The organism is Aquimarina amphilecti, from assembly GCF_900109375.1.
GTDB lineage: Bacteria > Bacteroidota > Bacteroidia > Flavobacteriales > Flavobacteriaceae > Aquimarina > Aquimarina amphilecti.
The window spans coordinates 461,371-519,041 of record NZ_FOAB01000004.1 but is presented as its reverse complement, the minus strand read 5'-3'; the positions used below and the strand labels follow the sequence as shown (position 1 = coordinate 519,041).

General features: G+C 31.0%; 53 protein-coding genes (2 of these 53 only partly in view). 1 reads left to right on the top strand and 52 read right to left on the bottom strand.

The window, feature by feature from the left end:
- From BMY33_RS12945 to BMY33_RS12890, 12 genes are all read right to left on the bottom strand, one after another.
- On the bottom strand, positions 1-174 hold the start of the coding sequence (locus BMY33_RS12945) for a hypothetical protein (RefSeq protein WP_091409153.1). The gene continues 396 nt to the left of window position 1, outside the view; the window shows 174 of its 570 coding nt (coding positions 1-174); the start codon lies at positions 172-174; its stop codon lies beyond the left edge, outside the window.
- A gap of 327 nt (positions 175-501) precedes the next feature.
- Positions 502-870 carry a nuclear transport factor 2 family protein gene (locus BMY33_RS12940; RefSeq protein ID WP_091409150.1) on the bottom strand — a complete coding sequence of 123 codons (369 nt, stop codon included), beginning with the start codon at positions 868-870 and terminating at the stop codon, positions 502-504.
- A gap of 11 nt (positions 871-881) precedes the next feature.
- Positions 882-1,625 (bottom strand): SDR family NAD(P)-dependent oxidoreductase, encoded by a 744-nt coding sequence (locus BMY33_RS12935; protein WP_091409147.1) that lies wholly within the window; start codon positions 1,623-1,625, stop codon positions 882-884.
- Positions 1,622-1,825 carry a tautomerase family protein gene (locus BMY33_RS12930; RefSeq protein ID WP_091409144.1) on the bottom strand — a complete coding sequence of 68 codons (204 nt, stop codon included), beginning with the start codon at positions 1,823-1,825 and terminating at the stop codon, positions 1,622-1,624. Before BMY33_RS12930 ends, BMY33_RS12935 begins: the two co-directional genes overlap by 4 nt.
- A gap of 143 nt (positions 1,826-1,968) precedes the next feature.
- Positions 1,969-2,532 carry a Crp/Fnr family transcriptional regulator gene (locus BMY33_RS12925; RefSeq protein WP_091409142.1) on the bottom strand — a complete coding sequence of 188 codons (564 nt, stop codon included), beginning with the start codon at positions 2,530-2,532 and terminating at the stop codon, positions 1,969-1,971.
- Positions 2,533-2,689: 157 nt separating this feature from the next.
- A complete protein-coding gene (locus BMY33_RS12920; protein WP_170837073.1) occupies positions 2,690-3,430 on the bottom strand; it encodes a DUF1330 domain-containing protein in 741 nt (246 codons plus the stop codon).
- A 32-nt stretch (positions 3,431-3,462) separates the two neighbouring features.
- Positions 3,463-4,335 carry an SDR family oxidoreductase gene (locus BMY33_RS12915; RefSeq protein WP_091409136.1) on the bottom strand — a complete coding sequence of 291 codons (873 nt, stop codon included), beginning with the start codon at positions 4,333-4,335 and terminating at the stop codon, positions 3,463-3,465.
- A gap of 62 nt (positions 4,336-4,397) precedes the next feature.
- Complete coding sequence (locus BMY33_RS12910) at positions 4,398-5,255, bottom strand: helix-turn-helix domain-containing protein (protein ID WP_091409133.1); 858 nt, start codon at positions 5,253-5,255, stop codon at positions 4,398-4,400.
- Positions 5,256-5,377: 122 nt separating this feature from the next.
- The gene (locus BMY33_RS12905) at positions 5,378-6,220 is read right to left on the bottom strand and encodes a GNAT family N-acetyltransferase (RefSeq protein ID WP_091409131.1); all 843 of its coding nucleotides are present in this window, start codon (positions 6,218-6,220) and stop codon (positions 5,378-5,380) included.
- Between the two features lie 171 nt (positions 6,221-6,391).
- Complete coding sequence (locus BMY33_RS12900; protein WP_244543014.1) at positions 6,392-7,711, bottom strand: sulfatase-like hydrolase/transferase; 1,320 nt, start codon at positions 7,709-7,711, stop codon at positions 6,392-6,394.
- A complete protein-coding gene (locus BMY33_RS12895; RefSeq protein ID WP_091409128.1) occupies positions 7,683-8,915 on the bottom strand; it encodes a cytochrome-c peroxidase in 1,233 nt (410 codons plus the stop codon). Before BMY33_RS12895 ends, BMY33_RS12900 begins: the two co-directional genes overlap by 29 nt.
- A 334-nt stretch (positions 8,916-9,249) precedes the next feature.
- Positions 9,250-10,926 (bottom strand): PhoX family protein, encoded by a 1,677-nt coding sequence (locus tag BMY33_RS12890; RefSeq protein WP_091409126.1) that lies wholly within the window; start codon positions 10,924-10,926, stop codon positions 9,250-9,252.
- 396 nt (positions 10,927-11,322) lie between these two features.
- Here BMY33_RS12890 and mog point away from each other — a divergent pair, with 396 nt between their 5' ends.
- On the top strand, positions 11,323-11,850 hold the full coding sequence (mog, locus tag BMY33_RS12885; protein ID WP_091409123.1) for a molybdopterin adenylyltransferase: 528 nt from the start codon (positions 11,323-11,325) through the stop codon (positions 11,848-11,850).
- Positions 11,851-11,933: 83 nt separating this feature from the next.
- Here mog and BMY33_RS12880 read toward each other — a convergent pair whose 3' ends face one another.
- The 40 genes from BMY33_RS12880 to BMY33_RS12680 all read right to left on the bottom strand — a co-directional run.
- The gene (locus BMY33_RS12880) at positions 11,934-12,566 is read right to left on the bottom strand and encodes a LysE family translocator (protein WP_091409121.1); all 633 of its coding nucleotides are present in this window, start codon (positions 12,564-12,566) and stop codon (positions 11,934-11,936) included.
- Positions 12,567-12,630: 64 nt separating this feature from the next.
- On the bottom strand, positions 12,631-13,179 hold the full coding sequence (locus tag BMY33_RS12875; protein ID WP_091409119.1) for a GrpB family protein: 549 nt from the start codon (positions 13,177-13,179) through the stop codon (positions 12,631-12,633).
- Between the two features lie 103 nt (positions 13,180-13,282).
- Positions 13,283-13,918, bottom strand: a complete 636-nt coding sequence (locus tag BMY33_RS12870; protein ID WP_091409117.1) for a hypothetical protein — start codon at positions 13,916-13,918, stop codon at positions 13,283-13,285.
- 175 nt (positions 13,919-14,093) lie between these two features.
- Positions 14,094-15,266, bottom strand: coding sequence for an FAD-dependent monooxygenase (locus tag BMY33_RS12865; protein WP_091409115.1), 1,173 nt, complete (start codon positions 15,264-15,266; stop codon positions 14,094-14,096).
- 224 nt (positions 15,267-15,490) lie between these two features.
- Positions 15,491-15,754: an immunity 17 family protein gene (locus BMY33_RS12860; protein WP_170837072.1), complete on the bottom strand. Its 264-nt coding sequence runs from the start codon at positions 15,752-15,754 to the stop codon at positions 15,491-15,493.
- Between the two features lie 147 nt (positions 15,755-15,901).
- The gene (locus BMY33_RS12855) at positions 15,902-16,486 is read right to left on the bottom strand and encodes a GrpB family protein (protein WP_170837071.1); all 585 of its coding nucleotides are present in this window, start codon (positions 16,484-16,486) and stop codon (positions 15,902-15,904) included.
- Positions 16,487-16,682: 196 nt separating this feature from the next.
- The gene (locus BMY33_RS12850) at positions 16,683-18,101 is read right to left on the bottom strand and encodes a S41 family peptidase (protein WP_091409108.1); all 1,419 of its coding nucleotides are present in this window, start codon (positions 18,099-18,101) and stop codon (positions 16,683-16,685) included.
- Between the two features lie 106 nt (positions 18,102-18,207).
- Positions 18,208-19,353 carry a helix-turn-helix domain-containing protein gene (locus BMY33_RS12845; protein WP_091409106.1) on the bottom strand — a complete coding sequence of 382 codons (1,146 nt, stop codon included), beginning with the start codon at positions 19,351-19,353 and terminating at the stop codon, positions 18,208-18,210.
- Positions 19,354-19,703: 350 nt separating this feature from the next.
- Positions 19,704-20,390 (bottom strand): hypothetical protein, encoded by a 687-nt coding sequence (locus BMY33_RS12840; protein WP_091409103.1) that lies wholly within the window; start codon positions 20,388-20,390, stop codon positions 19,704-19,706.
- A 189-nt stretch (positions 20,391-20,579) separates the two neighbouring features.
- Complete coding sequence (locus BMY33_RS23480; protein ID WP_091409101.1) at positions 20,580-21,017, bottom strand: hypothetical protein; 438 nt, start codon at positions 21,015-21,017, stop codon at positions 20,580-20,582.
- Between the two features lie 33 nt (positions 21,018-21,050).
- Positions 21,051-21,701, bottom strand: coding sequence for a Yip1 family protein (locus tag BMY33_RS12830; RefSeq protein ID WP_091409098.1), 651 nt, complete (start codon positions 21,699-21,701; stop codon positions 21,051-21,053).
- Between the two features lie 279 nt (positions 21,702-21,980).
- On the bottom strand, positions 21,981-22,679 hold the full coding sequence (locus BMY33_RS12825; RefSeq protein ID WP_091409097.1) for a thioredoxin family protein: 699 nt from the start codon (positions 22,677-22,679) through the stop codon (positions 21,981-21,983).
- A gap of 1 nt (position 22,680) precedes the next feature.
- Positions 22,681-23,196 (bottom strand): TlpA family protein disulfide reductase, encoded by a 516-nt coding sequence (locus BMY33_RS12820; RefSeq protein WP_091409094.1) that lies wholly within the window; start codon positions 23,194-23,196, stop codon positions 22,681-22,683.
- 73 nt (positions 23,197-23,269) lie between these two features.
- Positions 23,270-24,166, bottom strand: coding sequence for a DUF2911 domain-containing protein (locus BMY33_RS12815; protein ID WP_091409091.1), 897 nt, complete (start codon positions 24,164-24,166; stop codon positions 23,270-23,272).
- A 67-nt stretch (positions 24,167-24,233) separates the two neighbouring features.
- Positions 24,234-25,490, bottom strand: a complete 1,257-nt coding sequence (locus tag BMY33_RS12810; RefSeq protein WP_091409088.1) for a hypothetical protein — start codon at positions 25,488-25,490, stop codon at positions 24,234-24,236.
- Between the two features lie 136 nt (positions 25,491-25,626).
- Entirely contained in the window at positions 25,627-28,821 is a 3,195-nt protein-coding gene (locus BMY33_RS12805; RefSeq protein WP_091409086.1) for an AsmA family protein, read from the bottom strand.
- Between the two features lie 182 nt (positions 28,822-29,003).
- Positions 29,004-29,816 (bottom strand): DUF2306 domain-containing protein, encoded by an 813-nt coding sequence (locus BMY33_RS12800; protein ID WP_091409084.1) that lies wholly within the window; start codon positions 29,814-29,816, stop codon positions 29,004-29,006.
- A gap of 85 nt (positions 29,817-29,901) precedes the next feature.
- A complete protein-coding gene (locus tag BMY33_RS12795; RefSeq protein ID WP_091409081.1) occupies positions 29,902-30,486 on the bottom strand; it encodes a Crp/Fnr family transcriptional regulator in 585 nt (194 codons plus the stop codon).
- A gap of 123 nt (positions 30,487-30,609) precedes the next feature.
- Positions 30,610-31,803, bottom strand: a complete 1,194-nt coding sequence (locus BMY33_RS12790; protein WP_091409078.1) for a serine hydrolase domain-containing protein — start codon at positions 31,801-31,803, stop codon at positions 30,610-30,612.
- Between the two features lie 560 nt (positions 31,804-32,363).
- Positions 32,364-32,951 carry a hypothetical protein gene (locus BMY33_RS12785; protein WP_091409076.1) on the bottom strand — a complete coding sequence of 196 codons (588 nt, stop codon included), beginning with the start codon at positions 32,949-32,951 and terminating at the stop codon, positions 32,364-32,366.
- Positions 32,952-33,139: 188 nt separating this feature from the next.
- The gene (locus BMY33_RS12780) at positions 33,140-34,390 is read right to left on the bottom strand and encodes a DoxX family protein (protein ID WP_091409074.1); all 1,251 of its coding nucleotides are present in this window, start codon (positions 34,388-34,390) and stop codon (positions 33,140-33,142) included.
- A 711-nt stretch (positions 34,391-35,101) separates the two neighbouring features.
- Positions 35,102-35,599 carry a thioredoxin family protein gene (locus BMY33_RS12770; protein WP_139195649.1) on the bottom strand — a complete coding sequence of 166 codons (498 nt, stop codon included), beginning with the start codon at positions 35,597-35,599 and terminating at the stop codon, positions 35,102-35,104.
- Positions 35,600-35,795: 196 nt separating this feature from the next.
- Entirely contained in the window at positions 35,796-36,473 is a 678-nt protein-coding gene (locus BMY33_RS12765; RefSeq protein WP_211482391.1) for a DUF4386 domain-containing protein, read from the bottom strand.
- A 270-nt stretch (positions 36,474-36,743) separates the two neighbouring features.
- Complete coding sequence (locus BMY33_RS12760; protein WP_091409070.1) at positions 36,744-37,583, bottom strand: carboxypeptidase-like regulatory domain-containing protein; 840 nt, start codon at positions 37,581-37,583, stop codon at positions 36,744-36,746.
- A 27-nt stretch (positions 37,584-37,610) separates the two neighbouring features.
- On the bottom strand, positions 37,611-38,759 hold the full coding sequence (locus tag BMY33_RS12755; protein WP_091409067.1) for a S1 family peptidase: 1,149 nt from the start codon (positions 38,757-38,759) through the stop codon (positions 37,611-37,613).
- A 59-nt stretch (positions 38,760-38,818) separates the two neighbouring features.
- On the bottom strand, positions 38,819-40,186 hold the full coding sequence (locus BMY33_RS12750) for a serine hydrolase domain-containing protein (RefSeq protein WP_091409064.1): 1,368 nt from the start codon (positions 40,184-40,186) through the stop codon (positions 38,819-38,821).
- A gap of 230 nt (positions 40,187-40,416) precedes the next feature.
- On the bottom strand, positions 40,417-40,980 hold the full coding sequence (locus BMY33_RS12745) for a porin family protein (protein ID WP_091409060.1): 564 nt from the start codon (positions 40,978-40,980) through the stop codon (positions 40,417-40,419).
- A 103-nt stretch (positions 40,981-41,083) separates the two neighbouring features.
- Positions 41,084-42,178 (bottom strand): helix-turn-helix domain-containing protein, encoded by a 1,095-nt coding sequence (locus BMY33_RS12740; RefSeq protein WP_091409057.1) that lies wholly within the window; start codon positions 42,176-42,178, stop codon positions 41,084-41,086.
- A 323-nt stretch (positions 42,179-42,501) separates the two neighbouring features.
- The gene (locus tag BMY33_RS12735) at positions 42,502-43,176 is read right to left on the bottom strand and encodes a ZIP family metal transporter (protein WP_091409052.1); all 675 of its coding nucleotides are present in this window, start codon (positions 43,174-43,176) and stop codon (positions 42,502-42,504) included.
- 44 nt (positions 43,177-43,220) lie between these two features.
- Positions 43,221-43,646, bottom strand: a complete 426-nt coding sequence (locus tag BMY33_RS12730) for a nuclear transport factor 2 family protein (protein WP_091409049.1) — start codon at positions 43,644-43,646, stop codon at positions 43,221-43,223.
- A gap of 33 nt (positions 43,647-43,679) precedes the next feature.
- Entirely contained in the window at positions 43,680-44,759 is a 1,080-nt protein-coding gene (locus tag BMY33_RS12725; RefSeq protein WP_091409045.1) for a zinc-dependent alcohol dehydrogenase, read from the bottom strand.
- A gap of 199 nt (positions 44,760-44,958) precedes the next feature.
- Complete coding sequence (locus tag BMY33_RS12720) at positions 44,959-45,534, bottom strand: Crp/Fnr family transcriptional regulator (protein ID WP_091409040.1); 576 nt, start codon at positions 45,532-45,534, stop codon at positions 44,959-44,961.
- Positions 45,535-45,814: 280 nt separating this feature from the next.
- Complete coding sequence (locus BMY33_RS12715) at positions 45,815-47,467, bottom strand: T9SS type A sorting domain-containing protein (RefSeq protein WP_170837070.1); 1,653 nt, start codon at positions 47,465-47,467, stop codon at positions 45,815-45,817.
- Positions 47,468-47,877: 410 nt separating this feature from the next.
- Entirely contained in the window at positions 47,878-50,151 is a 2,274-nt protein-coding gene (locus tag BMY33_RS12710; RefSeq protein WP_091409031.1) for an AAA family ATPase, read from the bottom strand.
- A 238-nt stretch (positions 50,152-50,389) separates the two neighbouring features.
- A complete protein-coding gene (locus BMY33_RS12705) occupies positions 50,390-52,150 on the bottom strand; it encodes a hypothetical protein (RefSeq protein ID WP_091409028.1) in 1,761 nt (586 codons plus the stop codon).
- The gene (locus BMY33_RS12700; protein ID WP_342028433.1) at positions 52,143-54,368 is read right to left on the bottom strand and encodes a tryptophan-rich sensory protein; all 2,226 of its coding nucleotides are present in this window, start codon (positions 54,366-54,368) and stop codon (positions 52,143-52,145) included. The genes BMY33_RS12705 and BMY33_RS12700 overlap by 8 nt, the downstream gene beginning before the upstream one ends.
- A complete protein-coding gene (locus BMY33_RS12695) occupies positions 54,368-55,666 on the bottom strand; it encodes a BatA domain-containing protein (protein ID WP_091409021.1) in 1,299 nt (432 codons plus the stop codon). Before BMY33_RS12695 ends, BMY33_RS12700 begins: the two co-directional genes overlap by 1 nt.
- A 1-nt stretch (position 55,667) precedes the next feature.
- Positions 55,668-56,564: a DUF58 domain-containing protein gene (locus BMY33_RS12690; RefSeq protein ID WP_091409018.1), complete on the bottom strand. Its 897-nt coding sequence runs from the start codon at positions 56,562-56,564 to the stop codon at positions 55,668-55,670.
- Positions 56,565-56,576: 12 nt separating this feature from the next.
- Complete coding sequence (locus BMY33_RS12685) at positions 56,577-57,578, bottom strand: AAA family ATPase (protein ID WP_091409017.1); 1,002 nt, start codon at positions 57,576-57,578, stop codon at positions 56,577-56,579.
- A gap of 14 nt (positions 57,579-57,592) precedes the next feature.
- Positions 57,593-57,671: the 3' end of a DUF4159 domain-containing protein gene (locus tag BMY33_RS12680; RefSeq protein ID WP_091409014.1), read on the bottom strand. The gene runs 542 nt beyond the window's last position; 79 of the gene's 621 nt are visible here — the last part of the coding sequence; its start codon lies beyond the right edge, outside the window — the gene reads right to left on this strand; its stop codon occupies positions 57,593-57,595.

Genomic DNA, 57,671 nt, shown 5'->3' with positions numbered 1-57,671 from the left:
TTTTTTATATTCTAGACTAGTACCTACAGGTACCGTTATTCCTTTAACGATAATCTGCTCTGTAGTTATAAAATAAGGATTATTAGGTCGTGACCCATTAGGGTTTAGTGTAAGATTACAAGCTGTAAGGCAACTTACAATCATTATGATAAAAGGTAGTTTTAAGAGCTTCATAAGTTGTTATCCATTTTTACCTGAATAGAAAAATCAATATTTCCTAGAATCTTATTGATTTATTAAGTCATAGTATAATACGTTATGCTTATAAAAATAAGCATAACGTATTGAACCTTTATTATTTTACATATTATCTTTAATCAGTACATTTCTATTCCCTAAAACTTGACCTGATTTTACATCGACAATATTTATTGATTTTATAAGTACAGTATCATATATTACTGGACGAATCAGCTTTGGCATTGACCAAAAAACTCCAACCATTATTACTTGAATTCGTTATAATCTTGACGAGTCACTATAGAAAATGCTGCAAAATCTTTAGGCTACATGGGTGAAAATTTTGTTGACAATTTTCCAATTGTCGTTCATTTTTGTTAATGATAAATAATCAAAGTAATTATACCCCAACATAGGTACTCGCAGTTTGATCATCGCTACATTCCCTATAATATCAACACCTATAATTTCCATTCTAAATGTTTCATTTAAATCATTTGGGCTTTGTCTTTCTTTAACACCTTCTAAATACTGTCTTATACTTTTTTTATAAGCCGCTCCCTTTATATCACCATAGATAAATACATTATCAGCAAAGCAAGATTCTAGTTTATCAACATCTCCATAAAAGATGCCTTCAAAATAATTACTTATTACTTTCTCTATTTCTTTGATTTTGTTTTTGTACATAATTTCATTTTTTAAATAGTATGTCCAACTGTATGACCTCCAGCCACGTTAATAGTCTCCCCAGTGATAAAACCAGAAGATGCTAAATAATAGGCAGCTTCTGCAATTTCATCGGCTTCTCCAATACGATTTAATAAATGCAACCCAGCCAAACTATCGGCATCTTTAATTCCCATTTTTCCTTGTAACGGACTTCTAATAATTCCAGGAGCGATGGTGTTTACTCTAATGTTGTCTTTACCAAATTCTGCTGCTAATTGTCGCGTTAATGAATGGATAGCTCCTTTACTTGTTAACGGAGCTGTTGCAGGAAATCCATCAATTGCGTGATCTACCAGTACAGTTCCAATGTTTATTACAGAACCATTTTGTTGTTTTATCATTTCTGGAATTGCTGCTTGTGTTGTAAAGTAGGTTCCTTTTAAATTAACATTCCAATAAAGCTCTAAATCCTCCTCCTGAACATCTAAAAATGGTTTTGGAGCAAATAAACCCGCATTATTTATTAAGACATCTACTGAGTTGAAATGTTCTTTTGCTATACGTATCAATTCTTGACCTGTATTTTGTTTGCTAATATCTCCAGCTAAATAAATTGCATTTTTTGGCGAACCAAGTTCTTCATACGTTTGTTGTAAGTTCTCTTTATTAGAAGAATTCATCACTACATTACTATTTTGTCCAATAAAATAAGCTGCAATTGCTTTTCCAATTCCTGTAGAAGCTCCTGTAATAATTACCGTTTTGTTTTTCATGATTTAAATTTGTTTGAATTTGAATATTGTTTTGCATCCACTCCCCAATTATCAATAGGGATTTCTTCTATAACCACATGTGTGGTCTTAGGATTTTTGTTCAATACGTCTGAAAGTAATTGAGTAGTACCCACAATTAGCAGGCGTTTCTGTTCTTTGGTTACCTCTTCGTCGGTAACCTTAATATTGATATAAGGCATCTTTTTATAGTTTTAAATTAACACTACAAAGTTCAGATGAATCAGAAGAAATTATAAGGATGTATGTCACTACTTTAAAGTGATCTAGATCACTCTATTTAGTATGAAGAATTTTAGTTTTATCTAGTAATTGAGTTTTAGAATCAGGAATCTAGTCTACTAAGTGTTTCTCTGGAGACTCCTAGATACGAAGCTATTAGTTTTTTAGGAACTCTTTGAAATAGTTGAGGATATTGTTCTAATAGTAAATCATATCGTTCTTTAGCAGAATTTTTTAAAAGCGAAAGGATTCTTTTTTGCAAAGCAATGCGTCCAAGTTTACTTTTTTTAGCCCAAAATCGTTCCATTTTATGCATTTGAGCAGTAAGCCTATCTCTATTTTCAAAAGAAATGTATAGAAACTCGCAATCCTCTATACAATCTATATATATATTCGAAGGAGTTTGTTTAACAAAAGACTCATAATCAGTAATCCACCAATGTTCCATTGCGAATCGAAGAATATGTTCCTTACCATTATCATCAAGAAAATAACTTTTCACACACCCTTTCGTTATCCAATATTCTTTTTTTACCACTTCTCCTTCTTGAACAAGATATTGATGTTTCCGTTTTTTATCAGTTTCAAAATGAGTTAAAACAAAATCAAACTCTTCATCAGTTAATTCGATTATCTCTTCAATATGTTGCCTTAAAGGGTGTTTCATTTCATATGTGACTTACAATCTTATCAATAGTAGTGTGTTTAATAAAACTGCTTTTTAAGGAAGTAATGTACAAAATAAAAAAGAATAGCGATTCGAATTAAAACTCAAATCACTATTACTTTTTAACGCAATTATAAACTGTTTATTTGTCTTTTAATTATAAACTTGCTTCTCCAATAAAAAAGTACAAATTTTTTAATGAAGCATCTCTTTTAGGGAATAATGCTTGCATTCGTTCATCGGTTCCCATTTGTTGTAAGCCTTCCATTGAATCAAAATAAAAACGATGTATTTCATCAGGTTGCGCTACACTTCCTTTTGATTGAAATGGAGTTATAAATCGTTCGAAATGAGTTCCGAATTCTGGCATTATTTCACACACTTCATCATGATAATCCTCGAATTGTTTTTTATATTTCTCTCCTTCATTAAAGTAGATTAAGGCTACACCATAGGTTTTGGTTTTATCACCAACATCTTGTTGAAACTGAAAATCTGTATTTTTACTAGTAAAAATCGAAATGTCTTTTAATGCAGGAATCGCATATTCAGTTCTAATTTTCACAAACTCGGGATCTTCATTAAACTTGTTAAACACTTCAATACTCGGATAACTTGCAAAATGAATTTCATCTGGCATTTCTAGTTTTCCTTCTGCTAACATTTTTGGTTTAATAATGCGTTCTATTTTTCCTCCATATTTTTTCAAAATAGCGCCCCCCTTCTTTTTATATTTCTCAAAACGTGCTTCCTCTCCTTCTTTTAAATATACTAAAGCAACGTTTATTATTTCTTGATCTTTTGTCATCATTTCACCTGTTTCTTTAAGGTTTTTTTTTGAATTTTGTGCTTCCATTACATTTGATAACAGTAATAACACTATTATAGAGAAGCTCATTAATCTTTTTAAATATTCCATTTTTTCACTATCTAAATTAAGTGTTCCATTCGTAAAGCATCTTTTACCAAACTTTCTTGAATAGGACTCGTTTTGTTATTCAGCTCGTTAGTATTGTAGTCTATACCTACCGCTTGTCTTATTGGCCTACTTCCCTTTTTCTTTTCGATTACATCCAAAATAGCATTTGGAATTTCCTGAGGATTGGGTGAATCATCACTTTTATAGAATTGTTCAAAGTTTTGAAGCATTGCTTTCGGAACATTTGCCATTTCTCCATAACTTTCTAATATTGCTTTATCTTCTTCCTCTGGCCCACTATATAATAGACCTGACGGATAAGGTCCTGGTTCTATAACAGAAACATCAACACCTGTAGGTTTTAATTCATATTTTAGGGCTTGAGAATAAGCTTCTAAAGCAAATTTACTAGCACAGTAAATACCAAAATATGGAAAAATCAATCGTCCTGCTAACGACGAAATATTAATAATTAATCCGTCTGAGGATTTTTTTAAAAGTGGAAGAAATGCTTTAGATGTTCGAATTACACCAAAAAAATTAGTATCGAATTGTTCCTGTACTTGCTTTAGACTGTACGCTTCTGTAATACCAACATACATTACGCCTGCATTATTTACTAAAACATCCAATCCATTTTCTTCTTCAGAGAGAATTTTATTAACTAAATCGTTGGTAGATCTATCGCTAGTTACATCTAATTCAGCTACCGTAATTGCAATATTTTCTTTTAAAGCAATGCTCTCGAGTTCTTCTTTTTTTACTTTATTTTTTCCATTGATATTACGCATCGTTGCCCAAACTTTGAACCCTTTTCTAGCTAATGTCAATACAGATAAATAACCAAATCCGTTACTAGATCCTGTAATAAGTACTGTTTTCATATTTACATATTTTTTGTTACTGATGCAAAGATGGGAACAGAGAAAACGGAAGTGTTTTAAGATTAGTTCAAAGGTTTGTCTAAATGGGTCATCTTATACATTGTTGGAGAAATTCCATATTTATTTTTGAAAGTTTTTGAGAAGTGAGAAACATTCGTAAATCCACATTTATAAGCGATATCTGTAGTTCTTAAATCTGTAGACACAAGTAGCTGTATAGACTTTTCTAATTTCTTCTCTCGTAAATACGTGGCTGGAGATGAGCTGTATATTTTTTTGAACTCTCTTTTAAAACTAGATAAGCTTTGATTGTTTAAAATAGCTAATTCTTCTAAAGAGATATTTTCGTAGTAATGAGCTTTTACAATTTCTCTAAAGGAATATGAGCTTGGACTAAACAAATTAGAAAGTATTGATCGAATCGCTGGAGCATTTCTAGTCTGATTTAGTAATAGAATGATTTCTTTAAGTTTTAGAATCAATATTTCTTCCGTAACAAAGTCGGGGTTTTGAAAATAAAACAAGATTCCCTCAATATATTTTTGAATTAAAATATCGCTATTAACTTTCGACATTCCTATATCCAAAGAAAGTTTTTGTGTAAGAAAATCTGGAAGCTTATTTTCATACACTTTCATTAAAATTTCGGGATAAAAATGGACCGCAAGTGCTTGATATGTATCCGATTCTTTTGAAGGATGCATATTACAAGTGTAGTTCCCACATTTCATCAAAAGAGATTCTTGGGCTTCTATTCTGAGTCGTTCTGTTTCGGAAATAGAATCGTATTCACCTTTAAGTATATACAAAAAACAAGCCTCATTAGGCATTAAATTAGGCTTCTTGTAAGGTGGTTTTAAAATAATAGTTTCAAACAGTAGCTTGCCAAATAAGTCTATAGTTTTATAGTCTTGTACCATTTTCTTTTCTCGTAAAGATAGTTCTTACAAGTTATTTTGAGTTTTCTAATTGATTCATTTTATTGTCAATTTAGGTCATACTTTAAGCTAGTATATAACCAATATTTTTATTAGTTCTAGTTTTAATCAAGATGTAATTTCATTTCTAACTGCTCAAGATTATTTTCAAGTCCTATATTTTCGAAAAATGTATGTACAGGTTTTGATTTTTTATCTACGTTAATAACAGAAAACTCATTCCCATATGTTTTAATTAATTCTTTAATTAAAGTAGAAGCTATATTTTTATTTCTGAAGTCTTTACTTATCGCTATTTGGTGTAATCGTTTGTTACTTGGATTATAAATGATATAACCAATCAGTTTAGAATCTATATATGCACCTAACGAAACATTGATGTTTTTTAATTCATCTAAAACATTTTTAGAATTTTGCCAAGTAGGGTGAATATCCCAAAACGATTGCATTAAGTCCCAATTGTAATCTTCTAACACCTTAATAACTATATCGTTATTTATATTTAAGACACTAGCTTTCCCTTTATAACATATTAATTTCCTTTCGATTTGATAACCCGATTTTTCATAAGAATTAATAGCTTGAATATTTTTAATTATGACTTCTAATTGTAATGTATCAATTCTCTTTTCTTTTAAAACAGGTAAAATAAAGTGATACATTTTTTTTGTTAAACCAACACCTCTTTTTTCTGGAATAACACCCGTTCCTCCATTATATAATACATTCTTATTATTGATTATATCAAATCCATGCAAAATAAACGCTATCAGGTTTTCATTTTCAAAAACTCCGACTGACATACTCAAGTCAGTTTTATCAGCTAACATTTTCGAAATTAATTGTTCTTCAGTTAATCTAAAAGGAATAAAATAGTCCGAAAAAGATTCGTTGAATACATTTAGAATATCTTTTTTATTAATTCCTTCTAAGGTTTTAATTTCCATTTCCTGAATATATTAATTACAACTACATTATATTATTTTCCTGAATGTACCAAATTATTCTTTCGTTTGTGTTTTTAAGTTCCCTGTTAACAATTGAAAGATCAAACTTCTCATCACATATAGTTAATTGATACAATCTGATATTATTTTTTTGTAGTCAGTTTCCTTTTTTTAATTTCTGATATTTAATAGTTCAGTTTCTAAATCTGATTTAGCATTAATCTCGTTTGTTATCAAATTTCCATTTAATAAATTATTTTGTTCATAAGGGTCGTTATTTAAATTGTAAAACTGTTCGCTACCATTGGCATTTTCGATAAGTTTATAATCCCCGTTACTTATAGTCCAGAGGTTATTGATTCCATCATCTTTTTCTGAATATTGATAATCTCTTATTGATACGGTTTCTGTTAATAAAGATATAAAGCTTTTACTGTCATGAATTTGATTTACGGATACTCCTGCAATTTCAGAAATGGTGGCAAACAAATCAGAACTTACAATTAGATTATCATCAATTCCAGTTCTTGAGACTCCCTTACCAGAAATAAACATTGGTGTATTTATTCCTCCTTGATTCAAAGAACCTTTTGCAGTAAAAAAAGTGTATGGAGATTGTGCTACTTCATTCGGGCTTCCATTGTCACCAATAAAAATAATTATAGTATTTTCTCTTTCATCTAGAGGCATATCATCTAATAATTTCCCTATTTGATAATCCATTGCTTCAATTGCAGCCATATAATATGGTGTTGGATCCATTCCGCTTAAAAATGAAGGTAAGTTTCCTTGAGAATGCATTTCATTTGGCGGTACATGAAATGGTGTATGAGGAGCATTATAAGCCAACCACATAAACCACGGTTTATCTTGTTGATGTATCCAATCATTGGCCAAATCAGTAATCTTTTTAGTTACATATTCTGTTTCTACATTACTTACTCCATTTTCCGTCAATTGCCAATTATAGTAACTCTGAGGCGCACCTCTTATAATCCCGGAGTAATAATCCAAACCAAAAATTTCAGGGTTTACTGCTGTATTATCTCCTGACAAATGCCATTTCCCTACTATTGCAGTTGCATAATTACCATTTGTTTGATCCTTTATATATTTCTGTAAGCTCGTTTCTGACAAATCAAGTTCGTCTCCTGCCCATTTAACACCCGTTCTATAACCATATTTACCAGTTAGAATAGATGCTCTGGTTGGCGAACAAGTTGGATACGTCCAAAAATTGTTAAAAGACAATCCCGAATTTCGTATTGCATCAATATTAGGAGTACTCGGTTTTATATTACCTTCGGAAAAGCCATTAATAGCATCCTTACCTAAATCATCAGCGATAATAAAAAGAATATTTGGAGAAATTTCAATTGGGTTCGAAACATCAATAACCACCTCATCTCTATTACAACTAAACAATGAAAAGAAAATCATCATGTACAGTAGTTGTTTCATATTATTCAAATGGATTACTATATTTTTCATCTGTTAGCATTTGGTTATCGGTTAATGTATTTAAAAAAGCAACTAAAGCCTCTTTCTCTTCTTCGGTAAAATTAAATTGACCAACTTCTCCCTCCGAATTTACTAAAGGTGATATGAGGCTTTGATGGTTTTGAATTCCCGAACTATAATGTTCAATTACTTCTTCTAAGGTTGCAAATCTTCCATCATGCATATATGGTGGGCGAATAGCAATATTTCTTAATGAAGGAACTTTAAATTTCCCTACATCATTGGGGTTACCTGTAGTTTCGTTAACTCCCAAATCAGTGGTCGAAGTTGCATCTAATCCATTGGTTGTAGCAAAAGTTGTAATTCCATTAGGAATTGGGGTAATTGTTGGAATGGGAGCCACAAAAGCTTCGGACACATGACAAGCAACACAATTCGCATTCAACCCATTTGTAAGTGGACGAGGCATATAAAAAAGTCGTTTCCCTGCGTTTTCCTGATCGGTAAAACTTGGAAAATCAACAATTGGAGAATCAACATCACTCCTTGCTTGATCGTATTTAGACGTTGTACTAACAAGACTTCTTATAAATTGTGCTAATGCTCTGGATATTCTATCACTTGTTATCGTTTGGTCTCCAAAAGCATCCTCAAAAAGCTGCGGGTAATAAGTTTGTCCAATTACAATAGTAGTTAACTCTTGAAGTGTCAATCCCATTTCTACTTCATCCTGAAAAGGCATCAATACTTGTTCTTCTAAAGTTGCTGCGCGTTCATCCCAAAAGAATTTCCCTCCGTCATAAAATCGAGCATTTACGATTCCCATAGAGTGCCTTCTGGTGAGCCCACCTTCAAATCCCTTGCTCAAAATATCTGGATCAGAAAATCCATGTTCAGCTTTATGACAAGACGCACAAGAAACGGTGCTGTTGGCACTCAATTTTTCATCATAAAAGAGTACTCTCCCTAATGTTGCTCCTGCATCTGTTATAGGATTATCAATTGGTGTGTTATCGAATTCGATTGCTGCTTGAAACTGAAATTGATCAGGAAAACTATTTTCAGTATAATGTTCAGGCAATATAATATTGGCGTAATTAAAAAATACGTCCGGTAAGTTTATTTCGGAGCTAGAATCTTCTTCTATTGGGACATAATCTTCTTGATCGTTATTACTACAAGAAGAGAATAATATAACTATAAACGCAAGTGATAGAAATATTAATTTTTTCATAAATTTAAAGTTTTGGTATAAGTCTAAGACTTGGGTTATACCAAAAAGTTTAATGTGAAGATTATTTTTTAAAATTCATTGTAACCATCAAATTTGTGTAAAACAATATAACATTAGAATTAAAAATGTTTTATGTAAGTTATTAATTGATGAATTTATCTATTCAATTCTTTGTTTATTCCCTTTATTTCTGAACTGTTCAAATTGTTACTAAATCTTACGAATTCGATGTTTTTATCGTCAATACTATTTTATTTATGCTAAGAGTTTCCTGTTCTAAAAAACAATATTCTCCCTTATTTTTAAGACATATGGTATTCTTTAAGGAGTTATCTTAACCGTAAATTTTATTTAAATTATTCATTTTCTCTATTAAATTGCCAGTAATGGCTACAACTGCAGGTTTAGGAATATCATCTTTATCAAAAGGCCATTTACTTGTTAAAGTATTTAAATCTATAGATTGTTCACCAGGATGTTGAACGCTTAAAAACAATGTTTTTCCATCAGGAGAAAACCAGGGACCAGTGAGTTCTGCGTCTCTTGGGGCCGACGCAACCCGAATTACTTCTCCTGCTTGTTCGCCATATCTAGGAATTACAAATAAGCTGTTATTTTTAAATGACATATAAGGCTTATCAATTTTATTCATGGCACTTCCAGACATATCAGAGGTTATCCATAGATTCCCTGATAAATCGAACGCTAAATTATCAGGGCATGAAAATCCATTTTCTTCACCACCAACTTTATAAGTAGATGCTCTAAAAGTTAACGCATCAAATTCTCCATTTGTTTCTTCTATTTTTAAAATTGAACCATGAAAATCATTTACATCCTTATTATTAGTTAGCGAAATAAAAATATTTCCGGTGATAGGATCGATTTCAATATCCTCAGGACGATTTAATTCTGTAGCACCTAATAATTTTGATGCTTCTCTAGCTCTGATTAAGACCTCTGTTTGGTCTTTAAATTTTTCTCTTAAAACAGTTTGATTCTCCCAATCTAATGCAAGCCATTTTCCATGAACAGTATCTGCTACATAAAGAATACCTTCTTTTAAAGAACCTGGTTTAGAAGAAATAAATTTATACAGATGTTCACTGTTTTTATCATCTCCAGTATAAACAACCACTCTTTTATCATCTAATTCATATAAGGTGCAACATTCGTGAGCAAATCTACCTAAAGCAATATGCTTTTGGGCTCTTCCGTTTTTTGGATCTATTTCTACGACCCAACCGTAATGTTCTGGAGGATAGTCATAAAAATTTTCCCAACCATAAAAACTTGGTCTATGTGTAGTTTCGTTATTTTCATTATACTCTGTTTCTCCAAAAAAACCGTCGTAGTTTTCTTCACAGCTAAGAAAAGTTTTCCAAGGAGTAATTCCTCCTGAGCAATTACTAAGTGTTCCTACAACCGAAGTTTTTCCTTTTATTGGAGTATCCCAGTTTAATTGAATCGGAGTTTGTGCTGTAATCCTTCTGTTCAAAGGATCATTCTCCACTATACTCCATTTTCCTTTTTCTTCTTTAATTCTTATAATACTTCCACCAACATTGTACATTTCTTTATTTACCTGTTCTACAGTTCTATGTTGCTGTGGGTTTTTATATTTTCTATGATTAAAACCAGAAACAAATAATGGATTTACATATTCATGATTTACCCATAACAAACCATCTTTTGGGTTATTCTCATTAAGAGGAATAAAGCAAGTAAAATCATTATTAAATCCAAAACTATCATCGTCACTAATCTTATCTCCCCATTTTATTATGGTATGATAATCTAATTCTTTTGTAAGTAGTAAATCGTCTTGATCAGATGCAGATAATTCTTCTAAAACTATTCTTCTTAATTGCTCAAGATTTTCTTTAGATCCATTTTTTACATCAATGGGATTACTAGTATTACCACAGCTAATTAAAAAAGGTGGAGTTATCATAGTACCTAAACTAACTTTACCAATAAAGGATATAAATTTTCTTCGATTGTATTCCATATTAATTTAAATTAAAACCTTTTCTACTTACCTTTATTTATCAACAAGAATCGAACATAGTATGTGTTTAGTGCATCCCAATTTCATGGAGTTACTCGTCCATTTAATTCTAAAAAGAAAAGATTTATTCAATTGCAAATCTAATGAGAAAACAACAAATGCAACTATGTTGCATTTAATAATCTATCTTCTTATTATTGTAATTAGTTTAACCTACTTATTTAAAAATAAACAGCAAAGAATCATTCCTGAAAAATGAATTACAAACGATATCAATAATTAGAAAAAAACTAATATTACCAGAACAAAACAATCCTATTTATCTTTACTTATTGATAGTATTCATACTAATAGGATAACTAAAAAAAGCATCAATAAATTTATCAATACAATTAAATGAATGTAATAAAGATTGGAATACTTACGGTTTCAGATAGAGCTAGTAAAGGAATTTATGAAGATATTTCTGGTAAAGAAATTAATAATGTTTTGAATGATTATATCTCTTCAAAATGGGGCTCAGTATACCAAGTGATTCCAGATGAGCAAGATATTATCGAACAAACACTAACAACTCTTAGCGATAAGGAAGGATGTTGTCTTATTTTCACAACTGGAGGTACAGGTCCTACGGTTAGAGATGTTACACCAGAAGCAACAGAAAACGTTTGCAATAAAATGCTCCCTGGATTTGGAGAATTAATGCGACAAGAAAGTTTGGTATATGTCCCTACAGCTATATTATCTAGACAAACGGCTGGAATACGAAATAAAACATTAATCGTAAATCTTCCTGGGAAACCTAAATCAATACGTGAATGCATTCAGGCTGTATTTCCAGCAATTCCATATTGTTTGGAACTTACTGGTGGATACAAGATCGATACAAATGAAAAAAACATCAAAGTATTTAGACCTAAATGATGTACTAATTCGTGAATGACTTATGTCTGATAAAGTTTTAAAGCTTAACTCCTATAAAACACAACCTTTTTTGTATGAAGATTTTATTTCGCCTTTGTTAATGCCATTTTTAGAGCTAACCCGGTTAATACAGAGGCCATAAACCATTTTTGGATTCTTATCCAAATTGGCTTTTTAGAGAACCAACTCGCCATCTTGGCTGCCGAAATAACAATCAAAAAATTAACTAAAAAACTTATTATTACCTGAATAATTCCTAGTTGAAAACTTTGACTTAGAATAGAACCATATTCGGGTTTAATAAATTGAGGAAAAAAAGAAAGATAAAACACCGCCATTTTTGGATTCAAAATATTAGTCAATAATCCAATATTAAAAAGCTTTAGCGGTTTATCGGATTTTAAATTTTGTTCTGCATCAAAGATCTTATTTTTAGATTTAACAGTATTATAAGCTAAATACAATAAGTATCCAACTCCAAGAAACTTTACAACCACAAAAGCATAAGGAACTGCAAAGAATATTGCAGTTAACCCAAAAGAAACCATTAATATATGAAATAAAAATCCGCACATTACTCCTAACAAGGATATTATTCCTGCCCTTTTTCCTTGTGATAAAGACCTTGAAATTAAATAAATCATGTTCGGGCCAGGAGAAAGCACCATAATCAATGCAGCCAACCCAAAAAGAAGTAAATCATTAATTGGTATCATATTCTTCTGTATATATTATATTGTTTTTAACTATTTCATAATTGTCCTTAAATTTATAAAATCCTTATTTCTCATCTATGTTCCTATCTTTATTTTTTTCTAGATAAATAATTTCATCAATAAAATTATTTATGTTTAATTCTTTCAATTGCGCATATACCTTTTTGTTTTGATTTGCTTTTTCCGCTAGTTCATATTTCATTTTCTGATATTTTAATCTTGCCCAATCATTTTTCTTCATATAATCACGTGATAGAATATGCCTTTCTAGCCCTTTACTGTACTTTAAACAAACGTATAAATGATGGCTAATTTTATCTAAAATTGGATTCATATACTTTTCATTTCGTTTAAAGACTTCCCTACTTTCAATTCCCTGATCCCCATTATGATAGTATCCTATGTCTATTAACTCCATTTTTATTTTTTCAAACTCTAACTTATCCTGATAAATGATATCGATATCAATAATTGGCTTAGCATCTAAATTTGGTATGGAAGTGCTTCCTACATGTTCAATTGAATAATTAAGCTCACCTAAGCCTTTCTCTATTTCATTTTTCAGATCATTAAAATCATTTATCCAATTAGTAGTATATTTTTTAATTAGCATAACATTTTTCTTTAGATATTATTAATCTAATTTTTTAAACAATGTTCCTTCGACTATTATATCGACGTCTTTGATTCTTTTCAGTAATCTTGTTTACTGTATTCTATTCTTTCAATCGAATTAGTGCTATTCCCGAGAATAGAATCCAAGCTGCTATGCTGAAAACAAATATTCTAAATCCTATAAGGCTAGTAAATGCATAATTTGAAACTGCACCAACGATTGAGACTATCAAAATTAAAACCCCCAAATACCCAATGAATTTAGGAAGTTTTCCTGAACGAATAAGAAGTAATGAGTAGATCGTAATAGCGAAACATAAAGAAATAATAAATACATAATCTAATGCCTTATTAATAGCAAAACCATAATTTATTATATATAGTAATGTATTTTGACTCTGTTCTATGTTTTCTGAGTATTGACTAAGAAAACTTGGTAATATTAAACCGTTAAACATTGCCGCCAGCATTGCTGCAAAAAGTCCAAAAGCAATTACAATGAGTGCCAAAGTTGATAATTTCCATTTTTCAGAAAGTCTATGTGTTAATCCATAAAAGCCAAATAAAATAAAAGGCAAACAACATATAGCTAATGAGTGTGCGATCTTTATCGGTACGGCTACTTTGATAATATGGGCAATATCGCCTCCTGCGGGATGTAAAATCATAGTAACAATTGCCAAAAATGAGCCTATCGTTAATGAAAGTCCTGTACTTCTGTAAAAATTAGTTTCCATCGTTTTGATATTTAGTTCAAAGACAAATATCAATGGATTATGAAAAAACAACACTTGATTGAAATCAAGAAATGAATAAATCGTTAGAGATCTATACGCTATTAACGAACAGTTATTTCTTTTTTATAATATAACTTCACGTTTTTAATCATGTTAAGTGTTATTAGCAGTTATTTTATGGATTGTTAACAATAGTTTTATCTAGTTTGTACAATTCAAACATCTGTTTTTTCATATAAGATTCAGGTGTTCTTTTAAGAACTAAGTTTCGAATAACTTCCATAAACCTATTTGTTATTGCAATTTTTGAAGTTAGTCTTGATTGTTTCACTAATTTTTCAACTTTCGTCTTTCTATACGCGTAAAATTTATTGAATGCCGATTCCAGTTTATTAGTTTCTTTAATAAAATTTGATAAATAAAATGCATCCTCAATTGCTTGGGCACCACCTTGTCCTAAATCTGGTGTCATACTATGAGCGGCGTCTCCTATTAGGCAAATATTTCCTGAATTCCATTTATTTAGTAATTCTAAATCAGAAAGATCTCCTCTAAAAATTGTCTCGTTTGGTGTATTTTTAATAAGATCCGTTACGAGCGGATCGTACTCCGAGAACATAGTAACTAGAAGACTCTTTATACTTTTTTTATCATCGGTCAAATTAGGTGCACTCAATTTCACTGCAAACCAATATACTTTTCCTTCCGAAATTTTAGAGACTCCAAACTGTAATTTCTTACCCCACAAAGTAAAACCTACCGATTCTAATTGAGCATCTAAATTATAGTTAGAAACTCCTCTCCAACATGTTTGCCCTGAGTACCGTAATTTACTATTAGGAAATAATTGTTTCCGAATTTTAGAATTAATTCCGTCCGCACCAATTATAGAATTAGTATTTACAACGGAACCATCTTCAAAATATAATTCATAGGGTTTTTCATCGTTTTCAGCGTATTCTCTAAAATCTTTCCCTAGTATAATATTTTCTTGTTGTACATATTCATATAGAATTTGCTGTAGCTTTCCTCTATGAATTGCCATTGTAGTGTAACCAAATTTTTCTTGAACAAAATCTTGTTTAGAATCTGATATTGGTTTTAATTTATGATTAGCAACCATAATCCGATTAAAAGTATTTCCGGTATTCTGAATCTCCTGTAATAAGCTAGGATTAATCCATTCCAAAACTTGTAATGCATTTGGAGATAACCATATTCCTGCTCCTACTACTTCTAAAGAAACAGCTCTTTCGTATAATTTATATGGAATATTTAATTTATCAAAGGATAAAGCTGTTACTAAACCTCCAATTCCTCCGCCAACAATCGAAATACTTTCTGTCATAAATTCATCTTTTTAGTCTATCAAATAATATTGAAGTTTCAACAAATTTTCTGTGCTCTTTACTTGTTAATTTTTCTAACAAATCAAACGAACCAACATAACTTACTAAGCCGCCATTAGATGAAATAAAATTTCGGTCATGGATAACCGAAATTTTGCTATCATCCATTACTGTTAATTGAGGTATTTGCTTTTTAAATATTCGTTATTATTAACATACGTAACTACTTCTTTGTAAAATACATGAAAAAACCACAAAAGCCTGCAACAGTTCCTAGTATGTAAACAACCCCTATGAATACTCTAAAAGTTTTATGACCAAACATATTATAAAACATTCTTTGATTTCCACTTTCTGGGTCAATTGCCCAATTCTTATTTTTTACTGTTCCAATGAACAAAACAAGAAAAACAATACCAATGATAAGGTATATAAATTCTGGAAACTCTGTAAAAAAATCTTTTACATTATTTAATATTTTTTCCACTATTCTTGATCAGGATATTAAAGTTATGAATATATCGTCTAAGTTCTTGCGTATGAAATTTAGTCTATAAAAAGACATCATATTTTTGGGTTTAGTACTCAATTATTTTTTTAATTTCCAATGCACTAATACGGATACTTTAAATAATTATACTTTAGTGTTTTCTTTTATAATGCTCAACGTTTCATTTATAAAGTCAGTTTTCCCGAGAACGTACGAACCTCTATCATTTTTAAACTTAGATGCTAATTCTAATTTCAAACTTTCATATTCTTTTGCACGTTTATTATTAGCGTTTAGATAATCGCGGAAGTCAATCTGTTTCCACATTACATTATCTTTCGGACACATATGGATATGAAAAATTTGTTCTTTAGTTCCATCTACATTATATCCTTTCCCGAATGTGGAATACGTTTCGATATTTTCTCTTGCAGGAACTTCGAAATGTGAATAACCTAATTCTGTAAATTGATCTATTAATTGTCTATCGAATAATAGTTCTTTAGGAATTTCGATCATTAAATCAATATATGGTTTAGATTTTATCGTAGTAATAGATGAACTACCAAAATGTTCTATTCGCAATATTTTCCCCTTTCCTACTTTATCTAAAATTCGTTTCTTTTCGTTTTCATAAATGTTTTTCCATTCGGGATTATGCTCAACCAATTCAATTGGAAAAAGCGTATTCCAATCTTCTTTGGTTAAATCATTTAAAGTCTTTTTCATTAGGCATCTGTTTTTTGGCATATTTTAAAACGCCAATATAAGTATCTTAAAAAGATTAAATGTTACCATACTTTTCTGTTTTCTATATATTGATTAGTAACTTTATATTTTACAAACAATACACCCACCTAAAAATACGATAAGCGGTTAATTAAATACATACTAACAGCTACACTATTTTAATGATTACCTAGGATTAGTCTCTTCTGCCCTTAGTAATATCTTTTAAATCTCCATGGATAATCATTAATAATTCTTTCAATATTTCATCGTCGTCATCCAACAAATGATCTATTATTTTAATTTCTGGAATTACACCTAGATCCTGCTTCTTAGAATTAATACGCTCAATTAGGCCTTTAGGTACATCTACTATAATGCCTGTTTCTGGTAATTTAAAGCTGAAAATTGAAGCGTATAGATTACTGTATTCTGCCGTTTCTTCTCCTACTATTACTCCTAAGTTATAATCCTGTATTTGAGCAGCTGTAACAGTAGATTGTGAATAAGACTGTCGGTTAACCAATACATAAACCTTACCTTTAAAACGTTTCAATTCTGGTTTTGGCACATAAAATCCAAAGTCATAATCGTATATTTCTCCGTTTTTATGTCCTAGTACAGATTTCCAAAAAGCTTCTGTTGTATCTTTGGTTTGTCGTACATGTTCTTTTAGTAATTGACTAGTTTTAAGTTGAAATTTTGAAAACCACTTAAAAGGCTTACCTGCAATATAAGACACCATATAATCACTAAATGAATCATTTCCACCTGGATTATTTCTCAAATCAATAATAAGGTTTTTTGTTTGGCTTTTTTTAATTTCTATAAAGGCAGAATCTATAAACGTTCTATAGTCATCCTCATTACCTGCAAAACTACCAGGATTTAAATAAGCAGCCTTTGATTTAAATGCAAATACTCTTTTGTGATTTATTATATCATCTCGTCGCATTTCAAAATCTTCCAAAGCTTTTATAGCATCTACTCGAATTTCTTTTCGCTTGCCTTCTATAAAAAGTTCAACGTTAAAAACTTTTTGTTCTCCAAAAACTTGCCAATAAAACCTTGACAGCGTTAAAGACTCAATTTGTGCATTTTTTAAATAGGATCTTTCGGCTGAAATCTGAGGATAGATTTTTTGCAAAACCTCATCAATTGATCTGCCATTAATACTTTTCAGTTCAGCACCGATTTTAATATCATTTTTTGACCAATTTTTTCTAACTAAGGCTTTTCCATCTTCAAAAGCAATCTCTAATGGAAAAATGGTGCCCCCAGATTGGACGTATTCCATATATATAGAACCTGGGAACACAATTCTAGTATGGGCATTGTTTGCTGCAGATATAACTTTTTGTAATAGTGATGTTGTTTCAAGAAGATTAAAAGAGTCTTTTTTTATTTCACTTCTTACAATTTGATAATTTCTCTCAAAATCATCTTTTGATGTATATGCATATAAGTTAAAATGTGTGTTTTCTAATGAATGGTACAAATAATCTAAATCACTAAGAATTTGTCCTTTTTGAAAATTTGTAGTTGCTTGTTGAGCATTTATAGTTCCATAAAGAAGTATAAAAATTAAGGGGATAATTGTTATGTTTTTTTTCATTAAATTTTAGGTTAAGCACCTTTAATCAAACCTTACATAAAGAAGAATCGATGCTATTTTAATTGTTTAAGCCGCAATATTAATCCCTAAAAAGTTATTAATCGTCCTACTGCTTCTTTTCGGACGTATTTTCAATGCCCTTAAGATATTGACTTGGAGTTAACTGTGTTGTTTTCTTAAAAACATGGTTAAAAGTAGATTTTGAATTAAACCCACATTCATACGCAAGACCTAATAATGATAGTTTGTCTTTATCAGAAGATTTTAAACGTTCTTTAAATTCTGCTACACGATAAGAATTGATTAAATCATAAAAGTTTTTTGAACAATTTTGATTAATCTTTAATGAAACTATCTTGGGCTTCATTTGTAGTAATTCGGAAAGCTTCGTTAAGTTTATGTCCGTACTCAAATAAGGCTTTTCATTTTGCATTAACTGTTCTAATTTTTCAATAAATTGAGTGTCTTTTTTTATTGGTTCTTTTACTTTTTCAGATGTATCTACTAAAACTTTCAACGCCAAAGATGATTCTTGTTTTCTAAGGTATCCCTTAAAAGCGATCCAGGTACAGAGTATGGAGAGGACAACGAATGTAGGAAGAAAGTAATATTCTCTAAGGCTTCTATCAAAAACAAATCGATCAATTTCTGTTATGATATTCCATAGAATAAAAAATGATGCATAAATAAGTATAGGGATTTTTAACCAGTCAAATGAATGCTTATCCAACTTAGCGTAGTATTGTTTTAGTAAAACTTGGTGATTAAAGAGTAACCGTAATGATATAATACTGTAGGTAATGATCGAAATGACACCTATCCATTGTTCTATTAAATATACATAACTTATACTAGGAATGGGGTTTTCATACAAACCATCCGCTCCATTTCTATAAATTGATGTTCTATAAAAAATAAACTCTAAAACCAACGGTAAGAAATGAATAAGATGTTGTTTTGAAAATTTAAATGATGTATTCGTAACACTTTTAGTATAAAAATACAGTGCAGGACCAATACCATAAAGCATTTCTAGCTGAACATATCTAAAAACATCAAGCATATTATGATCTTTCAAAACATTAACTAAGACAATATTTAATGCCATAATAGCATAAAAAAAAGTCAACATCGCTAAAAACTTCTGAGCTAATATTTTTGGGCGTTTAAAAAATATTAATGCGCTTAGTACTATTGCTTGTAGTGCAAAAACACTAATAATCGTAAATAAAATGGAGTTTGATGTAATCATTTACTGCATTCCTTATAAAGATATCTGTGCGTTATTATTTTCGTGAACAAATTAATGCTTGAATACAAACTCAAGATTTTATATAACTAAGGTCTAATATAATTTATTTTTCTTGGTTGAGTTTACGTTTTTCTTCACTCATAACTTATCCACTTTATGTTCATGTAAATATTCAATCGTACTAAAAACCTAATTAATCATTTAGATATATTGATAGTATGCTCGGTGCTAGCATATGTTTTTAGTTAGGCTATTTGAGTTACGAAAATTTCCCAAGTTGGGTTCATATTGTAACATCCTATTTTGATTTTTGTTAAGTCATTTCTTAATTATAGATATTGTAGTACACGTTATGGCAATATTTCCGGCCCCAATATGTTCATCCAAAAAATGAATCCAAATACTCCTCCCAAAAATCCACCTAAAATAAATGTAAACCTCAATTGTTTAGGGACAACTTTAAGCAGAATAAACATAGTTACTAATAATCCTATAATTCCTAAAGAAAAAGAAACAGTACCATTCCATAAATTTAATAGCTCAGAGATTTTTTTTTCATCTCCTCCAAAGTAACTCCCATCAGGTTTAATCAATTCACTCCCGATTGACATTGTCAAATTAAAAACTTCTCTTAACCAGAATAATGATAGAAAAATAGCTAACCAGTCTAAGAATTTTAATTGGTAATCATTACTTTTTTTTCTCCTCCAACAAATAATCATCAAACCTACAATCCCAGTAACGGTAGTTTGTAAAGGACCTCCCATTCTGATTGGCAAAATGTCATTTGTCAATTTCCTTACACTTTCTTCGTACTCCTTTTTATCCACAAAGTCAGTTCCCTGATCAATCTCTATCTTATTTTGATTATATATTTCAACAATTTTCTTCTTCTTAAAATCAGAATTATCATAACTCATACTTCCATAATGAAGTGCAGTTTGATAGCCTAGTGATTTTGCTACAAGTATATGTCCGAATTCGTGACTTACAGTTCCAATTATTGTAAATAAGACAAACCCAAGTGTAATAAACATCAGATATTTATATCAATCGATATCTTCATTTAAACAAGCTATAACGTTTCAAATACTTTTCCTGCAAAATAAATTATTTCGTAACTATAGATACTTCCTGATCAAATTAATGTACTTTTCAGTTTTAAAGCATTGTGTCAAATACCTTTACATATATTGCTTTCCGTTACAGATTAATTGATAATTGATTTATTTATACTTTTCAATTTCTTGTTTAAGTGCCTCAATGTGTTCATTTCCGCTGAAGAAACCCTTAAAAAATTTGCTTTTAGGAAGGAAATATACTTTCTCAATTTTCCCTGACTTAATATATTTCATTTTAAAAGGAAAATCATCAAAAAGGAAAGTACGTTTAACATCTTTAATATCTGCTATTGGGATTAAAAATTTAGAATTAAAACTTCCTATTATTAATGACTTTTCATCCCAATAAACCGTTTTAAGTTTTGTTATACCCATATTCCGTAAGATAAAGAAACAAATAATCAACAAAGTTAACATTACCAAACTTGTTTTAAAATCAAATATGAATAGCAAAATAAAGCACACAATTGATAAAGTAATGAACTTTACAATTACAGCTATTTGAAACACTTTCGTGAAATCTGAAGATAATTTATTATTCATATCCTGTTTAATATTTACTTATTTAATGTTTTATCAAATTTGAAAAATCAAGATAATAATAACTATAGGAATCATGAAAACAAAAAATGGTAATAATAGATTCAAAATTGTTTTTCCAATTGATAATTTTTGAACTTCGGAGACACCAACAACACAAAAGATAATTGTCCAAATCCCTAAAATAAATTCTAAAATTAAAGCTCCATAAACAAAGATATTCGAAACAAGTCCTGCACTTACTATATCTCCATTGGATTTAAACATTTCATTACCATATATTCCTATTTGCGGTATGAGAAAAATCAGTCCTATTACTGCAGGAATCATAGCATAGGAGATAATTCGTAAAATAGATTTTGTATCGCCTTGACCTTTTATCCATTTTCCCGTCCAACTAAGCAATGCTGAATAAATATAATATGATATCCATCCCAAAAGCCCACCAAAAAAAACACAAAAACCTATTATAGCAAATAGAGACATTGTATCTCCAGTATCCTTTAAAGATGCTCTATCAAATGCTCTAGAAATTCCTGCAAAGAACAAAAGAATATTTACATATTTATCATACTGATTGTCATTTATAAATTTAAAGACTGTTCTTGGAGAAGTCCAAATTTTTACAAAAATGTCTTTATCTGTTAAACTCTGACTATTTTCAGAATCTGTTAACTCATTATTCATTTAATTCCTAATTTATATGTAAGTGTCATAACACAGCTAAATGTTACTCAGTTTTCTTATTATTTCCGCATACTAGTTCCTTTTAGTTTTAAACTAGTTAAGCATAAACATATCAAACAGAATCTATAACTCTTTTATGTGATTACTTACTTATATTATCCCTAATAACAGACTAATACTAGCGAGGGAATAAAATATTTACAGAAAAAAATAACGACTCGAATTAAAACTCGAATCGCTATTTCTCTATAAATGGTATTATAAAATAGTTTACTCTACTTAAATCGCTTTAACAGGGCATCCTATAGCTTTAGTAAAATTCACTTTTGGTTTTTCACCTTTTTGAAGTGCTTCTATAGCGTTTTCAAGATATTTTACCTTCACATCATTAGCAAATCTTGCGTTATCGTCTATAGTTCCTATATACTGTACTTTTCTTTCTTTATCTAAAAGAAAAACATGAGGAGTCCTTACAGCCCCATATTTTGGAAATACATTATGTTGTTCATCCGCTAGATATACAAAAGGGAACTCTTTTTCTTTAGACCTACTTTGCATCGCTTTGAAATTTTCTTTTGTATTACCTTCATTGATATTTGGATTAATTGCTACTACAGCATAACCTTCTGGAGCGTATTGATTGTGGATTTGAATTAATCGATCTTCATACATTTTTGCAAATGGGCACTCATTACAAGTAAAAACTACGATGTAACCTTTTGCATTATCGATATCTGATAAAGAAAACATAGTACCGTCCACATTTTTAAGACTAAAATTAGATGCGGTCTCTCCTATTTTATATCCTCCTATTTCTTCTAGTGTTTTTGTTTGTTCTGGACCGTGCCCTCCTCTTGGAGGACCTTTGCGCTCACCATTTGGCGGAGGACCTTTCCTATCTTGAGCGTATACATTATTGGTGACTAAAAAACTGCACAAAATTAGAATTACTACTAAAGTGATATTACTTTTTTTCATCTTATTTACTATTTATTGTGGTATTAATTACTTTTTCTAAGTCTTTAACATCTTCAAAAGATCGTTCATGATAAGATCTCTCTTTATTATTGAATATTATTGTAAAAGGAATAGCTCCAGACCAATTTGGATCAATTTTATTTATCCAACTATTTGCATCTGGATCGCTTAACAAAACAACTTTTGATGAGATTCTCTTTTTCTCCAAAAAAGGTTTAAGTTTTTTTTCAATGTCTTCTGGAAAATCAAGACTTACCAAAATCAATTCTACATCAGGATTATTTTTTTCATATTCTTGAAAAACAGGTAACTCTTTAACACATGGAGCGCACCACATAGCCCAAAAATTAATAATATGAGTTTTATTAGTTTTGGTGTATAACAGAGGTTCCAATGAATCAAAGTCATATATAGGAATATCTAACTCATCTACGTTTTCAAATACCATATCTGAGTTAGTTTTGGTAGTAAATCCAAAAAACAGAAAAGGAATAATTAAAAGAATACTTTTATACATTAACAGGTAATTTAGTCTTTAGACTAACTGTTTACAAAAAGGTTTAATTTGTAGCAAAAATATTTATAGAGTTTTATTGTTTACCCCATGCTTTAATATTTTCTGTATTCGTATTGATATAATATTCACTTTTTATTTTTTCTGCGATGATTAGAGATTGTCTTGCAGATTTTATGGCTTCTTCCTTTTCATCTAAATCGTATAATATTTGAGATTTCAAATAGTAATTATATGCTAATCGCTGATCTTCTAGGTTTGCATTTTTAAGCCATAATTCGAAAGACATTCCTTTCTCCTCAATTTCAATTGACTTTTTAATTGTTGCAAGTGCTTTTTTACTATTCTTTTCTTTATCAAAATATATATAAGCTGCTAAACTATATTCTCGTGAAAGAGAAGTGTTCTTTTTAGAAAGGTAATTTTTTAAAATTTTATCTGTAGGTATTTTTATAGGTACTGCTATTTTTATTTTTTCCCAAGAAATGTTCAAGATTGCGGCATTGGCGGTCAAATTATCAAATGTTATCCCCAAAGTTTCTATTTCTTTATCTAACTTTATCACAGGAACGTTAAGCTGCACAATACTATTTTTAGGGTTAAATGTATCTGGCACACCATATTCATCTATTTCGGCATGAAAATATACATCCCATGTATCAACCGATGGCTTCGTAAAAATAGTATATGTTCCAGGAGCCACTTCGACATCTCCTATTATTACATAATCCGAGAAAACTATTTTAGTATTCTTATTTGCTCCGGTACGCCAAACTTTATCATACGGTTCTAGAGCCCCAAATATTTTTCTTCCGCGCATCGAAGGACGTGAATATTCTAAAGAGACATCTACAATTCCTATTTTAATTTCTGTTTTTTGAAACGGACTTAATTTGGGGTTTGTTAATTTCGAAATTTGTGCCGTTAAGGACATAGTAAACAATATACTTACAAGTAAAAGAGCATTTTTCATTTATTATATATTTCTTTATGTATACCCACTGGAAACCGATTAGTGATGATTGAGGTTTATTATAATGCTAATATTTACTTAGATTCAATATAGTATCGTCATACTCATTTAATCCCTTCCGTGTTTGGTTTATATTATCTATTATTCTGTTTAATAAATTTCCTTCAATATGTTTTAAAATAATTATTACTTCTTTTTCAGATTGTTCATTAGAATTATCTGTTTCACCAAAAAATCGAATAAGAGATTTTTTAATAGTTACTTTCGTGATTTTAACATTAGAAAATTTAATTTTATCAAAGTGTGTTGCAGAAAATTCTAATCGAACTCTATTATTATTTTGATCAATAATATCTCTATATCTATTTTTCACTAACGATTGATTGATATTATAATCAATAAAAACTTCGTTATCTAAGCCCACTCTTAACATCTCGGATAATTCAACTGAATTTCCTGAATTTATATAAATAACCCAATCCACAAGTCCTCTTACCAAATCATTATCATTATTATACAAAAAAGATAATTGTTTAGGAGGGAAACTAGAGTAAACATAAGTAAGTCCGTCTACACTATTAGTAGTTATTTTAATTTTCTCTAGATTTCCAGTCTTAATAGAAGCTCTTTCCTTCTTTTTTAGTTTTATAAGTGTTTCTTGATTCTTTCTGCTGGTAGATCTAATTCTATCATGAGCACCATATCCACCACCCCGCTCCATAATTTTCTTCCACTGTTTATTTGTTATGCCATCAGCTCCAATACTTTCTTCAAAAATCTGAGAGTTACTTTTATTCTTTTTTATATCACTTTGTTTTGGTGAGTAAGGATTTCCTACATCATTTCTAAATAAAATAATTTGATCACAGTAAGCATCTGCATATATAATAGCATTTTTAAAATCATTCCAATTTAAAAAAAGCAGTGTTTCTTTATTATTAATGAATTTATTACTAGCCTCTTTTAAGTTTAATAATGTATTCTTTCTCATTTCATCAAATGAGGTTTCTCCCTTATTTAGTTTAGATTTCTCTACTTTATCCGAAACAGAATTGATAATATTTTCAGACATTTGATAAGCATCTTCTAATAACAATCTAGGTAATTTTCCTGAATAAAAATTAGTACTCAACTCATCACTCAGTAAACTATCAGTTACCCAATAGTATTTGTAACCTAGGTCATCTATTATTTTTGCAATAATACTTCTTTCAGAGTTCTTCTTATACGTTACCTTTTCATAATATGGTAATTGTGCCGCGGTATATTGAATAGGTAATAAATAAAATATGAAAAGATAAAAAGCTTTTTTCTTTTTTAACATCTTACATTATTAACTTTATTTTCAATTAAATTTAATAGTCTGAATTATAAAATTTAGTATGCTGTGTATTTTCTATGATAGATATTAAATCAAAAAATCCATAGTTTATCTTAAATGAAATTATAAAAACCTGCTATTATTTTTGTTTTTTCTTACCTAATGAAACCTTATAATCATCAATACTTCCTTTGATTTTTAGGTTAAGGTATTTTACTTTTTCGTCCGGATCTACCTCTACAATCTCGTCTTCTTGCTCCTGACTAATAACGGTATCTTGTTTTTTTCCAAATAACTTTTGCCAAGAAGCTTTTCGCACAGTTTTCCAAGGAATTCGTATGTAATAATCAATATTTTGGTTACTGTCATGCGAACCAGACAATTCCATATGCCCCAAAGTAGATTCGATCCGCATAGCAGGAATATTGATCTTCCCTTTATTTATATCCAAGCTGTTTTGTAAAGTATCAAATCGAATATTTTGTAAGTTTTTATCTCCCATATAGTCAGAAAGCGCAAGCATTGGATCATAATTTTTTAATCTTCCATTTAGTACTTTCACATCCATTTCTATGGTAGATTGATCAAGATCAGGTACCATATCTGGATATACTCTAATCTTACCTTTAATTCTAGATGTAAGTTTTCCTTGTAGATTTTCGGAAACGAGATGATCTTGTCCAAAATTTTCAAACTTGAACAGTAATTTATCTAAATCTACATTATTCATAACCAAATCTGGTTGCATATAAATATGTTCTGGATCACTACCATTAAAATACCCACTTAATCGAATATTTCCTCCAGCTGCATCCATATCTAAGGTATCTATATAAATATAATGATTGGGTGTTGTTCTGATATCCGCTTTAATATTTTGAAGATCTATTCTGTGGTAAATAAAGTGGGTGATATCTGCCTTAAATTGCATATCCGTAAACGGCAACTCATATAAATTAAAAGCTTCTGCATGTTCTTTTACATCAGCAGTTGTTGAAGTCATAACTTCTGTTGATTCTGGAGAGCTCACATCAAAGTTAAAAAGCGCATCATAGTCAATATAATTTGCTTTTACTGAGAGGTAATTATCTCTTTTCTTTATCTTCTCATCCTCACCTAAATAGTAATTAAGATCAAAATTAAAATTAGTAGTTCCTATTTCGCCATGAAAATCTTTTATTACCAAGTGTTCATCTTCATAATGGATATTTCCTCTAAAATTATCAAAGCGTAGTGGGTGCAATTCCATTTTTGTATCCAATTTGTCTAAAGCTAAGTCAATGGAATGCAAAGCAGAATCTCTGTAATGCATACTAGAAGTAAGATGCAATGCCAAATCATCAAAAATTTCATGTCGATACTCTTCAGGAACATAATTTTCTCCCTTATACGAAAAGACATCTTCTAACCTTAACTTTTTAGAAGTAAGGTTGATATCTAAATCAACATCTCCATTAAGTTGGGATTGCATCCAAAAAGCATACTCATGTATAAGCCCATCAAAATGAAAATCACTATCATCTATATATCCTGTAAAATCAACTATTTTGAGATCCTTATCATCTATTAACACATCTGCATGAAAATCATGTAGTTTATGTGGATAATGCTTTAAATCTGCATATAGGCTATCGATAAAAAATTCACCTTTTGGTAAATATTTAGATTCTGTAAAATCTTTTGCAGAAGCTTTAAAAGAAAGGCCTAAACTCAATTCTTTTATTTGTTCATCAAAACCAGTTTTGGTAGTATCCTGTGCTGAAAAACCAGTTAATTCGGCAATATCTAAATACTTAGAAACTATATCCAAATGAACATCTACTGGGATGTTCGTATGATGCACAATTGCAGGTAAATCTGAAAGAAAACCACTTACAGATAGATCTGACTTCCCCATCAACAGTTCAAACTTATTTAGAGTTGCTTCTTTACCATTCATTACTAAATTTACATTCAGATCGTGCAAGGGAGCTGGAAGATCTTTGGCAACTAAACTCAGCTCTTTTACAATCAATTCTGTAAAATACGCCTGATTAAGTTTTTGTAAAGCCTTTTCGGGTTCATCAATATCTATAATATCATGAAAATTCATTTTCAATGAAACCTCTCCTGAAGCATCTTCTACTTGCTCCAGTTCAAAAAATTCTGTAATAAAATCGAGATTAAAATTTGAGTTTATTTTCATATCCACTTCTGGAGATTCAAAATTCTTTACAAAAATAGACCCTTCAAATTCTCCCTTTTCTAAAGATGCGGTCATATCGGTTAACGAAAACTCCATCGTACTTACATCTCTATTTTTTCCATTTGTAAAATGGCCATTGAATCCCATATTATCTATCTTCTTCCCTCTTTTAGTATTTTCTAGGAAGGCTTTTCCTGCTCCGAAATTAGCGCGAACAAAAGGTGTATTTCCTTTATTCGCAGGCCCTTCAATCTTAGCATTAAAATAAATTTCTCCAGCGTTTCTGTATTTCTCTAATACAGGTATAACATCTGTTGGTGCAAAAGCAATCAGCATGTCAAAATTAGGCTTTGTCCCTTTTACATAAAGGTTTAGATCTACATCATTCTTCGTATCTATTGATCCTTCTAATTCAAAATCACCATTTTCCATAACAATCCCAGAAGGTTCTATGTCCAGAATTCCAGTATATTCATTAAATACCACATCTGTATGCACTTCGAAATGTTTATTATGAATGAAAGTGGTATCTCTATCTTTGATCACATTCAACTCAAAATGGGTATCTATATGCCCAGCGATGATACTATCTTTTTGGCTAAAACCACCTGTACCAGCGTACATGAATTTTTCGACATCTGTATTTGTAGCCTCATCTAGAGTATGGATGTCTAGACTTTTAAATCTAATTTTTTTTAGATGAATATTAGTGGATGGTGTTTCTGTTTCAGAAGTACTCGCTAAGGAGTTTTGAATATTTGTCGTATTATTCTCATGAATTACAATATTAAAAACACCTTCTTCTATAACTAAAGACTGAATGTCATAATTTCCTTTTACTATATCCCATAAGTTAAAACCAATGTATATATCTTTTACATCCATAATGATAGGTGCATTATCTTCTTTAGTTTCAAAGATTTTTACATCATATACTTTAATAGAAATGTATGGAAAGTTACTAAAAAGAGATAATTCACTTTCACCAACACTAATAAGGCCTTTGTGTTCTTTGTTTAGTTTTGCGATCTCCCCTTTAATAATTTCGGATTGGTTGCTCTGAATATATAGCATGAGGCCTCCTATTACTAACATTGGAACTAAAATTAGTCCTAATAAAATTCGTTTCCAGAATTTTTTAATCTTCACAGCAGGTATCTTTAGGTTATGACCCTAAAAGTAACGAATTCGTATGAAAAAATCTTGTTTCGCATACGAATTCGTCTTTAATTGAACTGCATTTTATAATACATCTTAAACTCTTAATCAACTATATGTTATATTGTTAGTATTTCCCTTAGTTATAAATTAATGATTGTAAGATCTATAAATCAAATACGTGGTAACCACATCCCCATAGTTGCAGAAAACGTCCCTATTGCAATACAGCCCGTAAGTAGTACGATAAAAATGGAAAGCATAAATTTCCCTTTAACCGATTTAGATTTTTTTGCTCTAAAGTAAAAGTTTGCAAATAGTACTGGTAAGATATAACTAAAAACATATAGCATATTTAATGCAGGGCCTTGAAAAGACTCCATATCAAAACCTACTGGACCTTGATTAATAGTAAGCCATAACATTAAAAACACTCTAAAAAACCAAACTCCGCTCATAGCTAAGAATAAACGAATTGCCCATTTTCGATGTATCTTTAGTTTTCTAGAAATAGCATATTTTATGGTATTAAAAGCACATATAAAAATAAATACTCCATTTATCGTGATAAAGATAGATCCCATTAATCCTCCTACAGAACTTCGGATCCAGGCTAGATATAAACCAGCGATACTAATCAAAAAAGCTGCACTAATATAAATACGACCATTTATTCTATGAAACTTAGGAAACTTAGCGCGTACTTTTTTTATAAGTTGCAGTGGACCTCCAATTGTAATTATGGCGGCTAAAGCTATGTGTACTCCAAAAATTATGTTTCCCAGAAAATCATTTTCTACATACCCATGACCGCTAGCTTCGTTCCATCTTTCGAAATCACCAGCAAGACCACTTATAGCATAAAGCCCTAAAATATATAAGGCAAATATGAATTGACCAGTTATTACTACAATAAACCAAATGTTTACAAATGTTTTGAGGATTTTTAGAGGTTTCTCTTTTGAAAGTATTATTGAAGACGACATATGATTGATTTTTTGATTGATCTACAAACCTAAAAATCATATGATAGAAACTACTTCACAATTGTGAAGAAATATAAGGTAATCCCTATTTAACCAACTCATTACGTATGCGGCTTAGACTCCCTGGGTTAATTCCTAGATACGAAGCAATATATTTTAGAGGAATGTTTTGAATGATTGAAGGATATTCTTTTTGCAATTTTACATACCGTTGCTCCGCAGAAAGTGTAGCATGGTCAATGATTCGTTGTTTATTCTTTTCCAACTGTTGTTGCAAGATCTGTACAGTGTATTCCATTTGGGTGATTCCTAGTTTCGCTGTAATATCTACATCATCTCGTTTAATTCGCAATAACTCGCAATCAGTAATACATTGCAGGTTTTCGTTTGAAGGTGTTCGATGCATAAAATGATTATATGAAGTAAAAAAGCGAGGACCATCATTAATATCCGTAATAATTTCTTGACCTAGCTCATTACTATAAAAATTCCGCATAAACCCCGAAACAATGAAATTATGATACTGAGGTACTTTTCCCGAGGATTCAATTATCTCCCCTTTTGTAGCAGAAAAAGGTTTAAAATATTTACGACATAAGTCTTGATCAATTTTTGGGATATCTACGAGCAGTCGTACATAGTTAAAAAGTATTTCAAAATTGTCATTCATATAGCGTTCGATTTAAAAGATTAATATCAGAAAAATGAATCCTGTCACAGTTTACAAATATTAAACTAATTTAGTTTTTGGCTTTTTCTTATTGACTATAAACAAGTTGATCCATAGTACCTATTACTTATCATAGGGTACGAAGTTCTCCCAATACCAAGGCATCCAAGTATCTCCTATCGCAACTTCTAGTAATTCTTTAAAAATACTTTCGGCATTGGAACTGTTGGACATGATTATAATTCCTAAATTCTGTGATGGATAAAATACGGTATAATGTTCCCAACCCTGAATATGCCCTTCTTTAAAAACTGCTTTCCCAAATGGTGTTTTGTAAGTTCCAAATCCCAAGGCATAGCTTAATTCGATGTTATTATTTTCTGTAGTTTTTATCAATCGATTTTTACCAAATTGTTGCTTAGACTCAATTCTTATTTGCGGTTTAAAAAACTCTTCATACGTTTCTTTGCTCATTCCCTTTTGGGCTAACATTGCTTGTATAAACTTAGTATAATCCTCTGGCGTAGTATCCATACTACCAGCGGCATATTCTTGATTTCTTTTTATTCGTTTTAAGGTTTTTCTTTTCTTGTAGTGACCAACCGCATAGTTCATATCAAATCTTTCTTGCCAAAGAAAACTTGTCATATCCATCTTAAATGGTTTAAAAACGTATTTTTCTGCAAGTTGCTCTAGATTAGTTTTAGTGATTTGTTCTACAACAAACTGAAGCAATTGAATACCTTCTCCTGAATAACTATAAAAAGTTCCTGGTTCTAATTCGATCTCCAGTGGGTTTTCCATATCAATACCCGATTTAGTAATATATCTCCAGTTTGGAAACCCAGTAGTATGGGACAAACACATTCTTGCGGTTATTTTCTCATATCTTTTATCGGTTTCTAAATCTTTAAAACCTTCATAACCGTGAGTAAATTCATAAGAGTATAAAGGATTATCTAAATATTCTACTAAAGGTTTGTCTAAATCAATCTTTTCTGCATCTACTAATTTCATCACTATAAATGCAAAAAGTGGTTTACTAAGAGAAGCAGCATAAAAATTATGTGAAGTTTTTAGTTCTTGCTTATCTTTTAAATTTCTGGAACCGTATGCTTTATGAAATAAAACACTGTCTTTAGTAACTATTGCAATTGTAAGACCGTGCACATTTGCAGCATTTTTTAAATGCATAATTTTATCGTCTAAAACTGGGATAGGGATTACTGAATCATCTATTCTTTGGATAGATTGCGCATCAATATTAAGACTAGTTACTAGAAATAAGAATGAAATGAAATATCGTGTTCTGACCATTGTAACATCTATTTTAGATTCCTTTATGATATAATAGACGCATATTAAGATCAAATGGTTGCCTTGACAAGTAAAAAAGATACGAACTTGGTAAAACAGTTTATTATAAAGCTATTAAAAGAATTGAAAGTATTATAATAAAATTAATTAAGATTGAAAGAACATTTATTTTTATATGCAAATTATAATTTCTCAAATATTTTTTAGCTAAAAAATCAATAATCAAAAAAAAGAAAGCAATGAAAACAAAGAAAAAGGGTATTACAAACCCAGTTGGAGGAGTGTGACTACTACTTATTCCATGCTGAATAATCGAATAGATTGTAAAACATATTCCTAATAGATATAAAAAGGATTTAATTATTCTGTATATGTCCATTTCTTAGTACCTTCCTTGATATCACTGCTCTCAATAGTTTAGAACTAGCATATCATTTTGCTTTAGACACTTAAACTCTAAAATCAAATAAAACTAGATCTATAACTAGATCGTATACTTTATTACGGGTATGGTTAAAGGTTATAAACTAACTGTAGTGAAAGTTGCTAATGGGTATTCTTTAATATTCATATTCTAATTTCTCTTTGATTTCTAATAGTTCTTTTTCTTTATCAGGAAACATTAAAAAGAGTTTATCTAACAGCTCTTTAGCCTTGTGGCAATTTTTAAATTCACTTTCACATTGAAAGCTATATGATCGAACGAGTCTGTAATTAATTTCATAGTTTTTTTGGAAAACTTCTTTTGCTTGTTCATAGTAAAAAACAGAATTAGACCATTTTCCTTTTTCAAACCAATCATCTCCTTTTTCAATAAGTATTAAAAACTCTTTTTCCTTTTCCTGGAATTTAAGTATTTCTATACTCTCTGTATCTACAGTGTTTTGTCGGATTACATTAATTGTAAAATATGTAAAAACACTTGTTATGAGTATTGCGATACCAATTAGTATTTTCTTTTCTTTTCGGTTTTCCTTTCTTATTTTTTTTCCTATTTGTTGTATTTCTTCCTCGGAAGCTTTTTTTAAGCTTGATTTTCCTTCAGTATCTTTTAAGTTTTCTTTTTCTAATAGTTCTTTAGGCCTCAGTAACGTTTCATTATTACGTAAACTTGACATCACTCCTCGAATACTTTCTCCTTCTAACATATTTTTAACTATTTACTTACGGTGAGATGTAAACAATTAGATTCATCCCTACTAATATGTAGATTCAAAATTAAATTTGTTACAATAATTTTATGGAAAACAATCAAAAGCAACATACGATTTCTCTCTACTTCTAATACGAATAATCAAAAAATCAAGAACGTTTTTGAAAACTTCAAAGGACTGTTTCACCTATTGTAAGGACGCTCATTAATCCAGTTAAAACCGCGAGAGTTCAAATTAAATTTCTCGTGATCTTTTCTCGAAAATATAATATGTAATGTATCAGAGTCTATAATTCCATCCAATTCAAGAAATTCTGAATTGGGGTTTTTATAACTGAAATTATAATGTTCAGTTTCCGAATCCTTTTTATGTATCATTATTTTTTGAGATGTCGAATCTGTTATGAACTTATATTGATATTTTAGATCATCCATTGTTTTTACAGTTGCCTTATCTTTTAAGTCCACAATAAGATAACGCCATCTATAATTATCTGTAATTAATGGTTGTAATGTATCTCCATTTTTAATAAAAGATGAAGCCTCCCATATACCATAGAGTAATGGCTTTTCTCTATTGTTTCCTCTATGACTTTCTGTGGTATAAAAATTAAATGAAATTAAACTAACAAGAATAAATAAACCAATGGATTTTATCCAAAATATGACTTTATGATATTTGTTGTTTTTAACAGGGTGATAATAAGTAAATACATCTACTGCTTTATTTTTAATAAATACTTTTAAAAACCTATCGTCAGTTATAAAAATCACCAGAGCCATTAACACCAAATGAATCGAAAATAATTTCACAGGAATGTCATAACAAAAATTCATCATGGCCACTTGCGTCATTACTCCAATAATTATAAATGAGCCAAGTGTTTGTGTTCGTCTAGGAATTAATAACAAACCACCAAGTACTTCCATAAAACCAACAAATACATTAAAACCTTTTGAAAACCCCATATAAGTCCACGCTAATCCCATTGGCGAAAAATCACCTAAAGGGTCGAGCAAATGAGTCAATGAAGCTGATGGAAACTGAAGTTTAAAAACCTTAACAAAGCCGTAAAGAAGCATTACAGCTACTAAAACAATACGTAGAAATACTAAAAACCAATAAAAAAGCATATTGTAACTCTTACGGTTTCGATCTAAAATGCTCCAAATAACAACGGTTATTAATGTTAAAACTACAGTTACAAATAATGTCAAATATGCAAAAGTGTGATCTCCACTACCATTACCACTTACCTCATATTCGTAGTTTACTTTAAAAACTTCTTTACCAATCCATCTAAATGGTACTTCAAAAAGTGGATTTAATAACATTAGAAGTATATAGAGAGCAAAATATGTAAATAGTGCTCTAAATATTAATTTGCTTACCGTATTCCAATGTTCTTTATATTCTTGCGTCAATAATTTCATGGATGATTCCTTGTAGATTATTATAAATTATTAGTATCCGGAATTAGTAATGTGTTACAATGGAGTAGTATATAAGATTTACTATTAGAAAACTCAATATTTTTTCTATCCGTTATTTAAAAAAACAGAATGATATTGTAAAACTTTAGCCTTACTTAGTAGATCGGTTAGCATTACGTTTTTTTATAGTAACCAAAAATAGAATCAATTGTAAAATTGTATTAGGCAATATCGCTAAACCTATTGATAAAATATTATGTGAACCTAACGACATGTTTGATCCAAATTTTAACCATAAAAAAATAGCAATAAACATTAATAAACTAGGGAAGAAAAAGGCAAGAATTTTTTCATTATTTATTTCTTTAAAGGGTTTATAAAACAAATAAGGTAAATAGGAGATTGCAGCTATTACACAGTAAGAAAAAGCTAGAATAATGATCAAACATCTTTCGCCTTCGCAATTTATACTCAATAGAAATCCAGTTAGTATGTTTGCTAGTAATGCTATTAAATATTCCCTCCAATTATTCATTTATAATAGAATTCATTATTTTTCTTGGATATTTTTACCACAAAATAATATCCTTTTTTACTAGTTAGGGACTAACAAATATTACAAACCTCCATTAGATAATTTAAAACAATCTTACCCTACAAAAAAATATAATAGTTATCCACTAGTAACAAAATGATGTTAGCTGTAGCGCATTAATCCGTTTCACTACAAAATTTATTTAGATCAAAAACTGTCATTGCACCTGCATATCTTTTAATTTCTTTTCCATTTTTTAATAAAATGAACTGAGGCAAACCTCTAATTTGAAATCTATCTAACAATTTTCTGTTTAAATCGGCATTAACTTTAGCGATTTGTATATTCTTTGATTCATTTGCGAATTTTTCTATAGTAGCGTTCATCATCAAACATGGACCACACCACTCAGCCCAAAAATCGATTAAAACTAGTTTTTCCTCTTTCAAAACTGAATCTATATTTTTACCATTGAGATGAATGATTTTAGATTTATTTTTCTTCAAGAATATTTTCTTATATAAGAATCTAAAAGGAAAGGTAAATGCTGAGACTATTGTTGAAGAAAAGAAAATAATAAGAGCAAAAATATAGTTTACAATTGTTGAAATATTTTTCTTTTCTTCAAAGTTCTTTTCAGAATCATTTTGGTATTTAATAAGCTTTTCTATCATTTCTATAATCAAGTACAACTCTGGAGTATATTTATGTTTTCATTATAATTGATTACCAACTACTCTCCATAGTTTATTTAGCTTTAAAAATAGCATAAAATCCCGATCAAACAAGATCGGTTACCCTTTTCTATATTTTCTTATGAGTATTGCTACTTATCGTAAACTAGCTGTAGCAGGAGAACCAGATAAATATTTAACTTGATTTTTTCTTAACTCCGATAATTAAAAGCCACAAACCAATTCCAATTTCGCCTAATGCATGAGGAAGACTTGCTATTGTTGGAATTATTGTTTTTCCATAGGAATCTGGATAAAGAAAATATCCTAAAAAATCTGTCAAGTAACCGAAACATCCAACTATGAGTAGAATTCCAAAAATTTTAGGAATAAAGCCAGATTTTAAAACTAAATAACCAAATGGAAGTAACCAAAGACCCCAAAATATTTGAACAATGCTAAACCCGTTATAATGCGATCTAAGAAGTATTAAAAGTTTTTCAGCCTGTATATCTGTAGTGTTAATTCCTACTTTATTATTAATCAAAGAAATGATATCAAGTTTAGGTATTAAGTTAATATATGAAAATGCAACACTTACTAAAACTAAAACAACCATTATAATTGCTGCTTTATTATTGACTTGCTTGAGCAATTTGTATAGAGAAAGTGATAAAAAGATAAAAATAGTAATCATACACAAATCACTCAATATTCCTATTTTGAATAGCAATTCATTTGTAGTGATATTGTTATGAGTTTCGAGGGCATTGTCTAAGGCATAAAGCTTTGACGGAATGTATACAAGACTAAACATTCCACATATAATCATAAGAATATATAGTAAACCAGAAACTCTAGCATCTTTTTTCATTGAAATCATATTAATTGGTTAGTTTCTTGTAAGACGATTATGAAGATGATTTGTTACGCCTCTCGTTTTGAAAGTTTTACTTCTAAGCTGTCGCTAATCTATGACTAGTGTAACTCGCAACTTTGGAGACATTTTTTATAAAACAATCATACCAAACAATATCTATCACTCTTTTATCGAATTTCTTAGTAATATCAATTCAGCAATAGTAGGAAATTAACCAGTATTCTAGCAATCAATTACACAAGTTGCCGGCAATAATTCTTTCACTTATTGCCGCACTGTTACGTACATGGATATCTTAGCACCTTTTGTTACATTCCAATTGCCTACACTTGATGAACGCCCAACTGCCTTTCCTAATAATTGCCCATTATAATTAAATGGTGCTTGTTCATTATATTCCAGAGGTAAATATTCTATTGCAATAAAGACGGGGTTTTCAAATTTCAAATCAAATTTTTTCAAATCGAATGTATTCCAGCCATTTATTATCTGTTTTTCAATAATGATATTACTAGCACCTATTTTCTCAAAAGGAAGATTATCTTTTATGTTGTAAAAATTTATTCTAAATTTTGCAGCATCGATATTTACATTAGAGAGTGCAATACTCACATCTAAAAGCCTTGAAGGTTTTTTTATTTTGAGTTTTTTAGCAAATTCTTGAATATTATTATTCTGATTATTATCGGCCCGAACATCACCTACAACGAAACTAACGTACGATGTAGTTCCTAACTTTTTTTCTTTTGTTTTTTTTGAAATGATTGTGACTTCATCTAAAGACACCAATTTCTGATCAAGAACAAATTCTCTGATGCTTTTTTCAACAACATCAGAAACTTTAATTGTACGTTGTTTATAGCCTAAAAAGGAAAAAGATAAACTATCAGATTGATTTTCTTCATGTATTCTAATACTAAAATGACCATTTTCATCAGATATGGTTCCTATATTTTTATTTTTAATTCCAATATTTACATATGCTAATTTTTCATTATTAGCTCCCTTGACTATTCCCTTCAAAATTAAATTTTGAGACCAGCAAACATTGGATAGTACTAATAAAATCAAGAAAAATTTTAAAGATAATTTGTATTGATGCATTTTTTATTTTTTTAATTATTTTCCTTTTTATCTACGAGTCAATTCATACGTTACATCCGGTTGTATTATAATTAATTTCCTAAAAACGCCATTTTTTTCGTTTTTGAATTCTAATTTATAATCTTCTAATATTTCAGAAGAAAACTCGTGTTCTCCAGTTGGAACAAATTCATATTCTTGACCTTCTGATACGAAAAGATAAATCTTAGTATCATTCTCTTTTGTATACACCTTCATTATATTTCCTGATATTTCATACTCACCAACATATTGTTTTAAAGTACTTGCATTTACAGATATGATCTTTGGTTCATAAACAGTAGCATCAGGCTTCGGCTCTACTCTTAATATCGCTTCAGAAACGTTGCCCTTTCCTGTCATTTCTTCATTAATCCATTGTATATACTGCGATACTCTTGTATAGTTTTCTACCACACCATAAAGTCCTTCGTCTCCTCCTTTTGTATCTTGCCATGAGCTAATCCCTGCCAAGTAAACGGTATTGTTCTTTACAATAAAAGCAGGTCCGCCACTATCACCTGGACCGCTAATGCCTTCAAATTCTGTAAGATATTTTGTTTGGGTATCTGGATGATCAAATGTCCATGTCAACCAATTTTTAGTTGCTGTTTCAATTCTATTGGTAGCACCTCTTTGTTTTCCATCGTTACCGTTTATTCCAATGAGTCCATCACCTTTATTTCCTCTTCCAACCATGTACACGAGCTTGTCTACTTCGTCTTCATCAACATATAATTTAGCTTGCATCGCATCAATAGGTTTTGTTTTTAAATGTAATAATGCAATATCTTTTAATGAAGAATTATCGGCTTGTGGATTATTCCAGTCCTTATACATAATAACCTTATCTACTTCAATTTCGACATCCTCTATGATCACAAAATGTTTTCTTCCGTTTTCGAATTTTTGCGTAATTCCTACAGCGCAATGAGCTGCAGATAACACCCATTGATCCGCTATAATGGTGCCTTCACAATCTGGTAGATTTAAAAGACACATATATTTTTCAAATTTCTTGGCAAGTTTGAGAAACTCGACTTCATCTTTGTCGTGTCTGGTTATCATTACTTCGTGCTCGTTATTAGTTATATAACTAAAGCTTACTGATATTAATGATCCTACTAGAAACAATACGATTGCATTTATTCTCTTCATTTTAGTTTTTTTGTATTAATTACTCTGTTTTATAGGGAAGAGTTTTAGGTATAGTGCTTTTACTCCGCTAGTAAAAAATTTGATATTCTTTTTGCTATGGAAAAGACACGTAGATCTGATTTATTACTAAGAATAATTATTGTAATTTCTTTTTTAGGATACATCCATAGGTCTGAACTAAACAAGTCACTCCCACCAGCGTGACGAACTATTTCGTCCTCTAAATCTTTATTTACAATTCCCCAACCATAGCCATAGTGAGCCCGTCCACCATTGTATTCAAAATGAGGATGAAGATATTTAGATGTTGTTGCTTCATCAAGTATTGTACGGTCACGTATTGCTTGACTCCAGAGCAGTAAGTCACTCGCCCTTGTTAGAATACCTCCATTTCCTTTGAGATTGAGATACGGACCATTGTCACTCCAATTCTCTTCATTAGGTTTTTTAGCTTCAGTACTATCTACATAACCATTAGCAATTTCATTATTTTTCCAATCAGGAATTACATAGCCAGTATGGTACATTTTCGAAGGTTTAAAAATTTCTTCATTCAAAAAGGTTTCATAATCCATTCCGCTAGCTTTTTCAATTATTAATGCGAGTAAGCTATATCCCATATTAGAATAATTAAATGCTGTCCCAACTGGACTTATCAGTTCACTACTAAATACTTGGCGTAGAAATTCCTCTTCTGTAATAGTATCGTAATCACCTCCTATCCCAGCTGTTAAACCCGAAGAATGTGTGAGTAATTGATGAATGGTTATGTTTTTTTTGTCGTTAGGAACAGCATCAAAGTATTTTGATAGTTTATCAGTAGTAGCCAGCTTATTTTGCATGGATAATTTTAGTATCCCTGCACCTGTAAATTGTTTTGTAATAGAACAAATATCAAAAACTGTATTTACGTCATTTAGCCCATTGTCTTGACTATTTTTTCTCCCATATGCCTTATTAAATATGATGCTGTCATTTTGAGCGATTAAAATAACTCCTGAGAAATCTCTTTCGGTAAGTTTTTTATCTATGGTATTTAGATCATCAATTTCCATACGAATCGCTTTAAACGTTTCGTCTGGTTGTATTAGAGTAAATTCATTAAAAACACCATTTTCTACCTTCTTAAATTCTACTTTAATTTCTTCTTCTGCTCTAAAAGCAAATTTGTGTTCTCCAGATGCAATTAATTCACTTTCTCCTTCAAAGAGTGAATTAAAATAAAGCTTCGTGTCATTTTCTTTCTCTTTGGTATAAATATTTATTATAATTCCCATTTCTTCATACATATAATCTCCAACATATTGTTTTAGATTACTAACAGTAGTTACAGGTATGTCTTTTGGTTTATTAATATTTGTACAACTAAAACTCACTAATGAAAATGATAGCATTAGAAGTAATATGATTGTATTAACTTTTTTCATAATTTTCTGTTTTTTGATTTACTACTGCGAATGTAGATCTCAAAACGGAACTAAAAGCTACTATTGAGGTTGGAGAAGTACTGAAATAAAACAGTTTTACGAATTAGGACGTTTTATGAACCAAATCGTACTATAAATTATAGAAATGTGTTATTTGATTAAATTCTTCAATTGGATAAAGAAAAACCTAAGTTTTTATAACTCAGGTTTTTCTTTGTACAACTATTATTTTAGAAAAAGAAATAGCCAATAGATAGCTGAAATACTCCATTTCTATTTTTGTCTGAAATACCATCTATATCATTTATATTAGATAATCCTAGATTATATCTTGCGCTAAAATAAAGCCCGTTATCCAGTTTATAGCCTACACCAAAATTCACTCCAAAATCCATGGTTCTAAACTGATCTTTATAATCTTGAGTACCTCCTTTAGTAGAAAGTAAAAAACCTATTTGAGGTCCTGCTTCTAAATTCAATCTTTTAGTCACATAATATTTTGACATAAATGGAATATTTAAATAGTTGAGTGCTATAGTACCCTCAGAATTCACACTTGAACCATATCCTTGTCCGGAATACATTAATTCTGGTTGCAAAGAGAATTTGTCTGAAATCTTAATTTCAGCCATAACTCCCAGATTAAAATCTGTTGTCCAGCCGATTTCAGAGTTATTCGCTCCTGTAAGTGTTGCAAAATTAAGACCTCCTTTTACTCCTAAGTTAAAGTCTTGGGCATTAACTTTAGATAATGCTAAAACTATTATAACTGTTATCAATACTACTTTCTTCATAAATTTACGTTTTTTGATTTATTCGTGTAAAAGTAAATTTCAAAAGAAAGCAAAAAGCTAATTTTGAGGTTGGTGAAGTACTAAAACAAAGGATTTACACGAATTAGGACGTTTTTTTAAGCTTTCTATAGGCTCCTGGAGACATTCCTAGACTAGAATTAAACGTTTTGTAAAAAGCACTTTTAGATTTAAAACCTACCTCCATCCCAATAGCTTCTACGGAGTATTTATTAAATACTGGATTATGTAATATATTTTTAGCCGCTTTCACTCGGTATTCATTTACAAACTGAACAACACTTTTATTGGTTTCATCGTTTATAATCTGTGATAAATAGCCTTCATTTGTTTCTAATCGAATTGCTAAATCGTACCTGCTTAAAAAAGGATCTTTAAATAATTGCTCCTCTTCCATTAAGGTATATAGTTGGGTAACAATTTTAGAAACGGTGGTTTCATTTATTATCCTTTTTGATTTCGTATTGCTTTCTTTCTTAGAGGATAAATATTGGTGTATTTCATCTTTTTGAACAATTACTTGCAGTTTGAATACGCCATAATACAATATCCACCAAGACAAAATTGATAATAGAATTCTCAGGAGATTAGCACTATACTCCGACTCAAAAATAGTTATCTCTATATTGGCCAAAAGCCAACATACGATAATACTGGTGATGAAAAAGTTTAATCGTAGTAACCAACGTTTTTTTTCTTTTGAGATCGTGTTCGATTTTGTTACTAAATACCTACTCCAAAAAATTAAAAACAGATTATAACTAAACACAGTGGAGAGCTTGATATAGTCTACAACAACTGCAAAATCAGAATCATATAGATGAAAAACAGTGTCTAGATGAAGAATAATTTCTATAATAAAAGAGCAAATGAATGGAGCATACAACCACTTAAACCATTTTTCTTTTAGATACTTGTGCTCGATTTGAATAAGAAAATATATAAATAGAGTGACAGCAACGAGATACTCTAACATAATAAGGCCCAAAAAATCTAAAATAGGATTTTCCTTATCAGACCAACTCCCTAAAAAAGTTAGATTAATTAGTAAAAATAATGATAGCGAGAGATAGTTGTTTGCACGACTCTTATAAAAAGACGTAGTTACCAGTGATAGGCATATGAAACATCCTAAAACTCCACTGGTAATAACTACCAAATTTAATGTAGTTTCATTCAACTTGTCTGAAAATTAAGTGCATTCTATTTTTTAATATGGACTCATCTATAACCCCATTTTTCTTTTATAATTAACTGCCTTGTTATATCACTTGTTGCAAAATTTTTAGAATAAAATATTCTAATGAATCTCTAAAAGATCATCGTGACAATAAATTGAGTTAAAGAATTCAGTTGTCGTTCGTTTACAACTAATATACTATCAGTTAAATATATAATTTCCAAAATAGATATCCATAGATTTTATGAGAATGTAAAATATATTTTCTAAGCATAATTATAGAACTATTGCCATAACTACTTTACCATTTCTCTTGAGAGCTTTTAGATCAAATTAGCGATGAAGACACCAAAACATATCACTACCAGCTTGGATAAGTTAAAGGTGTGACCTTCGCCAGTTTCAAACAAAATAGTTGTAGCAATATGTAAGAATATACCGACCACTATAGCATTAACAAAATCTACATATTCAGTAGCTAAGATCATATTATTAGATATATAGGTACCCAAAGGTGTCATTGTCGTAAATATGATTAAGAAACTAATAATTTGCACTTTGCTATACCTAGATTGTAATAAAAAGATAGTTATTAATGTCGCTATCGGGATTTTATGAATTAATACACCATATATCATATCATTGTGATGATGAATAGGAAACCCTTCTAAAAAACTATGAATACAAAGGCTTATAAATAGTACCCAGGGAAATTCTTTATCTTCTTTATGTGTTTGTACATGACCATGTTCTATACCTTTAGATAAAAATTCTAAAATAATTTGCAGTAAGATACCGCACATGATAAAAAGTCCGGTTTGCTTGGCACCTAAGCCATGATACATCTCTGGCAATAAATCAAAAAGTGTTAATGCTAATAAAAATGCACCACTAAATGATAATAAGAGTTTAGTACCTATTGATTTTTGTTTTTTGGTTACAAAAGCAATAATAACACCGATAACAATGGCAAGAACTGGAAGTAAATACGTATTCATAATTATATCTGTAAAAATTTCACCTAGGTCTATTCTTATTTTTTCTATTCCTTAGTACTCTTCACTTTTGTAGAATAGGTTTTGCTAACAATCTTCCAATTCCCATCAATTTTTAGTAGATGCATAAAATCAATGTAAGAAAAAGTATCATACTCTAGTTCTAACTGAGCGTTGGCTGCATCTCCTGCTATATTTATGGCCATAATGCTCGTTTTTGTTTTTATAGGATCATTTGCGTTGACATATTCGCTTAACGCTTCAATAGCATTTACATCCTCATATTTTTTTTCTACCCACTTCATGGTAGCATTGGGATGGAATGCCTTTTCAAAAGACGATGCATTGTGTGTAGTCATTCCGTCAAGGTAATAATTAATCGTTTTTTCAATCAATTGTAGATCGTTATTTTGTGCTTGTACTTGTGTCATAAATATTGTGATTAAGGTGAATACGAAAAATATTTTTTTCATGATAAATTATTTTAAATTTCTAATTCGAAAATGTTATGGGCGTAATGCAACTTTAAGCGTTCCAGAAGAACGATCACGCATTAAGTCATACCCTTTTTCTGCTTCTGATAGCGGTAAAATATCGGTAAAAATCTTGCTAGGGTCAATAACTCCTCTTTCTACTATAGGAAGTAATTTTTCTATATATGCGGCTACATTTACAACACCAGTATGAATGGTTATATTTCTAAACAAAGCTGAAGAATAGGGTTGTTCTACGGGTTCATAAAGATGTCCAAACCCTAGTACACTTATAGACGCACCTGCCTGAGTCATTTCCATACCTTGTGCAATTGCCGTTTTATTACCCACAGAATCGATTATAGAATTTGCACCTCGCCCATCTGTAAGTGATTTTACAAATGCTACAGGATCTTCATTTTTTGAGTTCACTATATGGGTCGCTCCTATCGTTTTTGCTAATTCTAATCGACTATCGTGACGCCCTACCAAAATAATAGTAGATGGACCGAATAATGTAGCGGCCATTACTGCGCTTAAACCTACTGCACCATCACCAATCACGACTACAGTTTCTCCTGTTTTGATATTCGCATTTAATGCTCCATGATAACCGGTAGCAAAATTATCTCCTAATGGAAGAACTTTTGTATCGTGTTCATCACCAGTTAACCCTTCTGGAAGTTTAAATAATGAAGAATTACCGTAAGGAACACGTATAAATTCGGCTTGACCTCCCTGAATATCATCTCCCCCATGTTCTGCAAATAATGGAGTTCCAAATAAGCCTCCATGGTCACATGCCGAAGGTAAATCCCGCTTGCAATAATAACAATCTCCGTCAATAAACATAGCCGAAGCTATGACACGATCTCCAACTTTTAATGAATGAATATCTTTACCTACTTGGTCTACGATACCAACAAATTCGTGGCCTATTCGCATCCCTTTAAACAAACCCATTTCTGGCCCATTTTGGGTAAATTCTAAATCTGCACCACAAACACCTGCAAGTGTAATACGTACAATAACATCATCATCTTTTAATAATTGTGGCTTTGGTATATCTACGACCTCAATTTTTGCTCGTTCCTTATACACTACTGCTTTCATAATAAAAATATTTACTTTTTTTATTTTTAAAAAGAATACAGTTTCGTTTTATAGAACTAACGCCTCATAAAACGTAAACTAGTATCTGTCAATTATTGACAAGACAAAGTTGCGCCATAGTTGACTAAACAAATATGATATGTATTAAGAAAATAGCTTGACCTATATCAAGAAGTAAAATTGATTTATATCAATTTATTTATGATCGTGAGCGAATTCTACTTATTGATTCTGGAGAAATGCCTAAGTATGATGCCAATACGTACTGTGGTACTCTGTTTGCAATTTCTGGGTATTTATTAACATATTCCCAATATCGTTCTTCTGTAGTTTTACTAATATTAGAAATAGTTCTTTTATAAGAATAGGCCATAGACCTTTCTGTAAATAATCTAAAATATTGAGATAAAGCATGTATTCTACTACAAAGCTTCTCCACATCTTCATACTTCATTTGTAGGATTATAGAGTCCTCAAGTGCCTCTGCATAATATTCTGCAGGAGTTCTATGTATATAACTATAAAAGTCTGTAAAAAAATAATCTTCTATTGCTATGATTACCGTATGTTCTTTTCCTTGATCATCTAAATAGAAAACTCTAACCGCGCCTTCTACAATATAGTTTCGATATTCAGACACAAACCCTGGTTGAACAATAAATTGCCTTTTTTTTACCCTAGTGGTTTTTAATATCGAAATAAATTCCTCTATTTCACTATCTGATAATTCGACATATCTGTCTATGTGATCCAATATCCCCTTGTATTCACTCATCAATTTAGGTTTTTGACTCTTGTCGGTAATGTGTTTTTTATATTGTTTGTTGTGTGTTTCAATAACTAATTTAGTAAACTACTAACCGAATAAGAAATCTATGAGATTTTTCTGAAGTAACCAAGTACTAGTTATGAATTATACATGTTGTTTTGCAAAGTTTCATTTCGATTATGTTTTTATAAATTATAGCAGACAATATCTCTATTACTCATTACCATATCATACAAGTATCACCAATAGTCACAAACTAATGGCAGTGAGGGTTCGTTTTTAAAAATTATTGCTTTATAAATTCAATACTAGAAGAAATATTTCCATTTAATCGTATAAAATACAATCCATTTGATAAGTCTGATATATCTACCGTAGCATCATTAGAGACTACAACCTTTTTAATTAATTGTCCATTGACATTATACAATTGAATCTCTTCACTATCAGATTCTTTTAATTTTATAGTAATAATATCTGATGACGGGTTTGGGTAAAAAGAAAAATTATCTTCAAACGCATAATCATCAACACTAAGTACATTATTTAAAGATACTGTTTGCGATAAATTGTTATATCCTGTTCCAGGCTCCCAAGTATTTTGATTTGCAAATTGTATACTATAATCCGAATTTGATTCTAAGGTAGTTTGGATATCAGGCATCCAGAGATATAATTGAAAGGTTCCTGTGAGTCCCAAGTCAAAATTTTGAGTGATTGTAACAGAAGACTCCCACGTCCTAATATCGGTATCAATCAATACTTTTGTAATTTCATTCGACGCCGTATTTTTTAAAATTAAATATACATTTCTCTCTTTAAAAGGTCTTGCAAACCCAACATTAGAGATGTCTATCGTTAAGTCAAAATCACTATTGTTAGATGTTAATGATGATGAATTTAAAACGAATCTATATCCAATACTTTTTACAATATCATCATAATGTCCCGAATTAATTGCTTGTGTCCAAAAAGGTGTATAGTAATCTCTGTTTATGGTTGTCCAGTTGGTTAAATTCAATTCATTTAGTGCATTAGAACCATTAGTTCTCGAACCTCCATCACAAGTATTTAATCCATTTGTTTCTCCTGTCATAGGTAGATACTGGGTTTCATTAGAAATATAATTATACTCTGCTGTGCCTACTGGATTTTGGCATTGAGAAGATACATTGTACGTTCCTTGGTCGCCATAATCGTTTAGGAACGCATCATTATAAAACCCAATTCTAGCATTCTCTGTGTTTTGATACGCCGTTTGCTCATTTAGTTGGGTATCACCATACATAGTAGTTTTAATACCAGCATATCTAACCTGAATAGGGATTTCTATAGGTGTTGCTGCTAGCATTGCATCTACTACTTCTTTACGATTTTCCCATTGTGCTTCAGAAATGCTACCATCGGTACCAAATTCTGTAGAGTTGGTATAGTACCATTCTCCCCAAGTACCAATAAAACCAGCTTGAAGCGAAAAAATAACATCTTTATTACTGTTTAGTATTGAAGAGAGTTGAGAAATATGGGTTACTATTTGAGATTTAACGGGCTGTTGGGCTGTAGTTCCTTGCGCATTAGAGTATGAAAATCTTACAATGATTTTAAGGCCTGCAGTTCTAACATTATCAAAATCAGTCTGAATATTCTCTAAAAAGGTGGTATTAATATCCGAATCTAAGAATGCATCCAACAAAAAATAACGGTATACAACCGTTACTTTATCAGCACTTGTTTTCCAATTGTTTAAAGTTGCAACAGAAAGATTACTGTAGTTTGGTGTTGTTGCATACTCACTAGCTGTTATAGAATATTTTTGTAAACCTCTCTCGGGATTTGCAATAATTTCTGTAGATGGATTATACGTCACAGATTGACCAAATAGTCCTGCATTACAGGTTAAAAGGAGTATGAAGACAGCTATTTTTTTTAAAAGACTCATTATTTGGGACGTTTTCATATCTATATGAATTTATTTTTTGGTTTTTGGTATACGTTAGTTAAGATACATCGTTTACAAAAGGTACCGATTGGATATGTATATCACCCTCTTATAAGTTTACATCTTTATAGCATAAACGTATAAAATCAAAAGTAATTACATCAGTTGTATACGTAGTTGTTTTTGGTATATTAAATACTTCAGCTACTGCTAAAGCAACTTTAGGTATATCATTTATAAAAAGCGTACCAAACAAGATCTAAGACTCTTGGTCATGTTTTCTAACGAGTATCGCCACTAGTCACAGACTAGCGGTAGCGAGGGGATGTTGTATGATTCATATTGGTTTGTTCTTTTTGCGCATAACGTTTCTTGTATGGTGCGTTTGCTTCCCGAAGGGAGCATATGCACTATACAAATTGTTGTGCGTTCGTACTTATTATTTCATTTACTTTCTCAAATATTGGAAGTAAGTTTTTAAAATCTTCTTTGTTCAAAGTGCTTAAACCAGCTGCGAAATCTCTTTTTTTGCCTTTAAACACAACAATTTCACCTCCACCTCTAATCTGTTCTTTTTTGAAATAATGTTTTAATGCATCAATTCCATAAAATAACAATTCAATAGGAAGAATAGATTCATTTTTATAAGTTTCATTTCCTGTTTTTATAACTTGCTTTATAATACTCTCATTTTCTGGAACAGGTAACAAAATAGCAAATGCATTTTTAGTATTATGTTTTATAGTTAATGCTTTCCTTGGGTTTTCTTCAATTATAGAATACTTCTTTTTTAAACCATTCCAGACGTTATAACCTTCTTGGTCAAAATCAAACATCGCAATAAATGTTTTGTCAGGATAATTAGAAAATATTCCATCTTGGGTATCTTCTGCTCGTCTAAATAGATTGCCAAGAAAAGATGCATCAAAGCAATCTTGAATGAAAAAAGGCATTACATTTTCAAACAGCTTAGTCCAAGCAGTTTCAAGTATTATTTTATCTGTTATGCCTTCTGTAAATAAAACTGGTAATGCAGTACGCGTAATATTATAATTGATTCCTACATGAGTGTCTTCATCATTCATTGTAGCTATTCCTTCTGTTAGTATATTTATAGCATTTGATTTTATTTCTTTCCTAATTATTTGTGAACCGTTCTTTTCGATGATATAAATTGAATCTTCTGGACTTAACGCTACAGTAGTAGGTGAATGAGTAGCCATTATAACTTTAAATCCTTGTTCTTCAATAAATAAATTTTCTAAAACGTTCAATAATCTACTTATCATTGAGGGGTGAAGAGATGAATCAACCTCGTCTAACAATAAGACTCTTGGTACAACTTTATTTTTCCTTGTCTTGTATATAAAAAGGGAAAGAGCAATTAGAGTTTTTTCACCAGATGAAAGTTGGTCAAAATTAGTAGTATACACCTTCTCCTTGTGAATCAAACTGATATGAACTTTAATGTTCTTCCTGTCAATTCCCAGAAATTGTTGATTGGGGTTTGTATGTAAAAAATATCCATTACAATCATATTCTAATAAAACATTATTTATTTGTTCAACAGGAGATAAACCATGTTTTTGAATAAATTCTTCTGCTTCTAGAAATGTAACTTTCTTATTATATTCAGTAGACTGTATTTTATTAAGACTATTCTGTGTTTTCTTTAATTGATATTCTTTTTCTTCATTTGCAATATCTTCAAGAAAGAAATTAGGAGACTCAAAGTCGTTAGCATTAAGATTGAAAATACTTTTATCTTGAACCGTGTTGTTTAGGAATTTAAACAAACCTTCATTTTCTTCGTTAAGATAGTCATCAAGAGAGTCTTGTAATTCAATGAAAACTAGTTTAAGCTTTTCATAGGTAAAATCATCAATATTACCTCTTGTTCCATTTAAATATTGATGTGCAAATTGATAGAATTGAGGAGTAAATGATTGTTGTTTTGATTCTATTTTACCAAGAATATTTTGCTCTGTTTTACATTCGTCAAGTAATTCAAAATCTTTTTCATTACCGAAGTATTGTTCAAAATTAAAATTTGGCTGTTTAATAAAGTTTAATACCAATTGCTTGACTACAGAATCTTGTATATCTACAAATCTTTCTTGGAGTATTTCGAATTTAATATCCCGAGCGCTAACTTTTCCTTGATTTAAGTACTGAGAAACAAATTGAAAAAATTGAGGGGAAAATAATTTTTCTTTTAGTCTAATTGCATTAAGAATGTTTTGTTCTTTTTTACATTGTTCTAGTAATTCAAAGTCATTTTTGTTGCCAAATAACTCGTCAAAATTAAAGTTGGGTTGTTGAGAAAAACTAAAAATTATTTGATCAGCAGGGGTTCTATTTTGAATACCAAACTGAATAGCTTTATTCTTGTATTCTTGTATTTTTTTTAAAAAATTTTGTTTTTCAGTATTCCATAGATTAGAACGATTCTGAAATTGAGGATTTTGTTGGAGATTACCAGCGAATACAGTAAAGTCGTTGTAGTTATAATAAACGATTTCAGATTTATCAATCCCTTCTATTTCAACATTACCATGCTTAATTGCATTTAATAAATGAGTTTTACCGGAACCATTTTTCCCCGTTAAAATAGAAAAGTCATTAACTTCAATGGAATCAAATTTTGATATCGAAATGTATGGTTGCTTAAACTTAATTCTCATGTTTTTTCATCGTATTATTGACAAGTTTTGTATGACGCACAACATGCGGATATAGTTACCTTATTAAAAGTATATTTTCATTTGTAAATGATTACAAACACTTACAAATGGTTGTTACTAATACTCACCTTTTTTTGTTAAGATTTAAAAATAGGGTAAAATTTCCCTAAAATCCAAATAAGATATATTCTTTTTATCAAGAAATCAGCTTTTATAAAATGGGGAAATAAGCATCTAGTTAGGTAGTTTCTATTTTGGGCACCAGCCATAGATATCCCATACAACATAGAAAGAAGATATATAACCCTATTGGATTTATGGGCGCTACAGGAGCCCTTGTTGCTGTGGCTGTAGGTATGGATCGATCAAAAAAGCGACTGTTTTGTTGCATCTTATCATATACCAACTGTGATCGCCAAGCGATGGTATCCGTCACATAATACTCCAATACCGCACTACTGTCTTGTGCAATCGAGATTTGGTGCCAACCTAGCTTTTTAGGATAGGTGGTTCCCTGCCAACGATTGGGTATGTGTATGTCTTGCTGCATCGCTATGCGATATCCATCTGCTATTATTACTTCTGGTGTAGCTACTTTGGTTCTTAGTGTAGTGATATAGGGTTGATCTTTTATCGCTAATAATTGGTTGGTATCCCAATCTACCTCAGCAGTTTCTTTTTTAGCAATGGCTGTAAGTATTCCTGCCCATAGTTGTTGATACTCTTGGGTATTGCCATCCAAAATCAATTCATAAGTACCCCCTATTACCGTAGTGCCTACTTTTCCTTTTCCTATATATTTATATCCAGAAATGATCTTCTTATCTGTATTACGATGTACGGCTAGAATCTCTGTTTGATTATTAAAAACAAAGGGATAAGTTGTTATCTTGGTTTTTGGTGCAATAGGTAGCTTCGTTTCTATACGTTTTACCGATATATAATCAAATCCTGCAAATCCTTTTCTGGATCTAAAGGAGGTTTCATCGGGCTGGATAAACACGCCCAATCCTTGTTGTCTTACTGCATTCTCTAACGCTGTGGTCGCATTTCTTCCAAGATTCTTGATTGTATTAGCATCTAAGATCACCAGATCAAAGGGACTCAGGTTTTTCTCAGTAAAAGCACCCATCGGTGTTCGGTCTCTATTAAAATACTCGAACTTATACTTTCCTTTGGTAATTTTACTCTTTACCAATACCTCGTGGCCCATTTCGGAGAGGTAATTTTTTAGATACTTGGTCTCAAACGTAGGAAAGTCATTAACGATCAACACTTGTAATTTTTTACGATCCTGCACCTTCATTGGGATTGGATCCTTAGCTACTATTTTTCCTGTAGCGTCTTTTTCGGTTACCCAAAAGATATAGGTACCACTCGCTTTTAATTTGGTACGTAAACTAAAAGATTGTTCTGCATCTGCAACCAAGTTAATAGAATCCAGGCCATTGCCTCCAGGTCCTTCTAGTAGCAATCTATTTCCTTCTATTGGATTGTTATAGATCCCTTCTAGTCCAAACTCTGCTCCTACTACTTTTTCTTGATCATATGTATATCTAATGATTCCTGTGGGGATATCTCCAGACACATACTGTACCTGATTATTCGCTAGCTGCCAAAAATCAAAAGGTGCTACACCAGATCCCAATACAAAAACGGTATCAGAAGTTGTTGCTTTCCCAAAAATGGGCTGATTCTCTATATAATCAACCGTCTGTAATCGTTTATATATATTTTTTAAACTGTCTAACTGTGATCGCTCATATCCAGAAGTTAGTAGTGCTACTTTGGTGTTTTTAGGTAGTATCGATCGAGCAGGTTTTAGCGCGATGATCGTTATAGATATCACGGCAAGAAGAGCAACCGTGATTCTGATCCAAAACTTTGGTTTTCCCCAGAGAGATAATTCTTTCCAAACAAAAACTAACCATAGTACCAGCGCACCACACCCAATCTGCCACATCCAATTACTATGTAAAAAAGTAATATTCTCAATCATGAATTTCTAACTCTTTTACTAATAAATCATTTATTTCGCTCGATTGCTGTGCTGTTTTTACAGGATTTGGTGATACTGCTGGTAGTGCCATAAATAGTCCTTTTTGCAATGCAATCAATGCTTCTTGTGGGACTGTTACATCTTCAGAAATCCATTTTAGCTGTTGTAATGTTTCTAGGTATTTTCCTGGATCTTCTATCGCTTTTATGGCTAGCTCATTTCCGGCTTTGCCAAAAAGTTTTTTATCATCCTCTGTAATCCCCGTTTTTTCTGAAATGAGTGCTTCTAATCTAGCGATCGATTCACGTATTGCGGGATACAGATCTTCTTGTTCTAGTTCTTCTGTTTTTCTATACCCAGCTACCTTATCAGTTTCGCCCGTCAATCGTTTATCTTCTTTGATGGGTGGCGGATCAAAACCGATGCGATGTACATAAATACGCGCGCTATTTTTAATATCCTGGATTAGTTTTAGCGCTCTGTTCTGATAAGGCAATGATTTTTCTGGTGTGTATAATCGTAAATATAATTCTGCATCCCACATTTCATTCAGTGCTTGGCGTAACTTGCTCTTTAGTGATTGTGTAAAGAGTGTAGACTCTTCTGGATCATCATGATTATGTAAATATTCTTCTAGAGGATCTTCCTTTTTTTCTTTTTCCTCTACCAGATTATGTTCGTTATGACTATCGTGTTTATGGGTGTATTTTGCTAATGGATCTTCTTCCTCGTGTCCTTCTTCATGACCATGTTCTTCTTCGTGCTCGTGCTCATCATCATGTTCATCACCTTCTGTCATACCTTCTGACTCTGTTTCGCCCCCCATAAATTCTGCATACTTAAGACGCAATACTTTCTGATCAAAGCCTAATTCGTTACTTCTGGATTTATACTCTTGGGTCGTCATTTTAGATTTGTCCTTAAGAAGTTTTTCGGTATCTATAATCAATTGTCGCTGACTCCTAAAATAATCTGGCATCAGGTCTACTCCCATCGTTCCTTCTACCGCAAAAGTATCGGAAACCGTATCCTTAATTACTGCAAAAAAGGTTTCGCTTCTGGCAATATTGGCTTTAGGTCTTTTGCGATCCAAAGCTTCTACATAAAAATACAGCTCATCACCTGGTTCCATATTCATCTGATCCAGATCAATCCTTTTGGAGAGGTTTAGGTTTTTATTTCCTGTAGTTACGTTGCTAAAATTGAGTTTCTCTTCTCTAAACTTTACCGATTCGCCAGAACCTTTGCTCACGGTAGCAATAATATAGGCATCTTCAATCCCATAATCATCTTTGATTTCTGTGATAAAGGATACTTTTTTAGATTGCTCATAATCAAAAGAAGTAAATTGTTTTATTCCTTTAATGGCCACAGTAGGACTCTTATCTTTTGTCACTTCGATAGCATACAAATCCGACACATACGAGTTGTTTTGGCGATCTGTAAACTTAAAATTATAAAATCCAGAAGTGCTAAGTATAGTGTTCCCCCTATATGCTCCATCGATCTGTTTCATAGCATACCTATTGTCTGCACTTTCTATAGTCACTTCTTTAATCTCTTTATCAAACTCTATCTGCCAAGATATGCGCGATCCTTCTACCGCTTTGATATCCATTGTGGTTGTTTTGGCAGCAGGAAGTTGTGTATATCGTGGATATGTAATAAGTAGTTCTTGTTTTAGAATTTTTGGCGGTGCTGTTGATACTTCCGTAGAATCTGTAGGTGTAAAAACAATGGTTTCTGGAGTAATCTTTGGCTGCTGAGATTTTTGTATTGCTCCAAATAGATCAAATTTGTGTAACACAAAACCGATCAACACACATACACTTACCAATACAATTCCTCTAATCAAATGATGCGGAGGTTTTATGGTTTTTAGCTTTGTGATCAATACATCCTGTATTCTGTGTTGCTGTATTCTGGCTAAACCAGATAAATGTTCTTCTGATGCTAATAGCAGACTCGTACTATATTCTGTATCTTCTAAATGTAGATCGATATAACTGGCTATTTTTTCTAAACTCTGTTTCCATGGTTTTATGATCATTGCAGCAATACTTACTACCACAAGTAGCGCAATCACAGTCCATAAAACACTAGAAGAGACAACATATACAAGAATTGCAGGACCTGCGGCATATAAGACCACTTCTAACCAAAGCATCAGTTGCCATCGCTGTCTAAATCCAACTAATATATTATATCCTGATCTCACTATTGTTTTCTATATTTTGCGATACTTCGTTCTGCTATCAATCCAATTGCTACTAATAACCACAACCATTTAGAAATATCTAACAATTCAAACTGTTTTTTATCTCCTGCACTCACCGAAGTTATGGGTTCAAATTCTGATATATCAATACTTCGCATATCATAGTTACCGATATCTAATTTTTCTTCTTTATAAAAATCAAACAATTGCAAAAGTTGTTCTGAAAGGTGTTTATCAATACTATTCTCTCTATTCAACGGTTCTGTAAGGTAAAAAATGGTACTCGAAGTCCCTGCTTCAATAATAGTATTAGCAAATGTATCTGGACGATACACCAATAATTTTGTTGTCGTATTAGGAGCACTCGCTGTAGATAACCAAACTACCAAATCATATTCTGAATACGCTATGTCTTCTGTTGCTGTTCGTATTTCGATATCTATAGTTCTCTTTAGATATTTTGATATTGTATTTAGCGATGCCTCAATATATTTTTTTTGAGTTTTTAGACTATCTGTATACACCAACATCACCTTCGCTGTTCGTTCCGCTGTAAGTGCTACCGTTTGTTCTTTTCCTTTAGCCGAAAAGACTAAACTATCATTTGTTCTAGTATACCCGAGTGTATTGCTATTCTTCGCTACTCTTTCTTTACTAAAAGATGCTACATTTTGATCACTTGTAATTGAGAGTATTTCTACTGTATCTTTTATTTTAGTTACGCTGAGAACTCTTTCTACAGGTTCGTTACTATCCAATGCGATCCAAGTACTATTTTTAGAAATCGTTGGTCGAGCTCCTTTTAACCCAGTTATCTTTGCGCTTGTAAAAACAACAATACTATCGGAACGCAATGTTTCCATTTCTTTTGCTAATTGCCAATAGTTAGGTGTTTCGTCATTTTTAAAATCAAACTCATCTTTATCCAACTCAGGAAAACCGGTCTGTAAGAGTCGCAGCGATGCTCCACTTTCTAGAGTATCTACAATGGTTTGTATCCTCTGATCTTGTACCAACGTAGGTTCTATGATATATGTTATTGGAGTCGAACTCGCTCCTTTCTTAATTTGAAATCCAGCAATTAGGAAAACTAACATTGCTATTAATATCATTCTAAGAATTAGTAGTAATAATTCATTCAATTGGATGCTTCTGGATTGTTTAGAGTCTGATTCGCTTAATAATTTAGTACTACCTACTTTTATTGTTTTTCCTTCTTTTTTACTCCAAAGGTGTATGGCCAAAGGTACCAAGAGTCCTAATAATGCCCATAAATATGTAGGATATAAGAAGGACATATCAGATTAGTTTATTTCGTTTTTTAAGGAACACTTGTAACGTCTCTCCGATATGATCATTTAATTTGAACATGTGATAACTAATATCGTTCATCAATAAAGTATCTTTTGTCGTACTGATCATGGCCTCTAAAGCCTTTAAGTATTCTTTTTTAGCGGTCTTCGTATCTATTTTTAGCTTTGCTCCTGTCTCTAAATCCTCAAATGTTACAGTTCCTTTATAAGAAAACTCTAATTCATTATTTCCCATAAGATGTAATACAACCACCTCGTTTCTAGGGGTTTTTAATCGTTTTATAAAAGAAGTTAACTCTTCATTATGCTCGTATAAATCTGTTATAAAAAAAATGAGTTCTTTATGATTGCGGTCATGTAAGCTTTTTGATGCATTTGGATTTACTGGCCACTTGCCTTTATTCTCTATATTGGCCAGTTCTAATAAAAAACGATTGTAATGCTGTTTCTGGATTTTAGGATATAAATCATATAAGCGATCTTCATTTAACCCAAACAACCCAATAGCATCACCTTGTTTCTGAGATAAATATCCTAATGAAGCTACTAATACTCTGGCATAATCCATTTTAGAAAGTTCCTGCTCTTTATGTAGCATAGAATTACTGGCATCCAAAATAAATTTTATAGAAATATTGGTTTCTACCTCTGATTGCTTGATATAATACCGTCCTGATCTGGCCAGCATTTTCCAATCCAGCAATCTTAGATCATCACCTGGTTCATAATTACGAAATTGAGTAAACTCCATTCCCGAACCTACATTACGGCTATTGTTTAATCCAGACAAATACCCATCAACTAATACTCGCGCGATTAGCGATAAGCCAGAAACGCTTTTAATAAGTTCTGGTTTTAATAATTGATGATAGTCCTGTCTCACGCGCTTCTTTTTCTAAGCTCCTACTTTTATATCTTCTAATAGATGATGTGTTACATTATCAGAAGTAATCCCTTCTGATTCTGCTCTAAAATTAACGATAACTCTATGTCTTAAAACAGGAATAGCCACGTGTTTAAGATCCTCTAAAGTCACTGATAATCTTCCTTGTGCTAATGCTCTTGCCTTAGCCGTTAATATCATTGCTTGACCAGCACGTGGTCCTGCTCCCCAATTGACCCATTCCTTTACATAAGAATTCCTTGTTGTTTCTGGTCTGGTAGCTCTTATAATTTTACTCACAAAAGAAATCAGATCATCACTTATAGGGACTTCTCTAACCAGATGCTGTAATCTAATAATATCATCTCCCGAAATCACTTTATTCAAGGTTTCATTTTTTGCACCTGTCGTATTTTTTAGAATTGTTGTTTCGTCTGACTCCGTAGGGTATCCAATTTTTATGTACAATAAAAACCGATCTTGTTGTGCCTCTGGCAGTGAAAATGTTCCTGATTGTTCTATTGGATTTTGCGTAGCAAGAATAAAAAATGGTTTGTCTAATTCATATGTTTTTCCAGAATAGGTTACTTCAAACTCTTGCATTGCTTCTAACAAAGCCGCTTGTGTTTTTGGTGGTGTACGATTGATCTCATCCGCCAATATGATATTAGAAAAAATAGGTCCTTTATTAAATTTAAAAAATTTCTTTCCTGTGCTATAATCTTCTTCCAGTATCTCTGTACCAATAATATCAGACGGCATTAAATCAGGAGTAAACTGAATTCTCTTAAAGTTTAAGTCTATAGCTTGTGCCAATGTTCTTATCATTAAGGTTTTTGCCAAACCAGGAACGCCTTCTAATAGCGCATGGCCGCCTGCAAGAAAGGTAATTAATAGTTGTTCTATAGTTTCTTCTTGGCCTGTAATGACCTTCCCTATTTCCTTTCTTAACTTCTGAAGTTTTTCGGTAAGAATATGTACTTCTTGTTCTATATCTACTAACTCTTTATCCATATGAATACTATCTTTTATGATGTTAATGCATACATCACGATATTAACACCAAATCGGGTATTATCTATTTTATACCACCGTTTATTCCTAAAA

Bases quoted from the DNA above. Each gene is read 5' to 3' on its own strand.
- BMY33_RS12710 (WP_091409031.1), bottom strand. From the start codon at position 50,151: ATGAGAATTAAGTTTAAGCAACCATACATTTCGATATCAAAATTTGAT.
- BMY33_RS12895 (WP_091409128.1), bottom strand. From the start codon at position 8,915: ATGAAAAAATTAATATTTCTATCACTTGCGTTTATAGTTATATTATTC.
- BMY33_RS12745 (WP_091409060.1), bottom strand. From the start codon at position 40,980: ATGAAGAAAGTAGTATTGATAACAGTTATAATAGTTTTAGCATTATCT.
- BMY33_RS12830 (WP_091409098.1), bottom strand. From the start codon at position 21,701: ATGAATAATGAGTTAACAGATTCTGAAAATAGTCAGAGTTTAACAGAT.
- BMY33_RS12935 (WP_091409147.1), bottom strand. From the start codon at position 1,625: ATGAAAAACAAAACGGTAATTATTACAGGAGCTTCTACAGGAATTGGA.
- BMY33_RS12880 (WP_091409121.1), bottom strand. From the start codon at position 12,566: ATGATACCAATTAATGATTTACTTCTTTTTGGGTTGGCTGCATTGATT.
- BMY33_RS12920 (WP_170837073.1), bottom strand. From the start codon at position 3,430: ATGAGCTTCTCTATAATAGTGTTATTACTGTTATCAAATGTAATGGAA.
- BMY33_RS12875 (WP_091409119.1), bottom strand. From the start codon at position 13,179: ATGCTAATTAAAAAATATACTACTAATTGGATAAATGATTTTAATGAT.
- BMY33_RS12855 (WP_170837071.1), bottom strand. From the start codon at position 16,486: ATGAAAAAGACTTTAAATGATTTAACCAAAGAAGATTGGAATACGCTT.
- BMY33_RS12750 (WP_091409064.1), bottom strand. From the start codon at position 40,186: ATGAAAAAAGTTAATACAATCATATTACTTCTAATGCTATCATTTTCA.
- mog (WP_091409123.1), top strand. From the start codon at position 11,323: ATGAATGTAATAAAGATTGGAATACTTACGGTTTCAGATAGAGCTAGT.
- BMY33_RS12840 (WP_091409103.1), bottom strand. From the start codon at position 20,390: ATGTTTATTACACTTGGGTTTGTCTTATTTACAATAATTGGAACTGTA.
- BMY33_RS12755 (WP_091409067.1), bottom strand. From the start codon at position 38,759: ATGAAGAGAATAAATGCAATCGTATTGTTTCTAGTAGGATCATTAATA.
- BMY33_RS12715 (WP_170837070.1), bottom strand. From the start codon at position 47,467: ATGAGTCTTTTAAAAAAAATAGCTGTCTTCATACTCCTTTTAACCTGT.
- BMY33_RS12770 (WP_139195649.1), bottom strand. From the start codon at position 35,599: ATGATAGAAAAGCTTATTAAATACCAAAATGATTCTGAAAAGAACTTT.
- BMY33_RS12870 (WP_091409117.1), bottom strand. From the start codon at position 13,918: ATGGAAACTAATTTTTACAGAAGTACAGGACTTTCATTAACGATAGGC.
- BMY33_RS12695 (WP_091409021.1), bottom strand. From the start codon at position 55,666: ATGTCCTTCTTATATCCTACATATTTATGGGCATTATTAGGACTCTTG.
- BMY33_RS12930 (WP_091409144.1), bottom strand. From the start codon at position 1,825: ATGCCTTATATCAATATTAAGGTTACCGACGAAGAGGTAACCAAAGAA.
- BMY33_RS12915 (WP_091409136.1), bottom strand. From the start codon at position 4,335: ATGAAAACAGTACTTATTACAGGATCTAGTAACGGATTTGGTTATTTA.
- BMY33_RS12795 (WP_091409081.1), bottom strand. From the start codon at position 30,486: ATGAATGACAATTTTGAAATACTTTTTAACTATGTACGACTGCTCGTA.
- BMY33_RS23480 (WP_091409101.1), bottom strand. From the start codon at position 21,017: ATGAATAATAAATTATCTTCAGATTTCACGAAAGTGTTTCAAATAGCT.
- BMY33_RS12705 (WP_091409028.1), bottom strand. From the start codon at position 52,150: ATGATTGAGAATATTACTTTTTTACATAGTAATTGGATGTGGCAGATT.
- BMY33_RS12725 (WP_091409045.1), bottom strand. From the start codon at position 44,759: ATGAAAGCAGTAGTGTATAAGGAACGAGCAAAAATTGAGGTCGTAGAT.
- BMY33_RS12730 (WP_091409049.1), bottom strand. From the start codon at position 43,646: ATGAAAAAAATATTTTTCGTATTCACCTTAATCACAATATTTATGACA.
- BMY33_RS12845 (WP_091409106.1), bottom strand. From the start codon at position 19,353: ATGATTACATCAAACTCCATTTTATTTACGATTATTAGTGTTTTTGCA.
- BMY33_RS12790 (WP_091409078.1), bottom strand. From the start codon at position 31,803: ATGGTCAGAACACGATATTTCATTTCATTCTTATTTCTAGTAACTAGT.
- BMY33_RS12925 (WP_091409142.1), bottom strand. From the start codon at position 2,532: ATGAAACACCCTTTAAGGCAACATATTGAAGAGATAATCGAATTAACT.
- BMY33_RS12825 (WP_091409097.1), bottom strand. From the start codon at position 22,679: ATGAAAAAAAGTAATATCACTTTAGTAGTAATTCTAATTTTGTGCAGT.
- BMY33_RS12910 (WP_091409133.1), bottom strand. From the start codon at position 5,255: ATGGTACAAGACTATAAAACTATAGACTTATTTGGCAAGCTACTGTTT.
- BMY33_RS12735 (WP_091409052.1), bottom strand. From the start codon at position 43,176: ATGAATACGTATTTACTTCCAGTTCTTGCCATTGTTATCGGTGTTATT.
- BMY33_RS12765 (WP_211482391.1), bottom strand. From the start codon at position 36,473: ATGAAAAAAGATGCTAGAGTTTCTGGTTTACTATATATTCTTATGATT.
- BMY33_RS12785 (WP_091409076.1), bottom strand. From the start codon at position 32,951: ATGTTAGAAGGAGAAAGTATTCGAGGAGTGATGTCAAGTTTACGTAAT.
- BMY33_RS12780 (WP_091409074.1), bottom strand. From the start codon at position 34,390: ATGAAATTATTGACGCAAGAATATAAAGAACATTGGAATACGGTAAGC.
- BMY33_RS12890 (WP_091409126.1), bottom strand. From the start codon at position 10,926: ATGGAATACAATCGAAGAAAATTTATATCCTTTATTGGTAAAGTTAGT.
- BMY33_RS12810 (WP_091409088.1), bottom strand. From the start codon at position 25,490: ATGTTAAAAAAGAAAAAAGCTTTTTATCTTTTCATATTTTATTTATTA.
- BMY33_RS12940 (WP_091409150.1), bottom strand. From the start codon at position 870: ATGTACAAAAACAAAATCAAAGAAATAGAGAAAGTAATAAGTAATTAT.
- BMY33_RS12850 (WP_091409108.1), bottom strand. From the start codon at position 18,101: ATGAAAAAAAACATAACAATTATCCCCTTAATTTTTATACTTCTTTAT.
- BMY33_RS12800 (WP_091409084.1), bottom strand. From the start codon at position 29,816: ATGTCGTCTTCAATAATACTTTCAAAAGAGAAACCTCTAAAAATCCTC.
- BMY33_RS12865 (WP_091409115.1), bottom strand. From the start codon at position 15,266: ATGACAGAAAGTATTTCGATTGTTGGCGGAGGAATTGGAGGTTTAGTA.
- BMY33_RS12900 (WP_244543014.1), bottom strand. From the start codon at position 7,711: ATGAAAAATATAGTAATCCATTTGAATAATATGAAACAACTACTGTAC.
- BMY33_RS12720 (WP_091409040.1), bottom strand. From the start codon at position 45,534: ATGAGTGAATACAAGGGGATATTGGATCACATAGACAGATATGTCGAA.
- BMY33_RS12905 (WP_091409131.1), bottom strand. From the start codon at position 6,220: ATGGAAATTAAAACCTTAGAAGGAATTAATAAAAAAGATATTCTAAAT.
- BMY33_RS12685 (WP_091409017.1), bottom strand. From the start codon at position 57,578: ATGGATAAAGAGTTAGTAGATATAGAACAAGAAGTACATATTCTTACC.
- BMY33_RS12815 (WP_091409091.1), bottom strand. From the start codon at position 24,166: ATGAAAAATGCTCTTTTACTTGTAAGTATATTGTTTACTATGTCCTTA.
- BMY33_RS12820 (WP_091409094.1), bottom strand. From the start codon at position 23,196: ATGTATAAAAGTATTCTTTTAATTATTCCTTTTCTGTTTTTTGGATTT.
- BMY33_RS12760 (WP_091409070.1), bottom strand. From the start codon at position 37,583: ATGCATCAATACAAATTATCTTTAAAATTTTTCTTGATTTTATTAGTA.